This is a genomic window from Streptomyces sp. NPDC059957 (genome assembly GCF_042730015.1).
Taxonomy (GTDB): Bacteria; Actinomycetota; Actinomycetes; order Streptomycetales; family Streptomycetaceae; genus Streptomyces.
In genome coordinates, this window is the sequence record NZ_JBHWMB010000036.1 from 1 (window position 1) to 51,570 (window position 51,570).

Annotated in this window: 49 protein-coding genes and 1 pseudogene; 22 read left to right on the plus strand and 28 right to left on the minus strand. The window is 72.6% G+C overall.

All coding sequences use genetic code 11. The features are described 5' to 3' along the window. Window positions 1-169 precede the first annotated feature (169 nt). Complete coding sequence (locus tag ACFWBW_RS23605) at window positions 170-1,063, plus strand: potassium channel family protein (protein WP_385375541.1); 894 nt, start codon at window positions 170-172, stop codon at window positions 1,061-1,063. On the opposite strand, the gene ACFWBW_RS23610 is transcribed toward ACFWBW_RS23605, so the two are convergent. Further along, window positions 1,044-1,562, minus strand: a complete 519-nt coding sequence (locus ACFWBW_RS23610) for a peptidase inhibitor family I36 protein (protein ID WP_385375544.1) — start codon at window positions 1,560-1,562, stop codon at window positions 1,044-1,046. The two genes, ACFWBW_RS23605 and ACFWBW_RS23610, sit on opposite strands and share 20 nt — an antisense overlap. 590 nt (window positions 1,563-2,152) lie before the next feature. Between ACFWBW_RS23610 and ACFWBW_RS23615 the strand changes: the two genes are divergently transcribed. The 4 genes from ACFWBW_RS23615 to ACFWBW_RS23630 all read left to right on the plus strand — a co-directional run bounded on the left by ACFWBW_RS23615 (window position 2,153) and on the right by ACFWBW_RS23630 (window position 6,452). Next, window positions 2,153-3,391: an RNA-guided endonuclease InsQ/TnpB family protein gene (locus ACFWBW_RS23615; RefSeq protein ID WP_385375741.1), complete on the plus strand. Its 1,239-nt coding sequence runs from the start codon at window positions 2,153-2,155 to the stop codon at window positions 3,389-3,391. 82 nt (window positions 3,392-3,473) lie between these two features. Beyond that, window positions 3,474-4,133, plus strand: a complete 660-nt coding sequence (locus ACFWBW_RS23620) for a TetR family transcriptional regulator (RefSeq protein ID WP_385375744.1) — start codon at window positions 3,474-3,476, stop codon at window positions 4,131-4,133. Between the two features lie 260 nt (window positions 4,134-4,393). Next, window positions 4,394-5,533: an alpha/beta hydrolase gene (locus ACFWBW_RS23625; RefSeq protein WP_385375747.1), complete on the plus strand. Its 1,140-nt coding sequence runs from the start codon at window positions 4,394-4,396 to the stop codon at window positions 5,531-5,533. A gap of 73 nt (window positions 5,534-5,606) precedes the next feature. Continuing rightward, on the plus strand, window positions 5,607-6,452 hold the full coding sequence (locus tag ACFWBW_RS23630; protein WP_385375547.1) for a DUF4429 domain-containing protein: 846 nt from the start codon (window positions 5,607-5,609) through the stop codon (window positions 6,450-6,452). Window positions 6,453-6,574: 122 nt separating this feature from the next. On the opposite strand, the gene ACFWBW_RS23635 is transcribed toward ACFWBW_RS23630, so the two are convergent. Together ACFWBW_RS23635 and ACFWBW_RS23640 are read right to left on the minus strand one after the other, a co-directional pair. Further along, on the minus strand, window positions 6,575-7,615 hold the full coding sequence (locus ACFWBW_RS23635) for an aldo/keto reductase (RefSeq protein WP_385375550.1): 1,041 nt from the start codon (window positions 7,613-7,615) through the stop codon (window positions 6,575-6,577). Continuing rightward, the gene (locus tag ACFWBW_RS23640) at window positions 7,612-8,028 is read right to left on the minus strand and encodes a MerR family transcriptional regulator (protein WP_385375553.1); all 417 of its coding nucleotides are present in this window, start codon (window positions 8,026-8,028) and stop codon (window positions 7,612-7,614) included. The genes ACFWBW_RS23635 and ACFWBW_RS23640 overlap by 4 nt, the downstream gene beginning before the upstream one ends. A gap of 60 nt (window positions 8,029-8,088) precedes the next feature. Between ACFWBW_RS23640 and ACFWBW_RS23645 the strand changes: the two genes are divergently transcribed. Then, window positions 8,089-8,907 (plus strand): serine hydrolase domain-containing protein, encoded by an 819-nt coding sequence (locus tag ACFWBW_RS23645; protein WP_385375749.1) that lies wholly within the window; start codon window positions 8,089-8,091, stop codon window positions 8,905-8,907. An 85-nt stretch (window positions 8,908-8,992) separates the two neighbouring features. Here the strand turns inward: ACFWBW_RS23645 and ACFWBW_RS23650 are convergent, their stop codons facing one another. Next, window positions 8,993-9,664 carry a pirin family protein gene (locus tag ACFWBW_RS23650; RefSeq protein ID WP_385375557.1) on the minus strand — a complete coding sequence of 224 codons (672 nt, stop codon included), beginning with the start codon at window positions 9,662-9,664 and terminating at the stop codon, window positions 8,993-8,995. Between the two features lie 81 nt (window positions 9,665-9,745). Between ACFWBW_RS23650 and ACFWBW_RS23655 the strand changes: the two genes are divergently transcribed. The 5 genes from ACFWBW_RS23655 to fabF all read left to right on the plus strand — a co-directional run bounded on the left by ACFWBW_RS23655 (window position 9,746) and on the right by fabF (window position 14,661). Then, window positions 9,746-10,963 (plus strand): CdaR family transcriptional regulator, encoded by a 1,218-nt coding sequence (locus ACFWBW_RS23655; RefSeq protein WP_250745570.1) that lies wholly within the window; start codon window positions 9,746-9,748, stop codon window positions 10,961-10,963. An 89-nt stretch (window positions 10,964-11,052) separates the two neighbouring features. Then, window positions 11,053-11,985, plus strand: a complete 933-nt coding sequence (locus ACFWBW_RS23660) for an ACP S-malonyltransferase (RefSeq protein WP_385375561.1) — start codon at window positions 11,053-11,055, stop codon at window positions 11,983-11,985. A gap of 19 nt (window positions 11,986-12,004) precedes the next feature. Then, a complete protein-coding gene (locus ACFWBW_RS23665; protein WP_327306897.1) occupies window positions 12,005-13,009 on the plus strand; it encodes a ketoacyl-ACP synthase III in 1,005 nt (334 codons plus the stop codon). A gap of 61 nt (window positions 13,010-13,070) precedes the next feature. Continuing rightward, complete coding sequence (locus ACFWBW_RS23670; RefSeq protein WP_243329395.1) at window positions 13,071-13,319, plus strand: acyl carrier protein; 249 nt, start codon at window positions 13,071-13,073, stop codon at window positions 13,317-13,319. A 76-nt stretch (window positions 13,320-13,395) separates the two neighbouring features. Next, entirely contained in the window at window positions 13,396-14,661 is a 1,266-nt protein-coding gene (gene fabF, locus ACFWBW_RS23675) for a beta-ketoacyl-ACP synthase II (RefSeq protein WP_385375565.1), read from the plus strand. A gap of 65 nt (window positions 14,662-14,726) precedes the next feature. On the opposite strand, the gene ACFWBW_RS23680 is transcribed toward fabF, so the two are convergent. Next, window positions 14,727-15,221, minus strand: coding sequence for a DUF3145 domain-containing protein (locus tag ACFWBW_RS23680; protein WP_267754836.1), 495 nt, complete (start codon window positions 15,219-15,221; stop codon window positions 14,727-14,729). Between the two features lie 250 nt (window positions 15,222-15,471). Here ACFWBW_RS23680 and ACFWBW_RS23685 point away from each other — a divergent pair, with 250 nt between their 5' ends. Next, window positions 15,472-16,383 carry a GDSL-type esterase/lipase family protein gene (locus ACFWBW_RS23685; RefSeq protein WP_385375569.1) on the plus strand — a complete coding sequence of 304 codons (912 nt, stop codon included), beginning with the start codon at window positions 15,472-15,474 and terminating at the stop codon, window positions 16,381-16,383. A 101-nt stretch (window positions 16,384-16,484) separates the two neighbouring features. On the opposite strand, the gene ACFWBW_RS23690 is transcribed toward ACFWBW_RS23685, so the two are convergent. Then, complete coding sequence (locus ACFWBW_RS23690) at window positions 16,485-18,959, minus strand: beta-glucosidase (RefSeq protein WP_385375571.1); 2,475 nt, start codon at window positions 18,957-18,959, stop codon at window positions 16,485-16,487. Window positions 18,960-19,129: 170 nt separating this feature from the next. Between ACFWBW_RS23690 and ACFWBW_RS23695 the strand changes: the two genes are divergently transcribed. Further along, a complete protein-coding gene (locus ACFWBW_RS23695; protein ID WP_385375574.1) occupies window positions 19,130-19,705 on the plus strand; it encodes a TetR/AcrR family transcriptional regulator in 576 nt (191 codons plus the stop codon). Between the two features lie 61 nt (window positions 19,706-19,766). Further along, window positions 19,767-20,483: a carbon-nitrogen hydrolase family protein gene (locus ACFWBW_RS23700; protein ID WP_385375576.1), complete on the plus strand. Its 717-nt coding sequence runs from the start codon at window positions 19,767-19,769 to the stop codon at window positions 20,481-20,483. A gap of 45 nt (window positions 20,484-20,528) precedes the next feature. Here ACFWBW_RS23700 and ACFWBW_RS23705 read toward each other — a convergent pair whose 3' ends face one another. Continuing rightward, entirely contained in the window at window positions 20,529-20,879 is a 351-nt protein-coding gene (locus ACFWBW_RS23705; RefSeq protein ID WP_385375579.1) for a winged helix-turn-helix transcriptional regulator, read from the minus strand. 97 nt (window positions 20,880-20,976) lie between these two features. On the opposite strand from ACFWBW_RS23705, the gene ACFWBW_RS23710 reads away from it, so the two are divergent. Then, window positions 20,977-21,876 carry an NAD(P)-dependent oxidoreductase gene (locus tag ACFWBW_RS23710; RefSeq protein WP_385375582.1) on the plus strand — a complete coding sequence of 300 codons (900 nt, stop codon included), beginning with the start codon at window positions 20,977-20,979 and terminating at the stop codon, window positions 21,874-21,876. Here ACFWBW_RS23710 and ACFWBW_RS23715 read toward each other — a convergent pair. From ACFWBW_RS23715 to ACFWBW_RS23725, 3 genes are all read right to left on the minus strand, one after another. After that, a complete protein-coding gene (locus ACFWBW_RS23715) occupies window positions 21,866-22,687 on the minus strand; it encodes an EI24 domain-containing protein (RefSeq protein WP_385375585.1) in 822 nt (273 codons plus the stop codon). The two genes, ACFWBW_RS23710 and ACFWBW_RS23715, sit on opposite strands and share 11 nt — an antisense overlap. Before the next feature lie 145 nt (window positions 22,688-22,832). Then, window positions 22,833-23,255: an organic hydroperoxide resistance protein gene (locus ACFWBW_RS23720; protein ID WP_266909067.1), complete on the minus strand. Its 423-nt coding sequence runs from the start codon at window positions 23,253-23,255 to the stop codon at window positions 22,833-22,835. Between the two features lie 66 nt (window positions 23,256-23,321). Continuing rightward, window positions 23,322-24,344, minus strand: a complete 1,023-nt coding sequence (locus ACFWBW_RS23725; protein ID WP_385375589.1) for an NADP-dependent oxidoreductase — start codon at window positions 24,342-24,344, stop codon at window positions 23,322-23,324. A gap of 102 nt (window positions 24,345-24,446) precedes the next feature. Here ACFWBW_RS23725 and ACFWBW_RS23730 point away from each other — a divergent pair, with 102 nt between their 5' ends. Further along, a complete protein-coding gene (locus tag ACFWBW_RS23730; RefSeq protein WP_385375592.1) occupies window positions 24,447-24,869 on the plus strand; it encodes a MarR family winged helix-turn-helix transcriptional regulator in 423 nt (140 codons plus the stop codon). Window positions 24,870-24,878: 9 nt separating this feature from the next. On the opposite strand, the gene ACFWBW_RS23735 is transcribed toward ACFWBW_RS23730, so the two are convergent. Continuing rightward, entirely contained in the window at window positions 24,879-25,664 is a 786-nt protein-coding gene (locus ACFWBW_RS23735; protein WP_385375595.1) for a hypothetical protein, read from the minus strand. Between the two features lie 79 nt (window positions 25,665-25,743). On the opposite strand from ACFWBW_RS23735, the gene ACFWBW_RS23740 reads away from it, so the two are divergent. Beyond that, window positions 25,744-26,346 carry a hypothetical protein gene (locus ACFWBW_RS23740; protein WP_385375597.1) on the plus strand — a complete coding sequence of 201 codons (603 nt, stop codon included), beginning with the start codon at window positions 25,744-25,746 and terminating at the stop codon, window positions 26,344-26,346. On the opposite strand, the gene ACFWBW_RS23745 is transcribed toward ACFWBW_RS23740, so the two are convergent. Beyond that, window positions 26,343-27,128: an esterase/lipase family protein gene (locus ACFWBW_RS23745; RefSeq protein WP_385375600.1), complete on the minus strand. Its 786-nt coding sequence runs from the start codon at window positions 27,126-27,128 to the stop codon at window positions 26,343-26,345. The genes ACFWBW_RS23740 and ACFWBW_RS23745 overlap by 4 nt on opposite strands. A gap of 242 nt (window positions 27,129-27,370) precedes the next feature. On the opposite strand from ACFWBW_RS23745, the gene ACFWBW_RS23750 reads away from it, so the two are divergent. From ACFWBW_RS23750 to ACFWBW_RS23760, 3 genes are all read left to right on the plus strand, one after another. Beyond that, window positions 27,371-28,408: a rod shape-determining protein gene (locus tag ACFWBW_RS23750; RefSeq protein WP_385375603.1), complete on the plus strand. Its 1,038-nt coding sequence runs from the start codon at window positions 27,371-27,373 to the stop codon at window positions 28,406-28,408. Then, window positions 28,405-30,000, plus strand: a complete 1,596-nt coding sequence (locus ACFWBW_RS23755) for a GAF domain-containing sensor histidine kinase (RefSeq protein ID WP_385375606.1) — start codon at window positions 28,405-28,407, stop codon at window positions 29,998-30,000. Before ACFWBW_RS23750 ends, ACFWBW_RS23755 begins: the two co-directional genes overlap by 4 nt. A gap of 258 nt (window positions 30,001-30,258) precedes the next feature. Then, window positions 30,259-31,638, plus strand: a complete 1,380-nt coding sequence (locus ACFWBW_RS23760; protein ID WP_385375609.1) for a carboxyl transferase domain-containing protein — start codon at window positions 30,259-30,261, stop codon at window positions 31,636-31,638. On the opposite strand, the gene ACFWBW_RS23765 is transcribed toward ACFWBW_RS23760, so the two are convergent. The 3 genes and pseudogenes from ACFWBW_RS23765 to ACFWBW_RS23775 all read right to left on the minus strand — a co-directional run bounded on the left by ACFWBW_RS23765 (window position 31,635) and on the right by ACFWBW_RS23775 (window position 34,422). Then, the gene (locus tag ACFWBW_RS23765; protein WP_385375612.1) at window positions 31,635-32,783 is read right to left on the minus strand and encodes an esterase-like activity of phytase family protein; all 1,149 of its coding nucleotides are present in this window, start codon (window positions 32,781-32,783) and stop codon (window positions 31,635-31,637) included. The genes ACFWBW_RS23760 and ACFWBW_RS23765 overlap by 4 nt on opposite strands. A gap of 112 nt (window positions 32,784-32,895) precedes the next feature. Then, a pseudogene (locus ACFWBW_RS23770) lies at window positions 32,896-33,099 on the minus strand (helix-turn-helix domain-containing protein); the annotation flags it as partial. A gap of 51 nt (window positions 33,100-33,150) precedes the next feature. Beyond that, complete coding sequence (locus tag ACFWBW_RS23775; protein ID WP_385375614.1) at window positions 33,151-34,422, minus strand: MFS transporter; 1,272 nt, start codon at window positions 34,420-34,422, stop codon at window positions 33,151-33,153. 214 nt (window positions 34,423-34,636) lie between these two features. Here ACFWBW_RS23775 and ACFWBW_RS23780 point away from each other — a divergent pair, with 214 nt between their 5' ends. Both ACFWBW_RS23780 and ACFWBW_RS23785 read left to right on the plus strand, forming a co-directional pair. Next, complete coding sequence (locus ACFWBW_RS23780; protein WP_385375617.1) at window positions 34,637-35,827, plus strand: glutamate--cysteine ligase; 1,191 nt, start codon at window positions 34,637-34,639, stop codon at window positions 35,825-35,827. Between the two features lie 128 nt (window positions 35,828-35,955). Further along, complete coding sequence (locus tag ACFWBW_RS23785; protein ID WP_385375620.1) at window positions 35,956-37,257, plus strand: cation:proton antiporter; 1,302 nt, start codon at window positions 35,956-35,958, stop codon at window positions 37,255-37,257. 206 nt (window positions 37,258-37,463) lie between these two features. Here the strand turns inward: ACFWBW_RS23785 and ACFWBW_RS23790 are convergent, their stop codons facing one another. The 13 genes from ACFWBW_RS23790 to ACFWBW_RS23850 form a co-directional block, all read right to left on the minus strand. Next, window positions 37,464-38,975 (minus strand): pyridoxal phosphate-dependent decarboxylase family protein, encoded by a 1,512-nt coding sequence (locus ACFWBW_RS23790; protein ID WP_385375623.1) that lies wholly within the window; start codon window positions 38,973-38,975, stop codon window positions 37,464-37,466. Further along, on the minus strand, window positions 38,972-40,036 hold the full coding sequence (locus ACFWBW_RS23795; RefSeq protein ID WP_385375626.1) for a DMT family transporter: 1,065 nt from the start codon (window positions 40,034-40,036) through the stop codon (window positions 38,972-38,974). The genes ACFWBW_RS23790 and ACFWBW_RS23795 overlap by 4 nt, the downstream gene beginning before the upstream one ends. Then, window positions 40,033-40,995 carry a quinone oxidoreductase family protein gene (locus ACFWBW_RS23800; RefSeq protein WP_385375628.1) on the minus strand — a complete coding sequence of 321 codons (963 nt, stop codon included), beginning with the start codon at window positions 40,993-40,995 and terminating at the stop codon, window positions 40,033-40,035. The genes ACFWBW_RS23795 and ACFWBW_RS23800 overlap by 4 nt, the downstream gene beginning before the upstream one ends. Next, a complete protein-coding gene (locus tag ACFWBW_RS23805; protein WP_385375631.1) occupies window positions 40,995-42,464 on the minus strand; it encodes a methylaspartate mutase in 1,470 nt (489 codons plus the stop codon). The genes ACFWBW_RS23800 and ACFWBW_RS23805 overlap by 1 nt, the downstream gene beginning before the upstream one ends. Further along, window positions 42,461-42,925, minus strand: a complete 465-nt coding sequence (locus tag ACFWBW_RS23810; protein ID WP_385375634.1) for a cobalamin-dependent protein — start codon at window positions 42,923-42,925, stop codon at window positions 42,461-42,463. The genes ACFWBW_RS23805 and ACFWBW_RS23810 overlap by 4 nt, the downstream gene beginning before the upstream one ends. 63 nt (window positions 42,926-42,988) lie before the next feature. Continuing rightward, a complete protein-coding gene (locus ACFWBW_RS23815) occupies window positions 42,989-44,221 on the minus strand; it encodes a fatty acid desaturase (RefSeq protein WP_385375637.1) in 1,233 nt (410 codons plus the stop codon). Next, a complete protein-coding gene (locus ACFWBW_RS23820; protein ID WP_385375640.1) occupies window positions 44,212-44,487 on the minus strand; it encodes a hypothetical protein in 276 nt (91 codons plus the stop codon). Before ACFWBW_RS23820 ends, ACFWBW_RS23815 begins: the two co-directional genes overlap by 10 nt. Then, a complete protein-coding gene (locus tag ACFWBW_RS23825; protein ID WP_385375642.1) occupies window positions 44,484-44,984 on the minus strand; it encodes a flavin reductase family protein in 501 nt (166 codons plus the stop codon). Before ACFWBW_RS23825 ends, ACFWBW_RS23820 begins: the two co-directional genes overlap by 4 nt. Continuing rightward, window positions 44,974-46,230, minus strand: a complete 1,257-nt coding sequence (locus tag ACFWBW_RS23830) for an MFS transporter (protein ID WP_385375645.1) — start codon at window positions 46,228-46,230, stop codon at window positions 44,974-44,976. The genes ACFWBW_RS23825 and ACFWBW_RS23830 overlap by 11 nt, the downstream gene beginning before the upstream one ends. Next, window positions 46,227-47,306 carry an LLM class flavin-dependent oxidoreductase gene (locus ACFWBW_RS23835; protein WP_385375648.1) on the minus strand — a complete coding sequence of 360 codons (1,080 nt, stop codon included), beginning with the start codon at window positions 47,304-47,306 and terminating at the stop codon, window positions 46,227-46,229. The genes ACFWBW_RS23830 and ACFWBW_RS23835 overlap by 4 nt, the downstream gene beginning before the upstream one ends. Window positions 47,307-47,356: 50 nt before the next feature. Next, window positions 47,357-48,613 carry an acetyl-CoA carboxylase biotin carboxylase subunit family protein gene (locus ACFWBW_RS23840; RefSeq protein ID WP_385375651.1) on the minus strand — a complete coding sequence of 419 codons (1,257 nt, stop codon included), beginning with the start codon at window positions 48,611-48,613 and terminating at the stop codon, window positions 47,357-47,359. Continuing rightward, window positions 48,610-49,995, minus strand: coding sequence for an acetyl-CoA carboxylase biotin carboxylase subunit family protein (locus ACFWBW_RS23845; protein ID WP_385375654.1), 1,386 nt, complete (start codon window positions 49,993-49,995; stop codon window positions 48,610-48,612). Before ACFWBW_RS23845 ends, ACFWBW_RS23840 begins: the two co-directional genes overlap by 4 nt. Beyond that, window positions 49,992-51,374 carry an acetyl-CoA carboxylase biotin carboxylase subunit family protein gene (locus ACFWBW_RS23850; protein ID WP_385375657.1) on the minus strand — a complete coding sequence of 461 codons (1,383 nt, stop codon included), beginning with the start codon at window positions 51,372-51,374 and terminating at the stop codon, window positions 49,992-49,994. The genes ACFWBW_RS23845 and ACFWBW_RS23850 overlap by 4 nt, the downstream gene beginning before the upstream one ends. Window positions 51,375-51,570: the final 196 nt, after the last annotated feature.

Sequence of the window (51,570 nt, forward strand, 5' to 3'; positions counted from 1 at the left end):
GACCGGGGCGGGGGGGGTGGTGACGCTGGCCGCTTCGGTGGTGGAACGGGTGGCGGCGTGGTCTGTCCCGTCGGGGCCCCCCCGCCCCACAGCCGTCGGGCGGAGCGGCCCCCGGCATGCGCCGGTGCCGGGGTCCGCTCCGCCTTATTCGTTCCTTACGATGCACCGCATGAAGCAACCCTCTCCCCAGGCGCGGTGGGAGCGCAGGACGCAGACCCCGCTGCTCGTGCTCGCCCTGGCTTTCGCCGTGGCCTACGCGGTGCCCATCGTCCTGCCCGACGCGAGCCCGGCGGTCCACAGCGCCTGCAAGCACGCCGAGTGGGTGGTGTGGGCCGCCTTCGCCGCCGACTACCTGGTGCGGCTGGGCCTGGCGCAGTCGAAGAGGGCCTTCGTACGGACCCACTGGCTGGACCTGATGGCGGTGGTGCTGCCGATGATCCAGCCGCTGCGGCTGCTGCGCGTGGTCTCCACCCTGATGCTGGTGGGCCGGCGGGCGCGGATGGCCCCGCAGATCCGGCTCACCACGTACGTGGCGGGCTCGGTGGTCGGGCTGCTGATGTTCGGCTCGCTCGCGGTGCTGAGCGTGGAGCGGGACGCCCCCGACGGCAACATCAAGAACCTCGGGGACGCCCTGTGGTGGTCGGTGACCACGATGACGACGGTCGGGTACGGGGACCACTCCCCCACCACCGGGCTCGGCCGGCTGCTGGCGGTGGGGCTGATGCTGTCCGGGATCGCCCTGCTGGGTGTGGTGACCGCGAACATCGCGGCCTGGTTCATCTCCCGCTTCGAACGCGACGACCGGGTGGAGCGCGCCCAGACGGCGGCGATCTCCGAACTGGCGGCAGAGGTACGGGCGCTGCGCGCCGAGGTCGCCCGGCTCGGCGGGGCGGCTCCCGCCGGGGCGGCCGGGTTCGCACCGGCGGCCGGGTTCGCCGGGGCCGGCGGGCTCCCGCCGGCCGTGGTGCCCGCCCGGGAGCCCGGCCCGGGCGCGAGCATCGGCGCCCAGGGCGGGCCGGTCCAGGCGGGCGACGGCGGCGTCGTCAGCGCTCCCACACCTTGAACGCCCTGACCTGGTAGGGCGACTGGGGCAGCCACACCCCGTCGCCCGGGTAGGTCTGGAACTCTCCGGTCTCGGCGCATTCGGCCGACTGGTAGGTGGTGACCGGGCGGCCGGTCCGGTTGGTGAGTGACTGGGCGGTGGTCCCGGCGGGCAGCGCGGTGCAGCTGTTGATGTCGAGGGTGCTCAGCTCGTGGGTCGTGCGGGCGCCCTTGAACTCCGGCTTCGCCCACAGGCACAGCTGCCCGGTGGCGCAGGCCCCGAGCCCGGGCGGCCCGGCGGCCCGCCCCTTCGTCTTCGTCCGCCCGGAGGCCCGGACCGGAGCCGGGGTATCGGCGCGGGCCGGAGCCTGGGTCCGGGCTTGCAGGGGAGCCTGTGCCGGCGCCGGGGCGCGGCCCGCCGCGTGGGCGGATTCCGCGGTGCCCGGGATCAGCAGGGTGGCGGCGAGAACGGTGGCCGTGGCGGCGGTGCGCCCGGAGAAAGTGGTGCTCCACGTACGCATGACGGGTCAACTCCTGGTGGACGTACGGGCCCCGGACCGTTTCCGAAGCTCCGTCGGCACCACGCTGACCTGCGCGGACGTCTCGGCGGAAGGGGCCGCGAGCGGGTCCACCCTGATAGGCGACAGCCCCGCCGGAACCATCCGGCGGGGCTGTGGCGGCCCCGGAGTTGACGCCTCCGCGGCCCCCGTGACCGCCTCGGCCGCCCGGCCCGTGCACAGAGCCAGCGGGGCACTGTGTCCGGTCGGGCACGCCGGGGCGGGGCTAGATGTGGGCCGCGCCCGCGCCCGCCTCCGCGTTCTCGCCGCGCTTCGTGAAGCCGGCGACGACCGCGGCGAGTACCGCGACCACGCCGGCGACGGTGAAGGCCGTGCTCATCCCTGACACGAACGTGTCGTGCGCGACCCCCGGATGGGCCGCACGAGCTGCTCCGAGGCGCCCGGCGGGACCCTGTGTGACCACCTCAGCCGCGCCCCGAACGGCCGGGGTGCTCCCTGAACAGTTCCGCGACGAGGCTCCGGTTGACTGGCCACTCGTTCGGGTGAGGTGTAGACGTTCGAGTGACCGGTGAGGGTCCCGGTTCTACGTTGGTCTGGTGACGACACCGGGAGCAACGACAGCGGGGGAAGCCGGGTCTGTCCGGTTCACCTACCGGCTTCGTGTGTCCTCGACCGCGCTTGCCGCGCTGGTGGCGGAGTGGGACCGGTGCCGGTGGGTCTGGAACGAGTGCGTGGCCAAGTCGAAGCAGGTGCACGCCTTCAATCAGGCCCGCTCTACGGGCGAGGACAAGCGGACGTGCGGTCCGGCTCAGCTCGACCGGATGCTGACCGAGGCCCGCGCCCACACTTTGTGGCTGCGGGGAGGGGCGAGCGTTCCGCAGCAACAGCTGATCCGTGACTTCGGGAAGTCCCGGGCGAAGGCCCAGAAGGACGTCAAGGACCGGCTGCCGATGCGGCAGCGGGCCGGGATGCCCGGGTGGAAGAGGAAACGCGATACGGATCCGAGCCTCAACTACACCAAGCGCGGGTTCCGGCTGAAGGACGGCCGTCTGCACTTGGCGGGTGGGATCGTCCTGACGGTGGTGTGGTCACGCGACCTTCCGGGGGAACCGTCCTCGGTGCGGGTCTACCGGGACAGTCTCGGGCACTGGTACTGCTCGTTCGTCGTCCCCATGCTGGCTGAACCTCTGCCCACCACCGGTGCCGTGATCGGTATCGACTGGGGTGTGACCGAGACCGCGACGACTACCAGCGACGCCCACGACCTCCCGCACCCGGAGCACGGTAGGAACGCCGCAGTGAGGCTGGCCAGGTATCAGCGGATGATGGCCCGCCGCCGCGCCCCGAAGGGCAAGAAGCGTTCCAACGGCTACCGGGAGGCGCGTCGGCAGGCGGCGAAGCTCCACAAGAAGATCGCCCGGCAGCGACAGGACACCGCCCGCAAGTGGGCCAAACGCGTAGTCCGCGACCACGACGCCCTAGCTGTCGAGGATTTCCACCCTCGCTTTCTTGCCAAGTCGACCATGGCGAGGAAGGCCGCTGACGCCGCCATCGGCGCCACCAAAGCGGCTCTGGTCGAGATGGGCCGCAAGCACGGCAGGACCCTGTACCTGGTACATCCGGCGTACTCCACGATGGACTGCGCGCGGTGCGGAGCGAGAGCCAAGCACGCACTGCCGCTGGGAGTACGCACCTACACCTGCACCGCGTGCGGAGCCGTGTCCCCACGGGACAAAAACTCCGCACACGTGATGCTCGTCCGGGCAGGTCTGAACCCGGCCGGCGCCGAGAGCGCAAGACCCGACGAACCGCCGGTTCGTAAGGCAGCTTGAGCCGGAGATCCCCACACAGCCCCAAGGGAGAGAATCCTCGTCCCTGGGGAGGGGAGCATTCAAAGGTACCCTGACCGCCGTGATGACAGATCAGCGGCCCGCGCCCGCACCGGCCGCCGGACTGCGCGAGCGCAAGAAACAGCGCACGCGCGACGCACTGCTGCGCGCGGCCCTCCTCCTCTTCATCGCCCAGGGGTACGAGGAGACGACCGTCGACGAGATCACCGACGCCGTGGACGTCTCCCAGCGCACCTTCTTCCGGTACTTCGCCAACAAGGAAGAGGTCGCCTTCGCCGTCCAGGACCTGGTCGAATCGCACTTCGTCGCGGCGCTGCGCTCCCGCCCGCCCGCCGAGGGCCCCTTCGAGGCCATGCGCTCGGCCGTGCTGGACGCCTGGGACACCGTCGAGGAGGCCATCTCGGACCTGGTCCCCATCGACCTGTACATGCGCAGCTACCGGCTGATCGAGTCCACCCCGGCCCTGCTCGCCGTGCACCTGCGCCGCTCCACCGACCTGGAGGAGCAGATCGCCCGGCTGATAGCCGAGCGCGAGGGCCTGGACGTGGACGCCGACCCGCGCCCACGGGTGGCCGTCGCCGCCTTCACGGGCGTGATGCGCGTCACCGGCCGGCTCTGGGGACAGGGCGAGGACATCAGCGTGGCCACCATCCGGCGGATGACCGAGGTCTACCTCGACCAGATCGGCCCCGCCCTGGCCGCCGACTGGCGCCGGCTCGCCTGACCGGCGCGGTCGGCTCCCGGCCGGGCGAAGATCCCGTACGGATGCGGACGCCCGCGCACGCGGGTCCCGTACGGGCGCACCCGCCGGCGGGGCGTCCCACGGTCGGCGGTGACTCCCGTCACCCGGCGCGCAGGCAGCCGCCGAGGTCTCCTAGGCTGGGCTCAGTGAACCTGTCCGGCCCCGCCCACGCCCACTCCGCCGACGCCCCCGCGCGCCCGGCCGCCCTGCGCGCCCTGCTCGCGCTGGCGGTGGTCTTCCTGATGCTCGCGACCACGGGCTGGACCTCCGTCTACCGGTCCGCGAGCGAGGAGTCCCCGCGCGAGGCGGCGCTCGCCACCTGGGCCGGGTCCCGCTTCGAGGGCCGGGCCCTGCCGGCCGCCGACGCCCCGCCGCCCGTGGTGGCACGGTTCTTCGCGCGCCTCGACGGCGCCCAGCGCGCGCGGCTCGCCGAGGGCCACCCGCTGGTGGTCGGCAATCTCGACGGGGCGCCGCCCGGCGTCCGCTACCGGGCCAACCGGATGGCCCTGCAGCGGTCCGCGCGGGTCGAGGACACCCGCGCACACGACATCACGCTGGCCCCCGCCGACCGCGCCACCGCGGCCCGGCGCGCCCACCGCTTCGAGTCCCTCGCCGAGCCCGGCCGGCAGATCCTCGTCTTCGACCCCACCGGCGGCGGCCTCGCGGCCGAGGTTTTCGGCGACCTCGGCGAGGCCCGCCGGATCTCGGTGGTCGTCCCCGGGGTCGACACCGACGCGCTCACCTTCGAGCGCACGATGCGCCGGCTGACCTCCCCCGTCGGCATGGCGGAATCCCTCTACGAGGCCGAGCGCGCGGCCGCCCCGGGCAGCCGGACCGCGGTCATCGCCTGGGCCGGCTACACCGCCCCGGCCGGCGTCGGCATGGACGCGGCGACCGGGCGGATGGCCGTGGACGGCGCGGCCCGGCTGCGCTCGCTGACCTCCGCGCTGCCCGGACGAGCGAGCGTGGCGCTGTTCTGCCACAGCTACGGCTCGGTGGTGTGCGGGGTGGCCGCCCACGAACTGCCGCAGCAGGTCACGGACATCGTGGTGGCCGGCAGCCCCGGAATGCGCGCCGAGAACGCCGCAGAGCTGGGCACCTCGGCGCGGGTGTGGGCGATGCGGGACGCCGGTGACTGGATCGCCGACGTGCCCCACCTGGAGTTCGGGGGCCTGGGTCACGGCGCGGATCCGGTCTCCGGGGAGTTCGGCGCACGGGTCCTGTCGGCGGCCGGAGCCAAGAGCCACACCGGCTACTTCGAGCCAGGCACCGAATCCCTGGACAACTTCGCCAAAATCGGAACCGGTGCGTTCGGTTCCACGGTGTGCGCGGCCGGGGACGACACGTGCCGACGCGGAACATCCGGGACGGACGGTTCCTGACCGCTCGGCCGACCCGAAATCGGACCTCACAGCGGGGGGACGCACGGGGGTGCGTCCCTTTACGATGTGCCGCATGGGTGACGTACTGGCCGGAAACCATGCCGTCTGGGAGTTCGACCGCACAACGAACTCGCTCATCATCCGCTTCGCACGGGGGATCAGAACGCCCAGACTCTGGCACGCCCTGGGGGAACGCCGGATTCCCCTCGAAGCGTTGTCCGGGGTGGGCCTGACCGTGGGACGGCGGGACACCGCGGTGCTGCACGCCCGCGTGCGGGTGGGAGCGGACCCCCTGATGGAGGCCGCGGCGGGGCAATTGCGTGACGTCTGCGATCCGTACCGGCTGGTGCTGCCGGGAAGCGGCGGCGGGACCGCGCGGGCCGCCGACTTCGCCGATGCCCTGCGCGAGCGGCTGGGGCCGGCCGGGCCGGCCGAGCGGTTCCTGGTCTCCGTCCCGGAGCCGCCGGCCACGCTGAAGGCGTACGACGCCCGGCTCGCCTTCGACGGCGGCGCCGTCACCTTCCACTGGTCGCGCACCGGGGCCACCAGCACCAAGTGGAAGGCGGGCGACCAGCGGTATCCGCTGACCGCCCTGGCCGGGCTGGTCTGGCACTCCCCGGAACGGTCCGGCGGGCACCTGCGGCTGTTGCCCCGCGAGGGCGCCGGTGATCCCCGGCCCGACCACGATCTCGCCTCCGCCGTCTTCGGCGTGGGGTACGGAGCCGTGCACGAGTCCTTGCCGTTCGCGGCGGCGGTGCTCGTCGCTTTGCGGGCACGCGCGGTCGTCGCCTCCGGCGCGGGGGTGCCGGGGCCGCGGTCCTGGGAGCGGATTCAGCACCTCGCGGAGCTGCACAGTGCGGGGCTGCTCACGGATGCCGAGTACCTCGCGCTACGGGACCGCTTCACGGCCGGAGCCTGACCCCGCGGGGCCCGACGGCCCTGCGGGGCTGTCCCCTACCCGCCCTTCGCCCGTTCCCCGGGCTCCGACCAAACCCGGTCCTCAAACGCCGGACGGCTGAAAGCACCCCGCGCCGCGCGCGGTCACACCTCGCGTGCCGTCGAGGTCGAGCTCATGTCCGGGTAGCGGTCGCCCGCGACCCCCGCGGCGATCGGTTCCAGCAGGGCGAGTTCCGCCGGTGTCAGGGTGATGCGGGTCGCCGCCGTGTTCTCCGTGAGGCGGGTCGGCTTGCGGGTGCCCGGGATCGGGACGACCGTCAGGCCGTGCACCGACGCCCGCTGGTGCACCCACGCCAGGGCGATCTGGGCCGGCGTGGCCCCGCGGGCCGCCGCAATCTCCCGTACCGGCGCCAGCAGCGCGGCGTTCGTCCGCGCGTTGTCACCCGTGAACCGGGGCTGGTAGCGCCGGAAGTCACCGGCCGTCAGGTCCGCCGACGCGTCCGCGAACGCCCCGGTCAGGAAGCCGCGCCCGAGCGGGGAGTACGCCGCGATGGCCACGCCCAGCTCGGCCGCCGCGCCCACCGCGCTGCGCTCCACGTCCCGGCTGAACAGCGACCACTCCGACTGGAGCGCCGCGATCGGGTGCACCGCGTGCGCCTCGCGCAGCTCCGCCCCGGTCACCTCGCTGAGCCCGAGGTGGCGCACCTTGCCCTCCTGCACCAGTTCCGCCATCGCACCCACCGACTCGGCGAACGGAACGGCCGGATCGCGCCGGTGCATGTAGTAGAGGTCGATCACCTCGGTGCCCAGCCTGCGCAGGCTGTCCTCGACCGCGCCGCGGACGTACGCGCGGTCGTTGCGGACCCCCCGGTAGTGCGGGTCGTCCGTCCGCTCTATGGCGAACTTCGTGGCGAGGGTGATCCGGTCGCGGTGCGCGGCCACGAACGGCGCGAGGAACTCCTCGTTGGCGCCCCGCCCGTAGACGTCGGCGGTGTCGAAGAGGGTGACCCCGGCGGCCAGCGCCGCGTCCAGGGTCTGCCGGGCGGCCGCCTCGTCCGTGTCCCCGTAGAACTCGCTCATGCCCATGCAGCCGAGGCCCTGGACGCCCACCAGCGGGCCGCCCTTGCCCAGTTCGACCTGCTCGATCCGATCGGCCTGCTCGGTCCCGGCGGTGTTGTCGGTCATGTCCGGTCTTCCTCTCCCGCGACGGTGGTGCACATCGCATACGTGTCGATCTTGTAGTCCAGGACCGCGAGCGCGTCGGTCAGTTCCGTGATCCGCGTGCGCACCTCCTCGCGCGTGCGCTCCAGCAGCTCGCGCCGGTCGGCGGCGGTGTGCGGGCCCTCGCGGACGAGTTCGGCGTACCGGACCATGTCCGCCACGGACATTCCGGTGGTGCGCAACTTGCCGACGAAGCCCAGCCAGTCGAGGTCCTTGTCGGTGAACCGGCGCTGACCCGAGTGGGAGCGGTCCACGTGCGGCATGAGGCCGATCCGCTCGTACCAGCGCAAGGTGTGCTGGGTCAGCCCGGTCCGGGCCTCGACCTCGCTGATCGTGTACCGCGTCCGCGTCTGCAGGGGGGTCCGGGTCGGGCTCATGGCCCCACGCTAAATCCTTGGAGTGCACTCCAAGCAAGTACCCTCGGCCGCATGGAGAGCTTGCAGAGTCTGCGCAACATCGAGAACTGGCCGGTCCCGACCGCCGCCGCGGCCGTGGTCGACTCCGACGGGACCGTGCTCGGCTCCCACGGCCCGGTGGACCACCGCTTCCCGCTGGCCTCCGTCACCAAGCCGCTCGCCGCCTACGCCGCCCTTGTCGCCTACGAGGAGGGCGCGATCGAGCTGGACGAGCCGGCCGGGCCCGAGGGTTCCACCGTGCGCCACCTGCTCGCCCACACCAGCGGACTGGCCTTCGACGAGCACCGCGTGACGGCCCCTCCCGGGCAGCGCCGGCTGTACTCGAACGCCGGTTTCGAGGAGCTCGGCGACCACATCGCGAAGGCCACCGGCATCCCCTTCGCCGCGTACCTGGCCGAGGCCGTCTTCGAGCCGCTGGGCATGGCGTCGAGCAGCCTGGAGGGCTCTCCCGCCAAGGACGGCGTCTCCACCGTCTCCGACCTCCTGCGCTTCGCCGCCGAGCTGCAGCAGCCCCGGCTGCTGGACGTGCGCACCGTCGCCGAGGCCACCTCGGTGGTCCACCCGGGACTCAAGGGCGTCCTGCCCGGCTACGGCCACCAGTCCCCCAACGACTGGGGGCTCGGCCTGGAGATCCGCGACGGGAAGGCCCCGCACTGGACGGGCGCCGGCTCCTCGCCGCGCACCTTCGGCCACTTCGGGCAGTCCGGGACCTTCCTGTGGGTGGACCCGGACGCCCGGGCCGCCTGCGTGGCGCTGACGGACCGCGCCTTCGGCCCGTGGGCCGTGGAGGCCTGGCCCCCGTTCACCGACGCGGTGCTCGCGGAGCTCAGGACCCGCTGAGGCCCTGCGCACGGGACCGCCGGCGGGACTGCCTGCGGGACTGCCTGCGGGACTGCCTGCGAGGCCGCCGCCTACGGGACTCCGCCTACGGAAACTCCCAGATCAGCACCTCGGCCGGGGAGCCGGCGACCAGCTCCAGCTCCCCCTCGCCGGTGATCCGCGCCGAGTCCCCGGGGCCGAGCTCGTCCGCGCCCCCGGCGGCCGCGCCGTCCAGCCGCAGGTCTCCCCGTACGACGTGCAGGTACACCCGCCCGGCGGCCGGGACGGCGATCCGCTCGCCCGCGCCCGGACGCCGTACGTGCAGCACGGCCCCGGCCGCGGGCACGGCGTAGGGCGTACTGTCGGCGATGCCTCTGACCAGCGTGTACGAGGGCTCCCCGGCCGGATCGGCCGGTGCCAGCCACGTCTGGACGAAGCGCAGCGGCCCGGGGCCGTCGTTGCGTTCCACGTGCCGGGTCCCGGACGCCGCGCCGAGGTGCTGTACGTCACCGGGCCGCACCAGGGTGGCGGCGCCCGTGGCGTCCTGGTGGGTGAGCTCGCCCTCGGCCACCCAGGTCACGATCTCGGTGTGGCTGTGGGGGTGCTCGTCGAAGCCCGCGCCGGGGGCGAGGCTCTCCTCGTTGCACGCCATGACCGGGCCGAACCGCAGGTTGTCGGGGTCGTAGTGCGGGCCGAAGGAGAAGGCGTGCCGGGTGGTGATCCCGGCCAGGGCTTTCCCGCCCTCGTAGCGGTCGGAGCCTCGGCGTACATCAATCATGGAGGCCACCGTAGCCCGCGGAGCGCGGCCCGGGACGGGACCGGACTCCGCGCAGCGGTCCCGATAAGGCAGTCTTGTCACGTGCCCCAACCCGAACGTGAGCATTCACCCGCGGTCCACCCCGCGCATCCGGCTCCGCCCCATCCGCACTCCGCGACGCTGCGACGGCTGGAGAAGTCCTCCGGCCGGCTCGCCGCGAACGCCATCGCGCGCATGGACGAGACGCTGTCGTGGTACCGGGCGATGCCGCCGGAGAACCGGTCCTGGATCGGCCTGGTCGCCCAGGCCGGCATCGCCGCGTTCACCGAGTGGTTCCGGCATCCGGAGACCCCGCAGGCGATCTCCACCGATGTCTTCGGGACGGCTCCGCGCGAGCTGACCCGGGCGATCACCCTGCGCCAGACCGTCGAGATGGTGCGCACCACGATCGAGGTCATGGAGACCGCGATCGACGAGGTCGCGGCGCCCGGCGACGAGTCGATCCTGCGCGAGGCCCTGCTCGTGTACGCCCGGGAGATCGCCTTCGCGACCGCCCAGGTCTACGCCCAGGCCGCCGAGGCCCGTGGCGCCTGGGACGCCCGCCTGGAGTCCCTGGTGGTCAACGCGGTGCTGTCCGGGGAGGCCGACGAGGGCGCGCTGTCGCGGGCCGCGGCGCTCGGCTGGAACTCCCCCGAGCACGTGTGCGTGGTGCTGGGCACGGCGCCGGAGGGCGACAGCGAGCTGACGGTCGAGGCGATCCGGCGGGCCGCCCGCCACCACAAGCTGCAGGTGCTCACGGGTGTGCTGGGCGACCGGCTCGTGGTCATCGCGGGTGGCAGCGACAATCCGATGCAGGTGGCGAAGTCGCTGATCGGGCCGTTCGCGGCGGGTGCGGTGGTCGCCGGACCGGTGGTCCCGGACCTGTTGAACGCCACGAAATCGGCGCAGGCGGCCGCGGCCGGACTCAAGGCCTGTACGGCGTGGCAGGACGCTCCGAGGCCGGTCCTCGCGGATGATCTCCTGCCCGAACGCGCGATCGCCTCCGACCCTTCGGCCCGCGAGCAGTTGGTGGAGGAGATCTACAGACCGCTCGAAGAGGCCGGCTCGGCCCTGCTGGAGACGCTGAGCGTCTATCTGGAGCAGGCGAGCAGTCTCGAAGGTGCGGCCCGGATGCTGTTCGTGCACCCCAACACCGTGCGCTACCGGCTCCGACGTGTGACGGACGTCACCGGCTGGTCGCCCTCCGATGTCCGCTCCGCGTTCACGCTGAGGATCGCTTTGATCCTCGGGCGTCTGGCCGACGGCGATCCTCAGTCCTAAGCTTTTGTCGGACATCAACAATTACCCCGATGGTTCTTCGTCCCTGTCCCCACGGGCGGCGTGGACCGAACACAAGAGAGAGTGTGAGGGTGCTCGTACTCGTCGCTCCCGGCCAAGGCGCACAGACGCCCGGCTTCCTGACTCCCTGGCTCGAACTGCCCGGCGCCGCTGACCGCGTCGCCGGCTGGTCGGACGCCATCGGGCTCGACCTTGCCCACTACGGCACGAAGGCCGACGCGGACGAGATCCGCGACACGGCCGTCGCACAGCCCCTGCTGGTGGCCGCCGGTCTGCTCGCCGCGGCCGAACTCACCGCCGTCCCCGCGGTCGGCCCGACCGCCTTCGGCGCCGTGGCGGGCCACAGCGTCGGCGAGATCACCGCCGCCGCGTACGCCGGGGTCCTGTCCGACACGGACGCGCTGTCCTTCGTACGCACCCGTGGGCTCGCCATGGCCGAAGCCGCGGGGATCACCGCGACGGGCATGGCCGCCGTCCTCGGCGGGGACACGGACGTGGTCGTGGCGCACCTGGAGAAGCTGGGTCTGACCCCGGCGAACGTGAACGGCGCGGGTCAGATCGTCGCCGCGGGGACCATGGAGCAGATCGCGGCCCTGGAGGCCGAGAAGCCCGAGGGTTCCCTCAAGGTCGTCGCCCTCAAGGTCGCGGGCGCCTTCCACACGCACCACATGGCTCCGGCGGTCGCCGGTCTGGAGAAGGCCGCGTCGGCCCTCTCCCCGGCCGACCCGGTGCTGACGTACGTTTCGAACAAGGACGGTCAGGTCGTGACCACGGGCGCCGATGTCGTCGCCCGGCTGGTGGGCCAGGTGGCCAACCCGGTCCGCTGGGACCTGTGCATGGAGACGTTCGCCGCACTGGGCGTCACCGGGATCGTCGAACTGTCCCCCGGTGGCACCCTGACGGGTCTGGCCAAGCGCGCGCTGAAGGGCGTACCGAGCGTGGCCCTGAAGACCCCGGACGATCTCGAAAAGGCCGCGGCGCTCGTCTCCGAGCACGCGGTCTGAGAGAAGGAGCCCACTCAGCATGTCGAAGATCAAGCCTGCCAAGGGCTCCCCGTACGCCCGCATCCTCGGTGTCGGCGGCTACCGCCCGATCCGTGTGGTGCCGAACGAGGTCATCCTCGAAACCATCGACTCCTCCGACGAGTGGATCCGCTCCCGTTCCGGTATCGCGACGCGGCACTGGGCCTCCCCGCAGGAGACCGTCGCCGCGATGTCGGTGGAGGCCTCGGGCAAGGCCCTGGCCGCCGCCGGGATCGCTCCGGAGAAGATCGGCGCCGTGATCGTCTCGACGGTGTCGCACTTCAAGCAGACCCCGGCCGTGGCGACCGAGATCGCGCACCGCATCGGCGCGGGCAAGCCCGCCGCCTTCGACATCTCCGCGGGCTGCGCCGGTTTCGGCTACGGCCTGACCCTGGCCAAGGGTCTCGTCGTCGAGGGTTCCGCGGAGTACGTCCTCGTCATCGGCGTGGAGCGGCTCTCGGACCTGACCGACCTGGAGGACCGCGCGACGGCCTTCCTGTTCGGTGACGGCGCGGGCGCCGTGGTCGTCGGCCCCTCGGACGAGCCGGCCATCGGCCCCACGGTGTGGGGTTCGGAGGGCGACAAGTCCGAAACCATCAAGCAGACCGTGCCGTGGGACGAGTACCTCGGCAAGGACGGCGGCGAAAAGTTTCCGGCCATCACGCAGGAGGGCCAGGCGGTCTTCCGCTGGGCCGTCTTCGAGATGGCCAAGGTGGCCCAGCAGGCGCTCGACGCAGCCGGGATCACCGCTGATGACCTGGACGTCTTCATTCCGCACCAGGCGAACATGCGGATCATCGACTCGATGGTGAAGACTCTGAAGCTGCCGGAACACGTCACGGTCGCCCGTGACATCGAAACCACCGGCAACACCTCGGCCGCCTCGATCCCGCTCGCAATGGAGCGGCTCCTGGCGACCGGAGCGGCGAAGAGCGGCGACACCGCGCTCGTCATCGGCTTCGGGGCGGGGCTCGTCTACGCCGCCACGGTCGTTACCCTCCCCTAGGGCCCGGGATCCACATCCCGGGCTCTGTTTGACCCCAGCTAGCTATAGAAGGAGCGCCAACATGGCCTTCACCCAGGAAGAAATCGTCGAAGGTCTCGCGGAGATCGTCAACGAGATCGCCGGCATCCCGACCGAGGACGTCCAGCTCGAGAAGTCCTTCACCGACGACCTGGACGTCGACTCGCTGTCCATGGTCGAGGTTGTCGTCGCCGCCGAAGAGCGCTTCGAGGTGAAGATCCCGGACGAGGACGTCAAGGGTCTCAAGACCGTCGGCGACGCCGCGAGCTACATCCTCAAGCACCAGGCCTGAGCCTGACGAGCGTTTGTCGCCACCTGGCGGTGGCGCCGTGACAATTCACCCCCTGAAACGTGGAGAAAGAATTCCTGTGAGCCCGACCAATCGCACCGTGGTCGTCACCGGTATCGGCGCAACCACTCCGCTGGGTGGCGACAGCGCTTCGACCTGGGAAGGTCTGCTTGCCGGCCGTTCCGGCGTAAAGCCCCTCGAGGGCGAGCGCTACGCCGAACTCCCGGTCCGCATCGCCGCCGCCGCCGCCGTGGACCCGAGCGAGGTCCTTCCCCGGCCGCTGGCCCGCAAGCTGGACCGCTCGGCCCAGTTCGCGATCATCGCGGCCCGCGAGGCGTGGGCCGACGCCGGTTACACCGCCCCGGCGGGCGAGGACGCTGCCATCGCGCCCGAGCGCCTGGGCACCGTCATCGCCTCCGGCATCGGCGGCGTGACCACCCTGCTCGACCAGTACGACGTACTGAAGGAAAAGGGCGTGCGCCGGGTCTCCCCGCACACCGTCCCCATGCTCATGCCCAACGGCCCGTCGGCCAACGTCGGCCTGGAGGTCAACGCCCGCGCGGGTGTGCACACTCCGGTCAGCGCCTGCGCCTCCGGCGCCGAGGCCATCGGCTACGCCGTCGAGATGATCCGCACCGGCCGTGCCGACGTGGTCGTCGCAGGCGGTACCGAGGCGGCCATCCACCCGCTGCCGATCGCGGCGTTCGCCAACATGATGGCGATGTCCAAGAACAACGAGAACCCGACCACGGCCTCGCGTCCGTACGACAAGGCCCGCGACGGCTTCGTCCTCGGCGAGGGCGCCGGCGTCGTGGTCCTGGAGTCCGCCGAGCACGCCGCCGCGCGCGGCGCCCGGGTCTACTGCGAGGTGCTGGGCCAGGGCCTGTCCGCGGACAGCCACCACATCGCGCAGCCGGAGCCCACCGGCCGCGGTGTCTCGGCCGCCCTGCAGAACCTGCTCGACAACACGGGTCTGGACCCGGCCGAGCTGGTCCACGTGAACGCGCACGCCACGTCCACCCCGCAGGGTGACACGGCCGAGCTGAAGGCCCTGCGCAAGGTGCTGGGCGACGACCTCGACCACATCGCGATCTCGGCGACCAAGTCGATGACCGGTCACCTCCTCGGCGGCGCCGGCGGCATCGAGACCGTCGCGACGGTCCTGGCGCTGTACCACCGCCTCGCCCCGCCGACGATCAACCTCGACGACATGGACGACGACATCGACGCGGACATCGTGCGCGACGAGCCCCGCAAGCTCCCGGCGGAGGGCCCGATCTCCGCGATCAACAACTCCTTCGGCTTCGGCGGCCACAACGTCTCCCTGGCCTTCAGGACTGTCTGAGCCAGGCGCTGACACGTAGAAGGCCCGCCCGGGATTCCCGGGCGGGCCTTCGGTGTGTCCGGAGACTAGACCACCTGGTGGAGCCAGCGGACCGGAGCGCCCTCGCCCGCGTAGCGGAAGGGTTCGAGCTCGTCGTCCCAGGGTTTGCCGAGCAGTTTGGCGATCTCCGCTTCCAGGTCCGTCTCGCCGTGCGCGGACCGGGCGAGGGCGGCGCGCAGCCGGTCCTCGGGGATCAGGATGTCGCCGTGCATGCCGGTGACGGCGTGGAAGATGCCCAGTTGCGGGGTGGAGCTGTAGCGCTCGCCCTCGGCGGTCGGACAGGGTTCCGCGGTCACTTCGAAGCGGAGCAGGTGCCAGCCGCGCAGTGCGGAGGCGAGTTTCGAGGCGGTGCCCGCCTCGGCCTGCCAGGAGAACTCGGCTCTCCAGGTGCCCGGAGAGGCGGGCTGACGGATCCAGTCGAGGTTCACCCGCACCCCGAGCACCCCCGCAACAGCCCATTCCACGTGCGGGCAGAGCGCGCGCGGTGCGGAGTGCACGTACAGGACTCCACGTGTCGTCACCGGGACCTCCAGTGTGGGACGAGGTCGGGAATAAACTCCAGAAAACGGACAGTATGTGACGTGATGTAATGTAACGGAAATTATTTGACATTGCGTTGCGGGACTTGCGGCCGAAACGCCACGGGAAAAAGCTACCGTGCGCCGGGGGTCATGGTGTGACGTACGGTCGCTCCGAGCCCCGTAAACACAGAGCATTCACTCAGCAGGACGCCGCCGAATGACGCGGGGGCGACGAGGAGGGACCTTCCGCATGCGCACCACCGCCCCATGCCGCCGCGCGCGTCGGACCTCCGCGGGTGCGGGCGCGGGCGCGGCGGCCGCCGCGCTGCTCCTGGCGGCGGGTGCGCTGACCGGGTGTTCGGCGGACGGGGCGAAGGCCGGGGGCGAGCGCGGGGCTCAGGCGGCCCCCCGGTGGAACACCGCGCCGGCCTCGGTCGCCGCCGTGGGCGACTCCATCACGGCCGGTTTCGACGCCTGTTCGGTGCTGGCCGACTGTCCGGAGGCCTCCTGGGCCACCGGCGACGACCCGGAGGTGCGTTCGCTGGCGGCCCGGCTGCTCGGCGAGGCCGAGATGCCCGCGCGCAGCTGGAACTACGCGGTGACCGGCTCCCGGATGGCGGACCTGCCGGGGCAGCTCGCCTCGGCGGCCGGGCACAAGCCGGGCCTGGTCACGGTGATGGTGGGCTCGAACGACGCCTGCCGGCCCTCGGCTTCGTCGATGACTTCCGTGGCCGCCTTCCGCTCCGGCTTCGAGACGGCGCTGGCCGGTCTGCGGGCGGCCTCGCCGTCCTCGCAGGTGTACGTCTCCAGCGTCCCGGACCTCCAGCGGCTGTGGCAGCAGGGCAAGGACGACCCGATGGTGCGCCGGATCTGGAAGCTGGGGATCTGTCAGTCGATGCTCGCCGACCCGACCGCGGCGACCGCCGGTGCGACGGCCCGGCGGGAGCAGGTGCGGGCGCGCGTGGTCGAGTACAACGAGGTGCTGCGCCAGGTCTGCGCGAAGGACCGGCTGTGCCGCTACGACGGCGGTGCGGTGTTCCAGTACCCCTTCTCGGCGGAGCAGTTGAGCCGCTGGGACTGGTTCCATCCGGGCAAGGACGGACAGGCGCGGCTCGCGGAACTGGCGCACCGACAGGTGACCTCCGCGGAGCCTCCGCGTTGACGCCGTAGAGGGATCGGACCGGGGGCGGGTGTCAGGGCCCGCCCCCGGTCCAGCTCGTGTGAATCACCGCGGCTTCGATCAGCGGGGGTGATTTCCGGCCATTACAGGTCGAGGGCCGCCGCCAGCCGCGTGTCTCCGTGCGAGCGGCTCGCGCGGACCTCGTAGCCGCCGCCGATCCGCTGCCAGGAGCGGGAGCTCTGGTCCCAGATCTCGAAGGCGCGCTCCGGCAGGGGGATCTCCACCTCGACGCTCTCGCCGGGGCCGGCGGTCACGCTCGCGAAGCCCGCCAGCCAGCTCGCCGGGCGCTCCACGCTGTCGGCGACGGGCGCCAGGTAGACCTGTACGGTCTCGCGGCCCGGCCGGGTGCCGGTGTTGGTGACGCGGACCGTGGCCTGCGCGGGGGTGACCTCCAGGGACTCGTAGGCCCAGTCCGTGTAGCCGAGGCCGTGCCCGAAGGGGTAGGCCGGGGCGATCCCGTGCTTCTCGTAGGCCCGGTAGCCGATGAAGAGCCCCTCGGTGTACTCCAGGCGCCCCTCGGTGGGGGTGACTTCGGTGACCGGCGCGTCGGCGAACTCGGCGGGCCAGGTGGTGGGCAGCCGCCCGCCCGGCTCGGCCTCGCCGAGGAGTACGTCGGCCAGTGCGGCCCCGCCCTCCTGCCCGGGGAACCAGGTCAGCAGGACGGCGGCGACCTCGTCGCGCCACGGGAGTTCCACCGGGGAGCCCGCGTTGACGACGACCACGGTGTTCGGGTTGACGGCGGCGACGGCGCGCACCAGGTCGTTCTGGCGGCCCGGGAGGGTGAGGTCCCGGCGGTCGAAGCCCTCGGACTCCACCCGCTCGGTGGTGGCGACGACCACGACGGCGGTGTCGGCGGCGCGCGCGGCCTCCACGGCCTCGGCGATGAGCTCCTCGGCGGAGCGCTGCGGGCCGAGGTGGAGGAAGGAGAACATGATCGCCTTGAGCGGCAGGCCGGTCATGTCGGGGACCTGGTAGGTCAGCGAGATCTCCACCTCCTCGCCCTCGGTGAGGGTGATCCGGGCCCGCTCGTTGGGCGCCCCGAAGAAGGCCTCGAAGGGGTCGGCCTCGTGGCCCATCTGCTGGACGCCCTCCCAGCGGACCTCTCCGCCGACGGCGAGGGCGAAGGAGCCGAGTCCGCGGGTGCCGAAAGCGTGCTCGCCGCTCTCGCGCGGCACGAAGGTACCGGTGACCTCGATGCTCGCCATCGTCTCGTACGTGGCGTCGCCGGGCAGGTCGTCGCCGATCCACTGGACCTGGCCGGTGGGCAGGGAGCCGGTGCCGAGGACGGCGCCGGAGGCGTCGCGGCAGACCGCGCGGAGCTCGAAGCCCTTGTCGGCGGGGGTCAGTTCGTCGCTGGGGTCGGCGCCGACGGTGAAGGTCAGGGAGCCTTCGGGAAGGGCGGCGGTCAGTCCGTCCAGCGGGGAGACGATCCGCTCCGGGAAGACGGTGGCGCTGCCGCCGCCGAGGACGCGGGCGTCGCGGGCGGCGGCGCCGCTGAGGGCGACGGTGCGGCCGGGGGCGGTGTCCAGCGGGAGCACGCGCTTCCCGTCGTCCGCAGCCCCGCCGGCGACGGGCTCGTTGCGTACGAGGACGGAGCCGCGGGCGGCCAGCTCACGGGCCAGCGCCTGCCCGTCGATGAGGGCCGGGACCTCGCCGACCGCGGCGGGGGCGCCCTCCAGGATGCCGACGCGGGCCGCGAGGCGCAGGACGTTGCGGACGGCCTCGTCGACGGCGGACTCGGGAACCTCGCCGGCACGGACGGCTTCGGCGAGCGGGGCTCCGTAGACGGTGACGGGGCCGGGCATGGCCACGTCGAGGCCGCCGAGGATGTCGCCGGCGGTGGAGCGGGCGGCCATCCAGTCGGAGACGTTGTAGCCGTCGAAGCCCCATTCGCCGCGCAGGACCTCGTTGACGAGGTAGCGGTGCTCCGTCATGGTCGTGCCGTTGACCTGGTTGTAGGCGGTCATGATGCCCCACGGGTGGGCATTGGCGACGATGGCCTCGAAGGGGGCCAGGTACAGCTCGCGCAGCGGGCGCGGGGCGATGACGCTGTCGACGGTGAAGCGCTCGGTCTCGGCGTCGTTGCCGACGAAGTGCTTGACGGTGGTGCCGACGCCGCCGTCCTGGACGCCGTTGACGTAGCCGCTGCCGACCGCGCCGGTGAGGTACGGGTCCTCGGAGTAGCACTCGAAGTGCCGGCCGCCGAGCGGGGAGCGGTGCAGGTTGACCGTGGGCGCGAGGAGCACGTGGACGCCCTTGCGGCGGGCCTCCTGGGCGAGGAGGCGGCCGGCCCGGCGGGCGAGCTCGGGGTCCCACGCGGCGGCGAGCGCGGTCGGGGAGGGCAGGGCGATCGACGGGTCGTCGGCGGTCCAGCGCACGCCGCGCACCCCGATGGGGCCGTCGGACATGACCAGGGACTTCAGGCCGATCTCGGGGACGGCGGGCAGGGACCACATGTCCTGGCCGGCCAGCAGGCGGGCCTTGGTGTCGAGGTCCAGCTTGCCCAGGGCCGTCTCTACGGCGTCGTTGCGGACCTGATCGGCATCGGTCACGGCCATGCCTCCTCGTTGAGTGCGGGTGCGCTGCGCGGTGCTGTGCGGTGCGGCGCTGTGCGGTGACCCCATGGTGGACCCGTTACCTGTAGAGCGGTAGGGTTCGTAATCTGTTCGTAATCTTGAGATGCCGTACGGTCCTGCTGGCAGGTGTGAACGGAAGGGATGGCGGGGCGATGGTCAGGGCCAGGAGTGAGGAACGGCGCGCGGAGATCGTCCGCGCGGCCCTCGAAGTGATCGCCGAGCGCGGCTACCGGGCCGCGGCCCTGGGCACCGTCGCCGAGCGTGTGGGCCTGACCCAGCAGGGGCTGCTGCACTACTTCCCGTCCAAGGAGGCACTGCTGGTCGCGGTCCTGGAGGAGCGCGACCGCTGGGACACCGGCGGCGGCACCCGCGCGCTGGCCGATGCCTGGCGCCCGGACCTGCTGGCCTCGCTGGTGGAGTACAACGCCATGCGCCCGGGCATCGTGCAGACCTTCTCGGCGCTGCTCGGCGAGAGCGTCACCGACGGCCACCCGGCGCGGGAGTTCTTCGCCGAGCGGTACGCACAGGTGCGCTCCGCGATGGCGGCGGTCCTGCGCGCGGAGTTCGGCGAACGACTCCCCTCGGGCCTCACCCCCGAGCAGGCGGCACCGCTGCTGGCCGCGGTGATGGACGGCCTCCAGTACCAGTGGCTGCTGGCCCCCGAATCCGTGGACATGCCCGGCGCCTTCCGCGCCTTCCTGGACCTGATCCAGGGGCCCCGGACCTGACCCCGGGCCTTGCCCCAGCCCCGGCCCGGGCCCCGAGCAGGGTGCTGGCATGCTGGGCCGGGTGAAGATCGCTGCCGCGCAGCTGAGCTGCGCCCCCGCCGACGTGTCCGCCAACGCCGCACGGGCGGCCGCACTCGCCGTGCGGGCCCGGCAGGAGGGCGCCGGGCTGGTGGTGTTCCCCGAGTTGACCCTGACCGGCTACGAGCCGGCCGCGCTCGCCGCCGACCCCGGCCTGTGGCTGGCCGACGCCGAGGATCCCCGGCTGGACCCCGTCCGCTCCACGGGGATCGCCACCGCCGTCAACGTCGCGCTGCGCGCGGACGGCCCCCGGCCCGTCATCGCGACCCTGGTCCACGACGCGGACGGCACGCACGTGACCACGTACGCCAAGCAGCACCTGTTCCGGCACGAGCAGGAGGTCTTCGCCGCGGGGACGGTCCCGGGCCGCTTCGAGCTGGGCGGGATCCGCTTCTCCCTGGGGATCTGCTTCGACAACCACTTCGCGGACGTGCCCGGCGCGGGCGCCGCGGCCGGCTGCCGGGTCCACCTGGCGAGCTCGCTCTACGGCACGGGCGACGGCGTCGCCGAGCGCGCGTCGGTCCACCCGGGGATCGCCCGGGACTTCGGGATGTACGTGGCCCTCGCCAACCACGTCGGACCCGCCGGGCCGTGGACGGGCTGCGGGGGCGCGGCCGTATGGGCGCCGGGCGGGACCCTGCTCGCCGAGGCGGACGCGCACACGCCGTCGGTCGCCATTGCGGAGGTGCCGACGCGATGACGGCGCTGTTCCGCCGCCGCCCGGAGTGAGGGCCGGGCCCCTTCCTCACACGGGGACCGTCTGGGCGGCGTCTGGGAGCAGATGCTTCGCGCCCCACGCGCCGAGGGCCTCCAGGGCTTCGTTCAGATCGTGGCCGAGCGGGGTCAGGGAGTACTCCACGCGCGGCGGGACCTCCTCGTAGACCTCGCGGTGGACGATGCCGTCCGTCTCCAGCTCGCGCAGCTGGGCCGCGAGCACCTTCTCCGAGACCCCCGGGACCAGGCGGCGCAGTTCGCCGAAGCGGCGCGGGCACTGCTCCAGCTCCCACAGCACCGACACCTTCCACTTGCCGTCGATCACGGACATCGCCGCGGCGATCCCGCAGTGATCCGCGCCGGGCCGTTGTGTCGTGGCCATCACGCACCCCTCCCCACCTGTTCGCTCACCTCGGGGTAACCACCCACTCCGAAGTGCGTACTTGAGCACCTGACGGCTCTCCACCAGGCTAAACGGCATGACCGACACCAGCACGAAGACCGGCACGAAGACCCCGCTCACCCTCCTCGGACTCGGCTCGATGGGCACCGCCCTCGCCCGCACCTGGCTCGCCGCCGGGCACCCCCTCACCGTCTGGAACCGCACCCCCGCCAAGGCCGAGGCCCTCGCGGCCGAAGGCGCCGTCGTCGCCGCCGGCCCCGCCGAGGCGGTGGCGGCGAACGGCCTGATCGTGGTCTGCCTGCTGGACCACGCCAGCGTCGGCGAGGCGCTGGAGGGCCTGGACCTCGCCGGCAAGGACCTGGTCGACCTGACCACCGGCACGCCGGCCGACGGCCGCGCCCGGGCCGCGTGGGCGCAGGAGCGCGGGGCCCGGTTCCTCGACGCCGGGATCATGGCCACCCCGTCGATGATCGGCGCTCCCGCGGCCGGCGGGTACGTCTTCTACAGCGGCTCCCCCGAGCTGTTCGAGACCCACCGGAGCACCCTGGAGGTCCCGGCCGGCGCCCGCTTCGTCGGCTCCGACCCCGGCCACGCGGCCCTGCACGACGTGGCCCTGCTGAGCGCGATGACCGGGCTCTTCGCCGGGATCTCGCACGCCTACGCGCTGATCGAGGGCGAGGACATCTCCCCCAAGGACCTGGCTCCGCTGCTGACCGAGTGGCTGGGGGCGATGGGCTTCTTCGCGGGCGCAGCCGCCGAGCGGCTGGTCTCCGGGGACTTCACCACGGGCGTCGAGTCGAACCTGGCCATGCAGGTCACGGCGAGCTCCACCTACCTGCGGACCGCCGCGGAGCAGGGGGTCAGCCCCGAGCTGATCAGTCCGTACCTGGACCTGATGCGGGAGCGGCTGACGGCCGACCCGGCGGCCCACTCCGGCGAGGACACCGCCGGGGCGATCACTCTGCTCAGGCGCTGAGCCGCTTGCCCGGCGCCTGGCCCTGCGCTTGACCCTGCGCCTGGCCCTGTACCTGCTCCGGCCCCTGCTCCGCGTCCTCGCCCACCAGGTCCCGGACCATGAGCGTCGCCCCGGCCACCGCGCCCGGCATCAGGAACACGGCGACCAGCGGCACCAGGAAGGACACGACGAGCGGCACCCCGAAGCCGAGGGCCAGCATCCGCCGCCCGCGCAGCAGCGCGAGCTGCTCGGTGAGCTGGACCCGGCGGCGCATCAGGGCGACGGAGGTGAGCTCCTGGGCGAGGAAGAAGCCGGAGACGCAGAAGCCGAGCACCGGGACCACGGTCTGCCCGATCACGGGCACGAAGCCGAGCGCGAAGAGCAGGATGCCGAAGAGCAGCACCCGGCCCAGGATCCGCATGCTGTCGCGGGCGGAGATCCACAGCTCCTGGGCGAGCGTGAGGCCCGACTCCGGGACCTCGCCGCCCTCGGTGCGGTCGACCTGCTCCGAGAGGGACTCGTAGAAGGGCTGGCCCACGAGCAGGGTCACGGCAGTGAAGGTGATCACCGCGAGAAAGAGTCCGAGGCAGAAGACCAGGGCGGTCAGGAAGCCGCGGAAGAGACCGAGCCACGGGGAGGACCAGCCGTCGGCGAAGGGGGTCGCCCAGGCGGTCAGGTCGTCGGCGCCGTAGCCGAGGCCGATGAGGGCGCCGGCGTACAGAACCAGGGAGACGAGCCCGGGCAGCAGCCCGAAGCCCAGCCACCGGCCGTGTCCCAGTACCCATCGCTGTCCGGCCAGCAGATAGCCGAATCCCCCCGCAAGATCACGCATGGCACCCAGTTTAGGGCGGGCGTCCGGGCGGGCGGACGCCGGGCACGTCGAAGGCCGCCCCCCGGTGCCGGGGGGCGGCCTTCGACGTACAGGTCTTACAGGTCGTACCGGATGAACCGGACGGACCGGTCGAGCGGGTCGGAGATCAGACCGCGAGCTCGACCGTGATGTTGCCACGGGTCGCCTTGGAGTACGGGCAGACCTGGTGGGCCTTCTCGATGAGGTCCTTGGCGGTGGCCGCGTCCACGTTCGGGATGGAGGCCGAGATCTTGACGATGATGCCGAAGCCGTCGTCGTTCTTGCCGATGCCGACCTCGGCGGTGACGGTGGAGCCGGTGATGTCGGCGTTCTCGTTGCGGGCGACGACACCGAGCGCACCCTGGAAGCAGGCGCTGTAGCCGGCGGCGAACAGCTGCTCGGGGTTGGTGCCCTCGCCGCTGCCACCGAGCTCCTTCGGCGGGTTCACGACGACCTCGAGGCGACCGTCGTTGGTGGCGACGCGACCGTCACGGCCGTTCTCGGCGGTGGCAACAGCGGTGTACGCGACGTCGGACTGCTGGATGGACATGTAAGGAAATCCTCCTGGTAAATCGCCGGGACTCGCGCCCACGCGTCACGGCGGTGTGCAGTGAGCCTAACCGGTGAAAGAAACGATCATCTTTCCGGTGTTGTCACCGCGCAGCATTCCGAGGAAGGCGTCGGTGGCGTTCTCCACTCCGCGGACGACCGTCTCGTCGGCGACGAGCTGCCCGGAACGCAGCCAGCCGGCCACGTCCTGGACGAACTGCGGCTGCAGTCCCGCGTGGTCTCCGACCAGCACGCCCTGCAGGCGCAGGCGCTTGCCGATGACGAGGGCGAGGTTGCGCGGGCCGGGCACGGGCTCGGTGGCGTTGTACTGGGCGATCGCCCCGCACAGGGTGGCCCGGCCGTGGACCTTCAGGGAGGAGATGGCGGCCTCGAGGTGGTCCCCGCCGACGTTGTCGAAGTAGACGTCGATGCCCTCGGGCGCGGCCTCCTTCAGCTGCTCGGCGACGGGGCCGCTCTTGTAGTTGAAGGCGGCGTCGAAGCCGTACTTCTCTGTGAGGAGGGTCACCTTCTCGTCGGAGCCGGCGGAGCCGATCACCCGGGAAGCGCCCTTGATCTTCGCGAACTGGCCGACGAGGCTGCCGACGGCACCGGCCGCGCCGGAGACGAAGACGGAGTCGCCCTCCTTGAAGGAGGCGACCTCGAGGAGCCCGGCGTAGGCGGTCAGGCCCGGCATGCCGAGGACGCCGAGGTAGGCGGAGAGGGGGGCGAGCGAGGCGTCCACCGGGGTGGCGTGCCTGGCGTCGACGTCCGCGTACTCGCGCCAGCCCAGACCGTGCAGCACGTGGTCGCCGACCGCGAAGCGCTCGTCGGCCGAGGCCACGACCTCGCCAACCGCGCCGCCGTCCATGGGCTTGTCGAGCTGGAAGGGCGGGACGTACGACTTCACGTCGTTCATCCGGCCGCGCATGTACGGGTCCACGGACATGTGGAGGTTGCGGACCAGAATCCGGCCGGCGGCGGGCTCGGCACTGACCGGCACCTCGCGCAGGGCGAAGTCCTCGGCGACGGGCCAGCCCTGCGGGCGGCGGACGAGGTGCCACTCACGGCTGACGGCGGGGATCTCGGACATGCTCACTCCTGGATGGGGGAAGAAGTGCAAAATGCTTCAGGACGTGAAACAACCATGCGCCTGGATATTTCATGTTGTCAAGTAAATGGGTACGCTGGTTCCATGCCCAGCCGTCGCGCAGATCCCCTGACCCTCGAAGTCGTCGAGCTCATCGGCGACGTCGTGACCCGCTACCACCAGGAGTACGAGCACGCGGCCTCCAGCCACCAGCTCACCGGCGCCCAGGCCCGCGTACTGAACCTGCTCTCCCTGGAGCCCATGCCGATGCGCAAGATCGCGCAGAAGCTGCGCTGCGAGCCGTCGAACATCACCGGCATCGTGGACCGCCTGGAGAGCCGCGGGCTGGTCGAGCGCCGCCCCGACCCGGCCGACCGCCGGGTGAAGCTGGCCGCGCCCACCGAGGACGGCCTGCAGACCGCCGACCGGCTGCGCGAGTCGCTGGACTTCGCCCGGGAGCCGCTGGCCGGGCTCTCCACGGCCGAGCGCGCGGTCCTGCGGGACCTGCTCAGGCGGATGCTGGGCTGAGCTCCCCGCTCACCAGCAGAGCGGGTTCCACCAGTCGTCGCACTCCGGGGTGGGCGTCGGGGACGGGGACGGAGACGGGGTCGGGGGCGGGCTCGACGTCTTGGGGGGCTTCCCCTTGGGCCCCTTCGAGCTCGCGCTCGCGCTGGGAGTCGCGGAGCCACCGGAACGCGATGCGGTCGGGGCGGCGGACGTGGGAGTCCGGGAAGCCCTCCGCGACGGCCCCTCCCCGGAGGCCGAGCCCGACGACCCGGCCGTGGGGCCCTCGGTACTGCGGCCTGCGCCGCCCTTGGCTCCCCCGGCCGTGCCCTTCCCGGAGCCGGCGGCCGGACCCTTCGCCGAAGCCGTCCCCGAGGGCGCGACCGGGTCCCCCGTCAGGCCGGGCAGCGGAGCCGGCTCCGCGGGACCCGCCTCGTCGGTCAGCACCACCGTGGCCGCCCGGTCGGTGCGCTCTCCGTCGGCGGCCAGCCGGGCCAGGCCCAGGGTGGCTCCGGCGGCGAGCATCAGCCCGAGCCCCACGGTGAGCGCGGTCCGGCGGCGCCGGCGGTGCCCCGTGCGACGGCGGGCGGCGGCGCGGCCCTGGGCCCGGCCCTGGCCTTGCCCCCGCTCCCCGGACAGCACGACGAGGGAGTCGGCGTACACGTCGGCGAGCGCGGCCGGGTCGCTTCCGAACACGGCGGCGGGGCCGGGGGCGGGCGCGGCGGGCGCGGCGGGTATCAGGTGTTCGGCCGAGGTCCCGCATCCGGCGCACGCCAGCGCGCCGTTGAGGTACCTGCGGCAGGCGATGCAATAGTCCATGGCGCCCGCAGGCTACGCGTTCGCTCACAACGGCCGTGTACCGGGATCGTGAGGATCTTGTGTGGAAGGGTTCGGGTCCATGACGAAGACTCCGGGGACACCGCCCCCTCCCCCGGGCCCCTTCGGCCCCGCCGGCTTCCAACTGGTACTGCTGCGCCGGATGGCGGACTTCCAGCCGGGACTCGCGGAGGAGGCCCGACGGCGGCTCGGCGCCTCCCTCGCCGAGCAGCGGGAGGCCAACAAGCGCTGGCAGGCCATGGTGCGCTCGCCGCGGTCCCGGGGCGCCCTGGCCCGCTACCGCTCGGTGCTCGGCCCGCCCGAGGCCGTCTCCTCCCGCACGATCGGCGATCTGACGTGCGAGGCCCTGCTGTGGCCGGTGCCGCTCTGGCCCGATCTGCGCTTCGAGGTGCTCGCCGCGCCGGACGGGGCCGTCTGGAACGAGTGGCTGGTCCGGGCCCCGGGCGCGCCCGGTCCCGTACTGGAGTCGCCGCAGGACCTGCTGCCCTGGTCGGCGACGGTCGACGAGGTGGCGCGGGCCTTCGCCCCCGCCCGCCCGATGGAGGGCACCGCGCCGACGCGGTGGCGCCTCGCGTTCACCGCGTCGGGGCGGGCCTGCGTCGCGGAGTTCACGTACGGCCTGCTCCAGGAAGTGTCCGTGGGGGCGTCGGACGACACCCTCTAGGAGCGCAGGAAGGCCCGTACGCCCGCCGAGGTGGGGTCGTCCCCGAGCAGGTCGTTGTGCTTGAGGCAGCCGACGGGGGTGTTCAGGGCCCCGGTGAGCGGGACGCTGTCGTCGGGGTTGACGACCTCGTCGCAGTTGGACCAGAAGGTGGCGTACCGCACCGCGCCGGGGGTCTCGTCACCGGAGTTCAGGTTCTTCACCACGTAGGAGCCGGGGGTCATGTCCCGGCAGGCCTGGTCCCACAGGGCGCAGGCCCAGGCGGTGGAGGTGCCCCGGTTGGGGCCGGCGAGGGAGACCCAGCGGTCCACGAACGAGCCGCCGCCGCCGAACTTCACGTACCAGCGGGTGACCAGCGAGCCGAAGGAGTGGGCGACCAGGTCCACGCGGGCGGCGCCGGTCTGCCGGCGGACCTCGTCCACGTAGGCGGCGAGCCGTCCGGAGAGGACCTCGTTGACCGACTGGTGGGTGTCGTAGCCGAAGGAGAAGAGCTCGGAGTCCGTGTATCCGTCGGCGCGCAGGTCCTCGCGCAGGGAGCCCCAGACGCCGGGGTCGGCGTTGTAGCCGTGCACGAAGACCACCGGATTGCGCGCGACGGCCGCGGCGGGAGTCTGGGCCTGGGCCTGGGCGGGACCGGAAGCAGAGCCGGACCGCGGCGCACCGGAAGCCGCGCCGGACACCGCGCCGGAAGGCGGACCGGCGGCCTGGGCCGGGAGTGCGGGCGCCGCGAGCAGCGCCAGGCAGAGCGTCAGCAGGGCGAGCAGTCGCTGGCGGACCGTCAGCATCGAGTCCCCTTTACCTTGTTACGCACGAGTAGCAGGATCGGTGCGGGCATGGTCGCGCCTGGCGTCGCAGAATTCCACCCCCGTGCAGCACTCACCCGCACCCCTCGTGACCCTTCCGTATCTCACGACACCCCCCACCCGGAGCATCAAATCGGGCAATACGGGTAATTCACCCGAGAAGATACGAAGTGTGACCGGCACCCGCCGGTCTTCTTGCGTCAGTGCTCTCGGGAGGATCTGCCGTGACCGTCAGTCTTGAGCAGTTGCGCCGCTGCCACGTGGCCGTCGACCTCGGAGCGGCCAGGACCCGCGTCTACGTCAAGGGCGTCGGCCTGGTCGTGGACGAGCCCAGTGTCGCCGCCGTGAACACGCGGACCGGTGCACTCATCGCCGTCGGCACCTTCGCCGAGCGGATGACCGGCCGCACGCCCGACTACATCCGGGTCGTCCGCCCCGTCTCCGGCGGCACCGTCGTGGACATCGAGATGGCCCAGCGCATGCTGCGCCACCTCCTCGGCGAGAAGCTGCGGCGCGCCCTGCGCCGCAAGCCCCGGCTCCGGGCCGCCGCCTGCACCCCGCACGACGCCGACCCGCTCGCCCAGCGCGCGGCGGTGGAGACGATGGTCGGGCTCGGTGCCCGGCGCGTCGAACTCGTCGACACCCTGATCGCGGCGGCCGTCGGCTGCGGACTGCCCGTGGAGCAGCCGACCGCGACGATGATCATGGTGTGCGGGGCCGCCGCCACCCAGGTCGCCGTCCTCTCCCTCGGCTCGATCGTCACCGCCGTACGGATCCCCGTCGGCGGCGAGGCCATCGACCACGCCGTCGTCCAGCACCTGCGCCACGCGCACGAGCTGATGCTGCCCAGCCAGGCCGTCCGCCCGCTCCAACTGGCCCTGCACGGAAACGGCATCACCGCCGAGGGCCCGGCCTCCACCCTCATCCACGGCCGCGACGTGTCCACCGGACTGGCCCGCTCCGTCAACGTCGACACCGCGGCCGTGCGCGACGCCATCTACACCCCGCTGACCGCCGTGCTCGACGGCATCGGCAAGGTGCTGCGCGACTGCCCGCCGGACCTGGTGGCCGACCTGACGGACCGAGGGATCATGATGGTGGGTGGCAGCGCCCTGCTGCCGGGCCTGGACCAGATGCTCCGCGACGCCACCGGGATGCCCGTGGCCATCGCCGAACGGCCGGACGTCTGCGCGGTGCTGGGCCTCGGCATGATGATCGAAGGGAAGATCTCCCCCATGGTTCTGAACCCCCTGGCCGAATGACGCGGGCCGAGTCGTCCCCGACGGCCCCCAGGGACGGGAACGACCTCGCCGCCCGCCAAGTCGCCAGCCTGCCCGTCCTCCTGGAGGCGGTCCTCAACGTCGGTTCCGAACTCGAACTGCGGACCACCCTCCAGCACATCGTGGATTCGGCGACCGACCTGTGTGCGGCACGGTACGGAGCGCTCGGGGTCGTCGACCCCGAGCGCGTCGGGCTGACCGGGCTGTTCACCTCCGGTCTGACCGAGGCCGAGAAGACCGCGATCGGCGGGCAGCCGGACGGCCGCTCCGGCCTGCTCGGCGCCCTGATCACCGATCCGCGCCCGCTGATGCTGGAGGACCTGAACCAGGACCCCCGCGCGGCGGGCTTCCCGCCGGGACACCCCCCGATGAAGGGGTTCCTCGGCGTCCCGATCCGGGTCCACACCGAGGTCTTCGGCAACCTCTACCTCACCGACAAGCAGGGCGGCGGCCCGTTCACGGACGAGGACCTCGCGCTGCTGCGCGTCCTGGCCTCGCAGGCGGGGATAGCGATCGGCAACGCCCGGCTGTACGAGACCGCGCGCCGCCGGGAGCGCTGGATCGAGGGCGCCGCCGCCGTGACCACCACCCTGCTGGCGGGCCGCCCGGCGGCCGACGCGCTGATGTGCGTGGCCGAACGGGCCCGGCTGCTGGCCGACGCGGCGGCCGGGGTCGTCCTCCAGCCGACCCCCGAGGGCGGCATGGAGATCGTGGCCGCCTCCACGCACGGGGACCCCGGGGACCTGGTGGGCACGGCCATCGCCCCGGGCTCGGCGGTCCTGGAACAGCTCCTGGGCGGCGAGCCGGTCTTCATAGACGACTCGGCGACGGACCCCCGGATGACCACGCACGTACGGGAGCGCTTCGGCCCCAGCATGATGCTGCCCCTGCAGAGCGGCGGCCAGCTGATCGGGACGCTCGCCCTGCCGCGCGTCCGCGGCGGCCCCGCCTACGACGCGGTGGACCGGCTGCTGGCCTCGCAGTTCGCCTCCCAGGCCGCGCTGGCCCTGGTCCTGGCGGACGCGCAGCACGACCGCGAGCAACTGGCCGTCTACGAGGACCGGGACCGCATCGCCCGTGACCTCCACGACCTGGTCGTCCAGCGGCTGTTCGCGACGGAGATGATGCTGGAGAGCACCCGGCGGCGCTCCGACAAGGCGCCCACCGGGGACACCGTCGGCGAGGAGCTGAGCCGGGCCGTGGACGAGCTCGACTCCACCATCCAGGAGGTCCGCACCGCCATCTTCGCCCTCCAGCAGCCCCCGACGGACGCCCCGACCACCTTCCGCGGCAGGGTCCTGCGGGAGACCGGCGGGGCGGCGGTCCTGCTGGGCTTCCAGCCGTCGGTGCACTTCGCGGGCACGGTGGACGCGCTGTTGCCGGATCCGGTCGCGGGCGATCTGCTCGCCGCCCTGCGCGGCGCGCTGGCCGCGGCGCACCGCCGCGCGGAGGTCACCTCCATCGACGTCGAGGTCGACGCGGTCCCCTCCCGCGTCCGCCTCACCGTCTCCGACGACGGCCGCACGGAATCGGGCACCCGGGGCACCACCCTGACCTGGGAAGCCCAGCTCTGACCCTGCCGGGCCGAGGGGCGGGCGCGGCCCGGTTGTCCCCTGCGGGGAGAAGTCCCCTACCCACCCTTCGCCCGTTCCCCGGGGCTGCGCCCCGGACCCCCTGGGGCTCCGCCCCGGGCCCCGGGAACGGCGCCGCACGCGGCAGGGGTCCGGGCGCAGCCCGGGGAACGGTGGAAGGGCGGGTAGGGGACTTCGCCCCGCAGGGCGACCCCAGCCGCACCGAGCCGCACACCAGGCGGCGGCCCGTACGCTGGCTGCGTGACGACCCGCCCCTCGGCCCGCGCCGCCATCGCCTCCGCCACAGACCCCGGCAGCTTCACCGAACTCCCCACCCCGCCAGGGGACTCCGCCCCCGATGGCCCCCTCGGCTGGGCCGGCTACGACGACTCCCGCGCCCGCGCCGCCGCGCGCACCGGCGAGGACGAGTCCGTCGTCACCGGCACCGCCCGCATCGGCGGCCACGAAGCCACCGTGATCTCCTTCGAGTTCGGCTTCCTCGGCGGGTCCCTGGGCCAACGCACCGGCGACCGCCTGGAGGCGGCCTACGCCCACGCCCGCACCCACCGCCTCCCCCTGGTCTCCCTGATCGCCACCGGCGGCTCCCGCATGCAGGAGGGCATGCTCGCGCTGACCCAACTGCAGCGCGTGGCCCGCCAGTCCGCCCTCACCCGCGCCGCCGGCCTCCCGCAGATCGCCGTCCTGCGCGACCCCACCACCGGCGGCGGCTGGGCCACCCTCGGGGCGGGGGCCGACGTGATCCTCGCGCTGCCCGGGGCGCAGGTCGGGTTCGCCGGGTCCCGGGTTCGGCCGCCGGACGCGGATCCGGCCGCGTACACCGCCGAGGGGCAGTACGCCGCCGGGCACGTGGACGCCGTCGTTCCCGCCGCGCAGCTCCCCGTGACCCTGACGGCCTGGCTCCGGGTGCTCGCCGCGCCCCGCTCTCCCGAGCCCGTGGAACCCCCCGCCGCGCTGGCCGACGTAGCGCTGCCGTCCACGGGATGGGACGCCGTCCGGCAGGCCCGCCACCCCGGCCGGCCGCGCGCGGAGCAGTACCTGGACGCGTACTTCGAGCTCCGCCTCCACCTCTCCGGGGACCGGGCGGGCGGCACCGACCCCGGGATGCTGTGCGGGTTCGGGCTCCGCGAGGGCCGGGCCGTGGCCTACGCCGCCCAGTGCGGCACCGCCACCCGCCCGGCCGGGTACCGTACGGCGGCCCGTGTCGTCCGGCTCGCGGACCGGCTCGGGATCCCGGTGCTCACCCTCGTGGACACCCCGGGCGCGGCCAACGACGCCGCCGCCGAGCATGCGGGCGCGGGCGCGGCCATCGCCGACGCCTTCGCGGCGCTCGCCTCGGCCGCGGTCCCCGTCACCACGCTCCTCATCGGCGAGGGCGGCTCGGGCGGCGCCCTGGCCCTCGCGGCGCCGGGCAACACCTGGGTCACCCCGGACAGCTACTTCTCGGTGATCGCCCCCGAACTGGCGGCGGCCATCCTCAAGCGCCCCCCGGAGTCGGCCCCGGCGACGGCGGACCAGCTGCGCGTCCGCCCCCAGGACCTGGTCGCCCTGGGGGTCGCCCGCGGCATCGTCTCCCCCGCCGAGGAGGAGAAGGAGGAGGGGACGACTGGCGAGACGGCTTAGCGCCCCCAGCTCCGGGCCGGCAGCTTCACGTCCAGCCGGTAGAGCCGGGTGATCTCCTGCGGGAACTCGTTGTCGTCGCTGACGAGCAGCAGCCGCACCCGTCCGAACCCGGCGCGCCCGTCGTCGTCCGTGACGACCATGCCCTCGACGTTGTCGACCAGCGGGTGGTTCTGCGGCAGCTTGGACGGCGCACCCAGCGTCGGGCAGCCGTCGAGGTCCCCGATCGGCGTCTTGCGCGCGGTCCGCAGACCGGGACCGTCCGCCAGCGCCGCCACCTTCGAGGTGTCCGTGGCGCCCAGGGGGTCGGCGAGGTACAGCCGCACCGTGATCTTGAACTGCTGGGTGAACCCGCGCTCCAGCACGATCAGCCGGCCGTCGCGCGTCGGCGCGAGCTCCACCAGCCCGTGCCCGGCGTCCACCGGGTACGCGTACTGCCGGCCCAGGACGAACTCCCCGCTCCGGCCCCGGCGTTCCCAGGTCTGGATCCGCTGGAGCGTCCGCCCCCGCGCGTCCTTGCCGTCGCCGGCCAGCACGCCCTCGACTCCGGCGACGAGGGTGTGTCCGCCGGGCAGCAGGGTCAGCGATTCGAAGGTCTGGTTGACGGTGGCCCGGCCCGCGGGTGCGAGCTTGAACCCGTCCGGGATCGGCAGCGAGCCCAGTACCTCACCGGTGCGGGCGTACCGCCGGATCGCCGGCGACGTCTCGTCCGTCACCAGGTAGGTGCCGTCGCGGTCGACGACGATCCCCTCGGAGTCGACGGCCCTGCCCGCGCCGTCGGTCAGCGGCAGCCGCGCGGCGGCCGTGGCCGTCGGGGTGTCGCCGCGGCCCACGTCGAGCTTGTACAGGACCGACTTGTCGGAGATGGCGGCGATGCTCCCGTCGCGGTCCACCGAAAGCCCGGAGAGTCCGCCGACCAGTTTCCCGTCGATGAGGGTCTTGTCGAGGGAGTCCGAGTAGCCCGCGACCGAGAGGTACGGCGAGCAGGAACGGTCACCGTTCGGCGCCCCGGGGGCCGCGGGAGCCTGGGCCTGGGCCTGGGCCTGGGCCTGGGCCTGGGCCTGGGCCTGGGCCTGGGCCTGCGGAACAAGGGCTCCGGCGAGCGCGGCGGTGGCCACGGCGGTGGTGACGAGCATACGAAGGCGCATGAAGGCCTTCCTCCTGGGTCAGCTGGCAGTGAACTTCCGAACTGTCATATGGCGAATCGAAAGAAAACGGAAGACCCGGCAACGCAACGGCAACGAACCCGCCAACTTCCCTTCACACTCCCCCGGATCGGGCGAACCTCCCCGGACCGATCCCCACGTGCCGCCCGAAGTGCCGCGTCAGGTGCGCCTGGTCGTAGAAGCCCGCCGCCACCGCGGCCTCGGCCGGCCGCATCCCCGCCGGCAGCAGGCGCCGCGCCCTCGCGACCCGCAGCCCGGTGAGGCAGGCGTGCGGAGGGAGCCCGAACGCCTGCCGGAAGCCGCGACTGCGCCTCCAGCAGCTCGACCGTGGACGCGTAGGGAGCCGTTCTCAGGCCTGCGGCGACCGCGCGTCGTAGCGGGCGAACCCCCGCCAGCGCGCGGCCAGCAGCGCCAGTACGAGGACGCAGCCGAGCCCGCCGCCCGTGATCGCGACGGTCGGGGAGGTGAGCTCGGCGGCGGCTCCGGCGAGGAAGTCGCCGAGCCGGGGCCCGCCGGCGACGACCACGATGAAGACGCCCTGCAGGCGGCCCCGCATCTCGTCCGGGGTCGCGGCCTGGAGCATGGTGGTGCGGAACACCATCGAGACGCTGTCCGCGCACCCTGCCAGGGCCAGGAAGAGCAGCCCGAGCCAGAGGTTCCGGGTCAGCCCGAACACCGCGATGGCCAGCCCCCACCCGGCGACGGAGAGCAGGATCGCCACCCCGTGCCGGCGGATCCGGCCCTGCCAGCCGGACAACAGCCCCCCGAGCAGCGCCCCGACGGCGGGGGCGGCCACGAGCAGCCCGACCGTCTTGGCGTCGCCGCCGTACCAGAGCACGGCGACGGCCGGGAACAGTGCCTTCGGCTGGGCCAGCACCATGGCGGCCAGGTCGGAGAAGAAGGTCATCCGGATGTTCGGCCGGGTCCCCAGGAAGCGCAGGCCGTCCAGGACGGAGGCCCGCCCGGTGCCGCCCGCCTTCCGCTCGGGCTTCATCGACGGCAGCCGCCACATCGCGTAGAGGGCGGCGCCGAAGGTGAGGGCGTCGATCAGGTACGCGGCCTGGTAGCCCCACCAGCCGACGATGACCCCGCCCAGCGCCGGGCCGGCCGTCATCCCGAAGGTCATGACCACGGAGTTCAGGGCGTTGGCGGCGGGCAGCTGCTCGGCGGGCAGCAGTCGCGGGATCATCGCGGACCGGGCGGGCCCGTTGAGGGCCCCGCAGAGGGACTGGAGGGCGACGACGGCGTACAGCAGCCAGACCCGGTGGTAGTCCAGGAGCGCGGCGCCGGCCAGGGCGAAGGACAGGGCGGCCAGGCCGAGCGCGCTGGCGAGGCCGAGCTTGCGGCGGTCGACGGTGTCGGCGATGGCCCCGCCGTAGAGCCCGAAGGCGACCAGCGGGACGAGCGAGCAGAGGCCGACCAGTCCGACGGAGAAGCTGGAGCCGGTGATCTCGTAGACCTGGAGCGAAATGGCCAGGGCAGTCATCGCCTGGCCCAGCCAGGAGACGATCCCGCCGAACCACAGTCGCCGGAAGTCCGGGGAGGTTCTCAGCGGGGTGAGGTCGGCCAGTATGCGGCGTCGGGGGCGGATGGACGGGGGCGGAGCGGTCGTACGAGTCACAACGGATGATAAGCAGCCACTGCTCGGAGCGCGGTCGAGCGGGTTCCGCGCTCCCGCACGCGCACCACTCACCCCACCCGGAACCAGGGCCCCGTGGCGGCACATTCCTTGCCGCTAACTCGCCACTATCACCGGACATTTGACCGAATAGACGTGCGCTCCTCTCCTGGAGTTCAGCTCATGATGAAAAGACTCGTATGTCCAGGGAGGCGCAGTGATCGAACCTGGCACCAGCACCACGAGCACCAGCATCCCGAGCACCGGCACCACGAAGACGGGGGCACCCCGCGCGACCGCGACCGATCCGGTCTTCCCGCTCACCCTGGGGGTCGAGGAGGAGTTCCTCCTCGTCGACGCCCGCACCCTGAGGGTGGTCCCGGCCGCCCCGCTCGTCCTGTCCACCGCCGCGGGGCTCCCCCACGAACTGCACCCCGAGGGCACCCGCTACCAGGTGGAGATCTCCACCCCCGTCGCCGACTCGGCCGCGATCCTGCGCAGCGAGCTCGCCGGCCTGCGGCGCACCCTCGCCCGGGCGGCCCGCGCGCACGGGTGCCGGCTGCTGGCCGCTCCCTCGCCGGTGCTCGCCGTGGAGGGCCCGCTCCACCTGACCGACGACGAGCCGCGCCAGCGCGAGCAGGCCCGGCGCTTCGGCGCGCTCACCGACACCCTCGTCAGCTGCGGCCGGCACGTCCACATCGGCACCCTCGACGTGGACACGGCGGTGGCCGTCTCCAACCGGGTCCGGCCCTGGCTGCCCACGCTGATCGCACTGGCGGCCAACTCCCCCTTCTGGGGCGGCCGCGACACCGGGCACGCCAGCTGGCGGGCGATGGCCTGGGCGGGCTGGCCCTCGGCGGGCCTGCCCCCGCACTTCACCTCGACGGCCCACTTCCGGCGCTCCGTGCAGACCCTGCTCGGCTCCGGGGCGGCCCTCGACACCAAGATGGTCTACTGGGACCTGCGGCCCTCGGGGAACTGGCCGACGCTCGAACTGCGGGCCCCCGACATGTCCCCGGACATCGACTCGGCCATCCTCCAGGCCGAACTGGCCCGGGCCCTCGTCGCCACGGCCCTGCGCGAGATCGCCGAGCAGCGGCCCGACCCGCCCGTACGGGACGACGTACTGCGCCTCGCGCGCTGGCGGGCCGCCCACGACGGTCTGGAAGGCTTCGGGCTGGACCCGTACACGGGCGTCGAACTCCCGGCGGCGGACCTGGCGGAGGCCCTGCTCGACCTGGTGGCCCCCGAACTGGCCGCGTCCGGCGACCTCGACCACGCGGCGAGAACCATGGCCGGTCTGCTGCGCGACGGCTCGGGCGCCCACCGGCAGCGCACGGCGTTCGCCCGCCGCGGCGACCTGAGGGACGTCCTGCGCCACCTGGCGGACGAGACGGAGGCCCCCTGACCGCCGTCCGATGGCGCCGGAGCCCACCGGAACCCACCGGAGCCCACCCCGGAGAACGCCGAGTCCGCAGGCGAGGTCCGTCTCCCACCTGCGGCTCGCACTGGATCTGAACCGTACGGAGGCCGATCGTGGCGGATTTCTCTGCTCGGAGTTCAGAAGCGGTCATCGCCATCGCCATGGCCGATATCGCCATCGTCCTCGTCGCCGGCGCGATCCTGGGGTGGCTGGTCCGCTACGTGCGCCAGCCGCCCGTCATCGGGGAGATCATCGCCGGCATCGCCCTGGGTCCGAGCCTTCTCGGCCTGCTGCCCGGAGATCTCCCCGCCCGCGTCTTCCCCGGCGAGGTCCGGCCGTACCTGTCGGCGATAGCCCACGTCGGGCTGCTCGTCTTCATGTTCGGCATCGGCTGGGAATTCGACAAGCGGCTGCTGCGGGGCCGCCGCCGCACGGTGGCAGCGGTCTCGATCGCCTCGGTCGTGGTCCCCTTCGGCCTGGCCGTCGGGCTCGCGACGGTGCTGTACGACCGGCACGACAGCGTCGACGGAACGCGCATCCCCTTCACCGCGTTCGCGCTCTTCCTGGGCGCGGCGATGTCCATCACCGCCTTCCCCGTCCTGGCCCGGATACTGACGGAGCACCGGATGACGGGAACGCGCGTCGGCGTACTGGCACTGGCCAGTGCCGCCATCGACGATGTCCTCGCCTGGTGTCTGCTCGCCCTGGTGGCGGCCATCGTGACCGCGTCCGGCGGTTCCGGGGACTTCGCGCGGACAGCGGTCCTTTCCGTGCTCTACATCGCGGCGATGCTGCTCGTCGTGCGGCCGCTCCTGGCATTCCTCGTACGCCGCTGGGTCCGCGACCGCATGCCGCCGCAGTTCGTCGTGGTGCTCGTCGCCGGGCTGTTCCTGTCCTCCTACGTGACGACATGGATCGGGATCCACGCGATATTCGGCGCCTTCGCCTTCGGTTTCATCATGCCGAGAGAGCCGCGCGGCGTGCTCGGCGAAGGAGTGGAGCGGCCGTTCGGCGGAATGAGCCTGGTACTGCTGCCGGTCTTCTTCGTCGTCACCGGGCTGAACGTCGACATCGGCGCACTGTCCGGCCGCGATCTGCCCGAACTGGCCGCCATCATCGTCGTCGCCTCCGCCGGAAAGCTGATCGGCGCCTCGGTCACGGGGAGACTGGCCGGATTGCCGTGGAGGGAAGCCGGCACCCTCGGCATCCTGATGAACACGCGCGGCCTCACCGAGCTGATCATCCTGAACGCCGGCGTCAGCCTCGGCGTCCTGGACAGCCGGATGTTCACCATGATGGTCGTGATGGCGTTGTTCACCACCGTGCTCACCGGACCGTTCCTTTCGAAGGCTCCGGTACGCGCCGACCAGGCCGGCTCCCCGAGGCGGCCGACGATGCCCCTGCCCAGGTACTGACCTGGCCGCGCTCGTGGAACGCCGGCGCGTCATCGGCGCGACCCACCGGGGCCGCGGCGTCGAAGCGGAGACGGAAGACCTCCGGGTCGCCCTGACCTCGCGAACGAGGCGTACGGCCCCGGTCCCCACCACCGGGGCCGCACCCTTGCCGTGCAGTCGGCTCCCACGGTGGGGTGCTGCTGCCGGTCCTCTTCATCGACAGGTGCTCAACGCCCGGCCGCCACCTGCCCCGAGAGCTCCCGGGCCGCGGCCGTGACGTCCGTGAGCAGGGCGTCGATGTCGTCCTCGGTCGTCGTCGGGTTGAGGAAGACCAGCTTGAGATGGACCTGCGGCGTGCCGTCCGGTCCGGCGATCTTCGTACGGGCGAGCAGGGCGCGGCCGTCCGTCATCAACTTGCGGCGCACCGCCGCGTTCCAGGCGCTCTCGTCCGCCACCGGGGTCCCGTCCACGGGGGTGCAGCGGAAGATGACCGTGGTGAGCAGCGGGTCCGCCACGAGTTCCAGGCCGTCGGTGGCGGCGATCCGGCTCGCGGCGTAGCGCGCCTGGTCGTGGCAGGCGTCCACCCAGTCGCCCATGCCCTCGCGGCCGACCGTGAGGAGCGTGGCGGCCATCTTGAAGGCGTCGGAGCGGCGGGTGGTCTGGAGCGAGGTGCCGAGCAGGGCGGTGAATCCGAGGGCCTCGTCGTCGGACGGGTTGAGGTAGACGGCCTGCTCGTCGAGGCACTCCATGTGCCGCCGGTCACGGACCACGATCACGCTCGAAGAGGCCGGAGTCCAGCCGAACTTGTGCAGGTCGAAGGCGACCGAGTCGGCCCGGCCCAGGCCGTTCAGGAGCGGGGCCAGGTTCGGCGAGAACAGCGCGCCCATGCCGTAGGCGGCGTCGACGTGCAGCCAGATCCCGTACTCGGTGGCGAGGTCCGCCAGTTCGGGCAGCGGGTCGAAGGAGCCGTGGTCGGTGGTGCCGGCGGTGGCGACGATGGCGATGGGGACCTCGTCCGCGTCGAAGGCCTCGACGATCCGGCGGGCCTCGCCGGCGAGCATCCGGCCCCGGTCGTCCACCGGCACCTTCACCACGGCGGACCGGCCGAGCCCCAGGAAGCCCGCGGCCCGCGCGACCGAGAAGTGGGCGGCGGCGGAGCACAGGATCCGCGGGCGGACCTGGCGGCCCGCGAGTCCTGTCGCCGACACCTCGCCGGTGTCCTTCAGGGCGCGGTCCCGGCTGAACAGCAGGCCCATCAGGTTCGAGATGGAGCCCCCGGGCGTCAGGGTCCCGCCGGCTTCCGCGCCGAAGCCGACCCACGAGGCCATCTCCTGGATGAGCTGCCGTTCCAGTTCGAGCGCGAACGGGCCGCTCTCCCAGGCGTGCAGGGACTGGTTGAGCGCGGCGGCGAGCATGTCGGCGGCGGCGGACGCGGCGGTGGGCGCGCACTGCATCCGGGCCACGGCCGAGGGGTGGGTGAGGTCGACGGCCCCCAGGGCGTACGCCTCGAAGAGTTCCGTCACGCGCTGCGCGCTGGGCTCGTCGGTGAGGAACCGTCCGCCGCCCAACACCTCGCGCACCGCGGCGGAGGCCGCCTCGGGCCCGCCGGGCGCGACCGGGCCGCCCCGCTTGAGGGTGGCGTCGCGGAGGGCGCCGAGGGCCGTGTCCAGGAGGCTCCTGAGCTGCTCCAGACCCTCCGGACGGCCTGCGAGGGCTGCGTTCCTGCCAGTGGAGATCATGACTGCCGGGTTCCTTCGGTGAGGGTGGGAGAGGGGTGGGAGGCGGGGGCGGGTCTGGGGGCGGGGTGGGAGGCGGGCCCGGGGGCGGGGTGGGGGGCGGGTCTGGGGGCGGGGTGGGAGGCGGGGTGGGAGGCGGGGGCGGGTCCGGGGGCCTTGCGGGCTCCGCGGATGACACCGATCGAGGCGGCCACGACGGCGATCAGGCCCGCCACCTGGGCCGGAGCGAGGGTCTCGTGCAGAACGACCAGGGCGACCAGGGCCCCGATCGCCGGTTCCAGGCTGAGCAGCACGCCGAAGACCAGGGCCGACACCCGGCGCAGGGTCTCCATCTCGCAGGTGTACGGAACGAGCGAGGACAGCATCGCGACGCCGAAGCCGAAGATCAGGACTTCGGGGCGGGCGAGCGTCTGCGCACCCTCCACGAGCCCGGCCGGCAGCGAGCACAGCGTGCCGAAGGCCATGGCGAGCGCGAGCCCCCCACCGCCGGGCAGCACCTTCCCGACTCTGGCCGACAGCGGCACGTACGAGCCCCAGAAGACGGCACAGGCAAGGGCGATCAGCAGGCCCGTGAGGCCCGCGGCGCCGCCCTGCCAGCCGAGCAGCGCGATGCCCGCGGCCGCGAGCACGATCCAGAGCCGGTCACCGGCCCGGCGCGAGGACAGGCCGGCGATCGCGAGCGGGCCCGCCATGCCCACGGTGAGCGCCACCCCGACCGGCATCTTGGCCATGGCCAGGTAGAAGCAGATGTTCATGCCCGCGATGGCCACGCCGAGGGCGGCCACGGCGCTCGCCGTACGCCGGTCGAGGCGCACGGAGGGCCGCCACCACAGCAGGAGCACGAGGGCCGAGAAGCCGAGGCGCATCAGGGTCACCGTCGCCGGGCCTACCGTGCCGAACAGCTGCTTGGCGAAGACCGCGCCCAGCTGGGTGCTGAACATGCCGATGAGCATCAGGGCCGGGGCCGGGACCACACCGATGCCCCGGGCGGGACGGACGCCCGCCGTCGCGTCCGTACCCGCGCTCTTGCTCGTACTCGTACTCGTTCCGATGTCGATGCTCATGGCGTGAGCAGGACCTTTCCGGTGGTGCCGCGGCCTTCGAGCAGCTCGTGCGCCCGCGCCGCCTCGGCCAGCGGCAGCTGCGCCCGCACGTTCGGGCGGACGACGCCCTGGGCGACGTAGCGGAACAGCTCGGCGGCCGCGGCCCGCAGGGACGGTGCGTCCGGCACGTGGTCGGCGAGGGTGGGGCGGGTCAGGTGGAGCGAGCCGGCGGTGCGCAGCAGCTCCACGTCGATGGGGGGCACGGGGCCGCTGGACAGGCCGCAGACGACGAGGGTGCCGCGCCGGCGCAGGGCCTTGACGCTGGTCTCGAAGGTGGCCGCGCCGACCGAGTCGTAGACCACGTGCGCGCCCTCGCCGCCGGTGAGTTCGCGCACGGCGTCCGCGAACCCCTCGTAGGGGACGGCGTGGTGGGCGCCGGCCTCCAGAGCGGTCTCCCGCTTCTCCTTGCTGGAGGCGACGGCGACGACGTTCGCGCCACGGTGCACGGCCAGCTGTACGAGGAGCTGGCCCAGGCCGCCGGCGGCGGCGAGGACGACGACGGTCTCGCCCGCCGCCACCGGGTGGGTGGTATGGCTGAGGTAGTGCGCGGCGAGGCCCTGGAGCAGGACGGCGGCCGCGTCCTCGAGGGTCACCGTCTCGGGGACGGGGACCAGCTTGGCCGCGGGGACGGCGGTGTACTCGGCGTAGGCGCCGAGCTGGGTCGCGTAGGCGACGCGGTCGCCGGGGGTGACGTCGTCGACGCCCTCGCCGACGGCGGTGACGATGCCGGCGGCCTCCTGGCCGGGGACGAGCGGGTACGGGGCCGGGTAGGTGCCGTTGCGGTAGTAGACGTCGATGAAGTTGAGGCCGACGGCGGTGTTGCGGACGACGACCTGACCGGGGAGGGCGGCCGGTTCGGGGAGCTCCGTGGGGGTGAGGGCGGAGGGGGCACCGGCCTGGGTGACGTGGACGGCTCGCATCAGATCGGTTCCTCGGTTCGCGGGGTGCGGGTGGCGGAGACGGGTGCCGGGGCGGAGCGGGGCCGGGCGGAGGCCGGCTCCTCCTCCTGGAAGACGTGGCGGAAGTGGTTGATGTCGCCGGTGAGGCCCCGCATCAGCGTGTCCAGGGCGGGATCCGGGCCGTCGACCGCGTGCAGGAGCTCGGTGTTGCGGCGTACGTGGGCCGGCGAGAACGGCAGCGCGCCCATCGACAGGTAGCGGATGGCGCCCGAGCGGTCGCGCCGGGGGATGAGGTCGGAGCGGGCGTACCGGCTGGCGCTGAAGGGGATGTCGAGCCGGCCCTCCGCGAACGCCTCGACGATCGCCCCGATCAGGTCGGCCCGTTCCAGGAGCGGCTCGACGAGGTCGGCGACCTCGTCGAGGATCCACTCCATCTCCTGCCGCACCTGTGCGTCGTCGACGGTGATGAAGTCCAGGAGCGGCGAGTTGGCGCGGTCGGCGAGCCGCAGGCCCTCCACGTTCGCGGCCGTGTCGGGGATCCCGTACGCCTCCTGATGGGTCTTGGTGATCAGCTTGGAGGCGCCGCCGAGCCGGGCGACCAGCGCGCCGTAGAGGATCAGGTCCTCCGCGTTGCCCCGCTCCCGGGGGAAGACGCCCATGAACTCGTGGAGCACCGCGTGGACGGTGACCCCGGCGGGCAGGTACCGCTCGGCCAGCACCGGGATGCTCCGCAGGGCCGCGATGTCCTGGGCGAGATGGCCGCCCTGCGGGTACGCCACGGAGATGCAGCGCACGCCGGCGCGGGCGGCGAGGACCGCTTCCAGGACGCTGATGGCGAGGCTGATGGAAGGCGGTACGAGGACGGCGGTGAGCGTGCCGAACAGCTCGCGGTCGATGACCACGCCGTGTTCGGCGAGCTCCCCGCACCGCCGGTCCACGTCCTGCCAGGCACCGAGGGACTCGGCGAGCGGTACGGCCTTCGAGTAGGGCAGGTTGTACGAGATCCCGCCGCCCTCGAAGGAGGTGATGCCGGAGGCCACGGACACGTCGAACAGGATGCGGGCGTCCGGGGAGCCGTGCCGGATCTCCAGCGGCGCCGCGATCAGCTCGTTGATCTCGCGGCCCCGCTGCCAGCCGTGGGCCACCATCGGGTAGCCGTTGAGGTCGGCGGGGCGCAGGTTGAGGGTGCGCAGCGCTTCCTCGAACCGCAGCAGGCGGGTGTGCGAGTCGATGGTGAGGGTCAGGATGTCGGGCGCGGCCTCGGCCTCCAGGGTGGCGAGGAGTGCCTTCATCTCCTCGTGTCCGCCGACGCCGCAGCGCGGCTGGATCGCCACCCGGCCCTGCGCCCGGCACCGGTCGAGGACCTCGGCGGCGGTGGGCTTGCCCAGCGAGGTGATGTAGGCGGCGGACTCGGCCGGTGTCGGCAGTGGCGCCGCCGCCGTGTCGGGGCGCGGGGCCTTGCCGAGCGAGCGGAGCGAGGTCGGGCTCATGACGCCGCCCGTTCGGAGGCCACGGCGACGTGTTCGCGCTCGGTGCGCAACGCGTCGAGCAGGTCGGGCAGTTCGGACGGGTCGCCCAGGATGTGGTCCACGCCGGCGGCGTAGAGGCGGTCGTGCGAGGAGCCGTCCTTGTGGCTGCCGACCGACAGGTTGCCGCCGACGATGACGGGGCAGGCGATCCGGCCGGACTGCTTGGCCCGGTCGAGCCCGCGCAGGTCCTCGTGGACGTGGCCGTTGAGACTGCCGATGACGACGGCCTCGGCCTCGGGGTGGCGGGCGCACGCCTCGGCGAACTCCTCGACGGGGGTGCAGGTGCCGAGGTTGACTACGTCGAAACCGAGCCCGCGCAGCGAGTAGGCGATGAGGTGGTTGGCCACGGCGTGGCTGTCGCTGGCGGCGACGCCGAGGATGACGGTACGAGCTGCCGGTTCCGGGTGGGAGGTGGTCCGCATCGATGAGTTCCTGGATCGGGAGGAGGGATGAGGGGAGGGAAGGGGGACGGGCGGGCCCGGGGCTCAGTCGTCGAAGGCGGCGAAGAGCTCGCGCTTGCTGACGGACTTGAGGCGGTTCACGTCGAACTCCTCGGCGTCGGCCACGGCCAGCGAGTCGAAGACGTAACTGATCGCGGGCACCAGGCCCCACACCTCGTGGTACGGCGGCCGGTTGGGGTCCCCCGCCGCTGCCGCCGCCTCGGCGTCCTGCCGGCGGGCGAAGATGTAGTTGGACCAGTCGTCGCTGCGCGGGTGACGGTGGTGGTAGTCGTGGACGACGGTGTCACCGGTCAGCACCAGGTAGCGGGACGGGGCGTGCACGAACAGCATCCGCAGCGTCCAGCGGCTCCAGGCGAGGGCGCGTCGCCCGGCGGGCAGTTCGGGCGACGGGGCGGGGTCGCCGATGAAGATCGCGTTGGTGAGGGAGGTGAAGTACGCCCGGCTGCGGCGGTCCGTCAGGCCCGCCTCGGGAAAGGTGTGCTTCACGCAGAGCCGCAGGGTGTTGCTGATCTGGAAGAGCGGGACGAGCGGCACGAACCAGACCACGAGCAGCGCCTGCCACGTACCGGTGAGGACGGTGGCGGCGGCGGCCGTGCCGTACAGCGCGAGCGCGGTGACCTTCTCGCTGCGCGCGGACTCCTTCGAGAAGGACAGCACGCGGGAGACGGCGAAGGCGAAGTGGAAGCGCGGCGAGACCAGCTTCAGAAGGAGCCGGCGCCACATCTGGCGGCGGGTCATCCCCGGGTGCATGCCGAGGCTGACCAGGAAGGCCTGGACCGTGGGGTCCTGGAGCGTCATGTGGCCGGTGGCGTGGTGGTCGGCGACGTGCTCACGGCTGTAGCGGGCGAAGTTCTGGATGACGAGCACGCTCGATATGGCGTGGCCGATGGCCTTGTCCGGCTTTCGACTCCGGTACATGTTCCGGTGCGAGCACTGGTGGTAGATCATCATGCGGAGGTTGCGGAACCCGTGCAGGGTCATCGCCCATCCGGGGAGCAGCAACAGCAGGCCGGTGCCGCCGAGCCCGTATCCGAGGATGCTGACGAGCAGTCCGAGTACCAGCGACGTGGTCGCGGTCACCAGGTGGAAGGTGGGTGTCCAGCGGAGGGACCGCTGCTGGGGCAGGGCCTTTCCGGTGAAGACCGTCAGCGGGTACTGGAGCACTCCGGGGAGCACGTTCATGCTCTCCCGCGGGTCCTGGGCGGTCTCGGTCCTGTCGCGGCGGACCGTGGGGGTCTCGGAGGTGATCACGGGCATGAGGACTCCTGGAGTGAGGAAGGGGGGTACGGGTCGGACTGGAGGCGGACGCCGACCGAGCAGGGGAAGGTCGCGCGGCCCGGCACGGACAGCAGCTCTCGCGCGTCGCTGCCCGTGAGGACGACCTCGATGTAGTCGTCGGCGCCGGAGCGGCCCCGGCCGTTCCTGACCACGATGTGGAGGGAGAGGTTGCCCTCCGCGTCCAGCGTGGGCGTGACCGTGCCGTCCACGACTCCGGGGATCATGCTGTTCGGTGTCCGGGTCATCGGGGTTCTCCCATCGCGGGTGTGGGGCTCGCGGCGCGGAAGCCCCGTCGGTACCACAGGAGCGGCTTGGCCTCTCCGTGGGTGCGCAGTCCGGTGAGCCGGCCGATGAGCAGCTGGTGGTCGCCCGTCGGTATCCGGTCGACGGCCGTGCAGCGGAACACCGCGGTGGCGTCGGTGAGGTAGGGCAGTCCGCTCTCGGGCATGTCCGCGAAGCCGCCCTGGGCGAACCGGTCCACGCCGCGCCGGGCGAAGCGGTCGGCGACCTCCGTGTGGTGCTCGCCGAGCACGTTGATCACGAACTCGGGTGAGGTGCTCAGTGCCTCCCGGCAGCTGGATTCGTTGCCCAGGCCGACCAGGACGAGCGGTGGGTCCATCGACACCGAGGTCACCGCGCTGGCGGTGAACCCCCACCGCCGCCCGGCCGTGTCCCGGGTGGTGACGACGGTCAGCGGGGCCGTGAGGTGCGCCATCGCCTCGCGGAACGTCTCACTGTCCACCGGACAGGGCAGGCTGAGCTCCTGAGCCGACACGGGACACCTCCTTCTCGCGGAAGCTGCGGATCGTCAGCGGCATGAAGACCGCCCCGTACAGACCGAGCAGGACCGCCAGCGCGGCAACGAGCCGCTGGGGGCCGACGGTCGCTCCGACGGTGCTGATGAGGAGGCCGCCGACGGGGTAGGAGAGCAGGCCCACCAGGAAGAAGGGGCCCATCACCTTGCCCAGGTGCTCCCGGGGGATGGCCTTCACCCGCTGGGTGCGGTTGAAGATGTTGAAGTACGCGACCCCGGACATCGCGACCACGAACGCCGCCGCGTACAGCCAGAAGGACGAAGCCGTACCGAGCAGCAGCAGACAGCCGGTGAGGACCGTGTAGCCGAGCGAGCCGAGGAAGTTCACGTCGAACCTGCGCAGCAGCAGCGGGGTGAGGAGCAGGTTCAGCAGCCCGACGATGCCGACGAACATGTTGAGCATCGCGAACTGCGACTCGGGGGCCTTCAGGACACCGGTCACCACTGCCGCGTTCGCGGCGAGGACGGTGGAGAAGACCAGGTTGATCGCGAAGTTCAGGCCGGCGAGCAGGATGACCGGCCGGTTGCCGACCAGCAGCTTCCAGCCGAGGCCGAGGTCGGCCAGGGTCGCCCGGACCCCGCGTGCCAGGGCCGGCTCCTGCGGTGCGGTGCGCGGCAGCACCAGCCAGCTGCAGGCGGCGGTCGCGAAGAGCGCGCCGGCGAGGGCGAGCAGCCAGACCTTCCCGAGGAAGGTCACGGCCACCATCGCCAGGCCCGGGCCGAGCGCCATGGCGAGGAGTTCCATGTTCTGTACGAGCGACTGGGTCCTGGCCAGGTCCGAGCCCTGGGCCAGCTGCGGGACGACCTTCTCGATGGACATCCGGATCGGCGCGACGAGCGTGGAGAGCAGGGCGCCGGTCACCATCAGGGTCGGTACCGTCCACGACGGCCGCAGGACGCAGAGCAGGACGGCGCAGGCGATGACGACCGCGCGCGCGGTGTTGGCGCGCGAGAAGAGCCGCGGGCCGCCGTCCCGGTCGGCGATCAGTCCCGCGAAGGGGTAGGCGAGCAGGCAGGGCAGCCATTCGACGGCGTAGGCGATGCCGAGGGAGGAGACCTGGCGCGTCTCCTGGAAGATGAGCAGCGGGACGCTGAACATCACCACCTGCTCGGCCGTCAGCCCGACCAGGACACCGGTCCCGAAGAGGCCGCGGCGGTTCCGCTCGCCGGTCATCGCGCGCCCGCAAGGGAGACGTCGTGCTCCTTCTCGTACGCGCGCACCGCCGGCACCACGTGGGTGAAGAAGTTCCGCATCTCGTCGCGGGCCGGCCAGCCGGAGAAGATGAACTGCCCGACTCCCGCGGCCTTGTACTCCATGAGGTAGGCGGCGACCTCCTCGTAGCTGCCGACCAGGCACAGCGCAGGGCCGCCCCGGTAGGCGACGGCGCCGGAGTACAGGACCGGCGAGAGCCAGCCGTGCCCGGCCCGCTCGGCGAGGCGCATCGAGTTCTTGACCGCCTCGGAGTCGCCGGCCTCGACGAAGGCCTTCACGTACGCCCGGTGGTTCTCGTCGGTCTCGCTCATCACCTCGGCGAGCTCGACGAGCGCCTCCTCCCGGGTCGCGCGGGCCAGCACCTGCATGCGCAGGCCCACGTCCGTGCCGGCGGCGACGAGGGGGGCGGCGGCCTTGGCGATCTCCTGCGGGGTGTCCCCGTACCGGAACCAGCAGTCGCCGTACCGGATGGCGGTCTGCTGGGCGACGGCCGAGTTGCCGCTGATGTAGATCTCGGGGCGGCCGCCGCCCTTGTGGCCGAGGCCGAGCTGCGCGTCGACGACCCGGTAGTGGTCGCCGGTGAACGTCACCGGCTCTCCGCCGCTCCACAGCTGGTGCAGGATGTCGAGGAACTCGCCCTCTCGGGCGTAGCGCTCGTCGTGGGCGAGGAAGTCGCCGTAGTAGGCCTGCTCGACCGGAGAGGTGCCGGCGACCACGTTGAGCGCGACCCGGCGGTCGGACATCCACGACACCGTGTTGACGATCTGGGCGAAGAGGGTGGGAGCGAGCAGCCCGGGCCGGTACGCCAGGATGAACTTGACCCGCTCGGTCTCCCGTACCAGCGCGCCGATGATGGGCAGCGGGTCCGGCAGGGTGTAGCTCTGTGCCATCAGCAGGGACTCGACCCCGAGTGCGTCCGCGTCCTGCGCGAATTCGATCGCGCCGTCCAGGTCGAGCAGGTCGGAGCGGTACTTCTGCGTCGACTTCTTCTGCCCGCTGTCCAGCGACGAGCCCCAGTGGAACCTGAGTTCGGCCATGGTCTTTCTTCTCTCTCGGTCTCGGATGGTGGGTCGCGCGGCTCGGGGCTCTACGCGATCGCATCGAGCGTGCGCGGGGCGGAGGTCCGCAGCCGCAGCGACGCGAACAGGCGCGTCAGCCACCTGCGGGTTGCTTCCGGGGAGTCGGCGGAGACGATGCCGGCGAGCACGGTCTCGTGGGCTCCGTACGTGATGTGGTCGGGCAGCGGACTGCCGGCCTGCAGCTCGTGCCAGGTGACGGTCTCGGGGGCCGAGCGGAAAGGCTCCGCCCCGTCGAAGCCGTCGAAGACGCGGGCTCCGAGATGGTGTCCGGGGTGGACGAACCAGCCGTACCAGGAGCGGTCGGCGGGGGGCTGCGGCAGCGTGCCCGCGACGGAATCGCCGACCAGGATGCGCAGCTCGAAGGAGGGCAGGTGGACGCCGGTCGCCAGTTCGAAGGTGTCGACGACGTCCGCGCCGCCGACCCGGTTGCCGACCTCCAGGAAGACCGGTTCGGTCCCGTCGAGGATGGCCTCCAGGTGGAAGCTGCCGTTCTCGATGCGTACGGCGGCGAGCGCGGTGGCGACCCAGTCGCGCAGCCGGTCCGTGACCTCGAACTGGAAGGAGCCCACCGGGGTGCCGTGCGCGTACTCCAGGCAGGTGCCCACGTACTCGCCGGCGCCCAGGGTCAGCACGGTCCCCTTCTCGACCAGGCCGTCGAAGTGCAGGATCGGCCCTTCGACGAACTCCTCGACCTCGTGCTCCGGCAGTCCCCTGCCGTCCTCGTCGATCGAGGAGACTCCGGTCCGCCGCCCGACCAGGGCCTCGTGGGCCTCGGCCGCACTGTCGAAGACGACGACGTCGACACTGGACGCGCCCCGGTGCGGCTTGAGGACCGTCCTGCCCGTCCACGGCGAGCGCCCGCCGTCCGCCAGGAACTGCGCCGCCGGCAGGAAGCGCGGCACGCGCAGCCCCGTCCGCTCGACGGCCTGCTTCATCAGGATCTTGTCGCGGGCGAGTTCGACCTGCTCCACCGTCGCGCCCTCGACCCCGAGGTCGGCGCGCAGGCGGGCGGCGTCGAGCAGCTCGTACTCCGACATCGAGATCACCCGGTCGAAGCTCCGCGGCCGCTCGTCGAGCCAGGTCCGCGCCTCGTCGTAAGGCGCCCGCAGCCCCGGGCGCTCCACCCGCTCGCAGCGCAGGTCGTCCGGGAGGGTCGCGAGCGCCGCCCGCCGGCCGAAGTAGGTGACCTCGTGCAGGTCGTGATCGATGCCCCGGTGGTACGCGATCTTCTGGTACGGCACGCGGTGCAGGACGAGGATCCTCATCGGGCTGCCTCCATCATCGTGGTCGGGTCGAGGGGGGCCGCGGAAGCCGCCGTGCGCGGTGCCCCGTGGAACGGGCCCCGGCCGGAGCTCGCGTCCAGCGCGTCCAGCCAGGCCTCGCGCAGGGTCTGCACGAGCTCGCCCATGTCGACGTCCGCGGCGGTGAGGACGACACAGCCCTGGGCGGCGAAGTCGGCGTTGTCCCGGGCGGTGGCGTGCAGCCGGCGCCGCGCGGGGGAAACCCAGCCGAACTCCCTGACGGAGAGTTCGTGCGGGAGCAGCCGGTGGATGGCGGCGGTCGCCGCGACGGCGTCCTCGAAGGGGGTCTCGCCGGGGGCGACGTCCTGCGGCGCGAACGGCCGGTCGGTCTTCACGCCCAGCATCACCGTGGCGGCCGAGCAGGACGGCTCGGGCAGGGCGGGGCCGGCCGTGTGCCCGAAGGCCGCGTCGACCCAGCGGTGGTAGAGGTCGATGCCGTAGACCCAGCGGGCCAGCGACCAGATCTTCATGCCCGCGGGCCGCCGGTTGGGCTCGACGACGGCCGTGGAACCGGCGTCGTCGCTCAGCCTGATCTCGTTGTGGAAGGGGCCCTCGTACTGCCCGACCAGCCAGTTGACCTGCCGTCCGGCCCGCTCCACGGCGGACCGCTCGGCGTGGTTCAGCCGGGCCGGCAGGATCTGGGCCACCTCGACGGGGTAGCGGCCGGTGGCACTGACCTTCTCGGTGACGAAGGAGAGCTGGCCCAGGCCGTCGAAGGAGTACTCCCGGCGGTAGGGCAGCAGTTCCTCGCAGATCACCCCGCCCTCGACGTACGGGCCGACCTCGGCGAACGCGGCGTCGAGGGAGTCCCCGGGCCGCACCACGACCACGCCCCGGTTGTTGCCCTCCTTGGTCGGCTTCACCACGAAGCCGTCCGGGTGGCTGCGGGAGAAGGCTTCCAGGCCCTCGCGCGAGTCGACCGTGGCGAAGTCGGGTACGAGCAGCCGCTGGGCGGCGAGCAACTTGCGGTGGGCCGCCTCGCTGAGCCGGTACTCGTGCTTGCAGAAGGCCCCGCCGGCGAGCTCCGGCGAGTCGATGCGCAGCCCCAGGCGCTCCAGGAGCAGGGCCCCGCTCTGGACCGCGTTGTCGGAGAAGACGACGCCTGCCCTGAACTCCTCGCGCCGGGGCCCGAGGAGCCGCTCCGCCGCCTCCACGAAGTCGGCGCGCAGCGGGTCGAGGTCGATGACCTCGTCGCAGATCTCGGCGTCGACGGGGGTCGGGTCGGCGCGGATGAGGGTGACGTCCGCGCCGTGGTGCTCGCGGGCGTACGCGCTCATGTGGCGCACGTCGTCGACCCGGGACAGGTTGTAGTCGATGATCAAGAACCGGCTGGTCGGTCGGCTCACCGCGGGCCCCTCTCGTCCTGGATCTCGTACTGGATGTCGATGGCGTGCGCGGAGGTGCGCGTCACCTGCGGCAGCAGCCGGTCGCTGTCGCCGCGCGGGTAGCTCCACAGGAGCTGCCCGAGGAACACCTCGCGCGCGGTGGCGTCGACGGTGTCTCCGGCCTTGAGCAGGATGTGCGTGACCACGGGTTCGAGCGGGAGGTCCTCGCTCACCCGCACCGATGCGATGCGCCCCTTCTCGGCGAAGAAGACCCGGAAGAAGGTGGCGTTCTCCGTCGGCGTCTCGCCGTCGGCCGTGTAGGAGAGTGCGGCGAGGTGCTCCGCGAACTCCTCCGCCGCTCCTGCCGGTGCGGTGCTCCCGGCCGCGAGGAGCGCGTCGATCCAGAGGTCCAGCAGGCTCGTGCCACCGGTCAGCTCCCTGGTGCTGTGGGAGATCAGGCTGCCGCCGACCCGGGGGTTGACCTCGATGAGGTCCCAGCGGGTCCCGTGCGGACGGGACGCGTCGTGGCGGGCCTCGATGTGGAAGCAGCCCCAGCGCACGTCGAGTTCGGCGAGGATCCGGCGCACCCAGGCGATGCCGGCGGCGCGTTCCCCGGCGCCGGCGCTGACCGGCGGGCTGGTGCAGGCGTTCTCCAGGACCGTGCCGGCCGTCTCGGTCACCTCGCACTTCTCGTGCACGGCGACCACGTGGGCCGTTCCGTCGACGGCGACGACCTCGAAGCTGAACTCCCGCCCGGGCAGGTAGTCCTCCACGAGGAAGCTCAGGCCCTCGTCACCGAAGGCCGAGGCGTAGACCGTGTCGTCGCGCGCTTCGGCCGTGATCCGCTCGATGTCGGCCCAGGTGGTACGGGGGGTGAGCGGGAAGGCCCCGTAGGAGGCGATGCCGCTCACCGGCTTGACGAAGTGGCGTCCCTCGTCGCCCTGGCGGAGCGCGAGCGTCTGCGGGGTGAGCCCGGATGCCCGGACGCGGGTGAGTCCCGCGTCGAACAGCCGGCTGCGCAAGGCGAGTTTGTCGCGGAGCCCGAGGATCTGCTTCTCGTCGAGGTCGCCCACGCCGAGCGTCTCGTTGGCGAAGGCCATCAGATGGCGGTAGCCCTCCCAGACCGTGACGCAGGCCAGGACGGTCTCTCCGTTGCGGCGGAGCTCTTCCAGGCAGGCGGTGACGTCCTGGTGGGTCAGGACGTGCTCCGGTGCGGCCGTCAGGTGGTCGGTCATGTTCCGCAGTGCGTCCAGGCGTCCCTCGTGGGCCGGCTCCGGCCGCGAGCTGAGGACGAAGGTCTTGAGCCGCCTTGCGCCGAGCGTTTCGACGAGGTCCTCCACGAAGGAGAAGCCGACGTGGCTGAGAAGGAGGATCCCCCCGCCCGTGTGCTGCTTGTGCACGATGCTCCTTGCTCCTTTGCCGAGGGGCCGGGGGGGGGGGGGGGAGGGGGGGGGGGGGGGGGGGGGGGTACAGAGAGGAGGGGGGGGGGAGGAGGAAAATCAACCCACCCCCGGCGGGCCCGCGGGGAGCCCCCCCGCTCCCGCGATCCGGCCGCCCGCCGCCCGTACGGCGATCGCGGCGTCCTCGGCCCAGACG

Bases quoted from the DNA above. Each gene is read 5' to 3' on its own strand.
- ACFWBW_RS23685 (WP_385375569.1), top strand. From the start codon at position 15,472: ATGCGCACCACCGCCCCATGCCGCCGCGCGCGTCGGACCTCCGCGGGT.
- ACFWBW_RS23830 (WP_385375645.1), bottom strand. From the start codon at position 46,230: ATGACCGGCGAGCGGAACCGCCGCGGCCTCTTCGGGACCGGTGTCCTG.
- ACFWBW_RS23610 (WP_385375544.1), bottom strand. From the start codon at position 1,562: ATGCGTACGTGGAGCACCACTTTCTCCGGGCGCACCGCCGCCACGGCC.
- ACFWBW_RS23795 (WP_385375626.1), bottom strand. From the start codon at position 40,036: ATGAGCATCGACATCGGAACGAGTACGAGTACGAGCAAGAGCGCGGGT.
- ACFWBW_RS23820 (WP_385375640.1), bottom strand. From the start codon at position 44,487: ATGACCCGGACACCGAACAGCATGATCCCCGGAGTCGTGGACGGCACG.
- ACFWBW_RS23670 (WP_243329395.1), top strand. From the start codon at position 13,071: ATGGCCTTCACCCAGGAAGAAATCGTCGAAGGTCTCGCGGAGATCGTC.
- ACFWBW_RS23715 (WP_385375585.1), bottom strand. From the start codon at position 22,687: ATGCGTGATCTTGCGGGGGGATTCGGCTATCTGCTGGCCGGACAGCGA.
- ACFWBW_RS23710 (WP_385375582.1), top strand. From the start codon at position 20,977: ATGACCGACACCAGCACGAAGACCGGCACGAAGACCCCGCTCACCCTC.
- ACFWBW_RS23650 (WP_385375557.1), bottom strand. From the start codon at position 9,664: ATGATTGATGTACGCCGAGGCTCCGACCGCTACGAGGGCGGGAAAGCC.
- ACFWBW_RS23840 (WP_385375651.1), bottom strand. From the start codon at position 48,613: ATGAGGATCCTCGTCCTGCACCGCGTGCCGTACCAGAAGATCGCGTAC.
- ACFWBW_RS23605 (WP_385375541.1), top strand. From the start codon at position 170: ATGAAGCAACCCTCTCCCCAGGCGCGGTGGGAGCGCAGGACGCAGACC.
- ACFWBW_RS23815 (WP_385375637.1), bottom strand. From the start codon at position 44,221: ATGCCCGTGATCACCTCCGAGACCCCCACGGTCCGCCGCGACAGGACC.
- ACFWBW_RS23790 (WP_385375623.1), bottom strand. From the start codon at position 38,975: ATGATCTCCACTGGCAGGAACGCAGCCCTCGCAGGCCGTCCGGAGGGT.
- ACFWBW_RS23810 (WP_385375634.1), bottom strand. From the start codon at position 42,925: ATGCGGACCACCTCCCACCCGGAACCGGCAGCTCGTACCGTCATCCTC.
- ACFWBW_RS23805 (WP_385375631.1), bottom strand. From the start codon at position 42,464: ATGAGCCCGACCTCGCTCCGCTCGCTCGGCAAGGCCCCGCGCCCCGAC.
- ACFWBW_RS23745 (WP_385375600.1), bottom strand. From the start codon at position 27,128: ATGCTGACGGTCCGCCAGCGACTGCTCGCCCTGCTGACGCTCTGCCTG.
- ACFWBW_RS23620 (WP_385375744.1), top strand. From the start codon at position 3,474: ATGACAGATCAGCGGCCCGCGCCCGCACCGGCCGCCGGACTGCGCGAG.
- ACFWBW_RS23765 (WP_385375612.1), bottom strand. From the start codon at position 32,783: ATGCGCCTTCGTATGCTCGTCACCACCGCCGTGGCCACCGCCGCGCTC.
- ACFWBW_RS23725 (WP_385375589.1), bottom strand. From the start codon at position 24,344: ATGTCCGAGATCCCCGCCGTCAGCCGTGAGTGGCACCTCGTCCGCCGC.
- ACFWBW_RS23835 (WP_385375648.1), bottom strand. From the start codon at position 47,306: ATGGCCGAACTCAGGTTCCACTGGGGCTCGTCGCTGGACAGCGGGCAG.
- ACFWBW_RS23755 (WP_385375606.1), top strand. From the start codon at position 28,405: ATGACGCGGGCCGAGTCGTCCCCGACGGCCCCCAGGGACGGGAACGAC.
- ACFWBW_RS23695 (WP_385375574.1), top strand. From the start codon at position 19,130: ATGGTCAGGGCCAGGAGTGAGGAACGGCGCGCGGAGATCGTCCGCGCG.
- ACFWBW_RS23705 (WP_385375579.1), bottom strand. From the start codon at position 20,879: ATGGCCACGACACAACGGCCCGGCGCGGATCACTGCGGGATCGCCGCG.
- ACFWBW_RS23720 (WP_266909067.1), bottom strand. From the start codon at position 23,255: ATGTCCATCCAGCAGTCCGACGTCGCGTACACCGCTGTTGCCACCGCC.
- ACFWBW_RS23640 (WP_385375553.1), bottom strand. From the start codon at position 8,028: ATGAGCCCGACCCGGACCCCCCTGCAGACGCGGACGCGGTACACGATC.
- ACFWBW_RS23635 (WP_385375550.1), bottom strand. From the start codon at position 7,615: ATGACCGACAACACCGCCGGGACCGAGCAGGCCGATCGGATCGAGCAG.
- ACFWBW_RS23630 (WP_385375547.1), top strand. From the start codon at position 5,607: ATGGGTGACGTACTGGCCGGAAACCATGCCGTCTGGGAGTTCGACCGC.
- ACFWBW_RS23730 (WP_385375592.1), top strand. From the start codon at position 24,447: ATGCCCAGCCGTCGCGCAGATCCCCTGACCCTCGAAGTCGTCGAGCTC.
- ACFWBW_RS23625 (WP_385375747.1), top strand. From the start codon at position 4,394: ATGCTCGCGACCACGGGCTGGACCTCCGTCTACCGGTCCGCGAGCGAG.
- ACFWBW_RS23690 (WP_385375571.1), bottom strand. From the start codon at position 18,959: ATGGCCGTGACCGATGCCGATCAGGTCCGCAACGACGCCGTAGAGACG.
- ACFWBW_RS23735 (WP_385375595.1), bottom strand. From the start codon at position 25,664: ATGGACTATTGCATCGCCTGCCGCAGGTACCTCAACGGCGCGCTGGCG.
- ACFWBW_RS23740 (WP_385375597.1), top strand. From the start codon at position 25,744: ATGACGAAGACTCCGGGGACACCGCCCCCTCCCCCGGGCCCCTTCGGC.
- ACFWBW_RS23800 (WP_385375628.1), bottom strand. From the start codon at position 40,995: ATGCGAGCCGTCCACGTCACCCAGGCCGGTGCCCCCTCCGCCCTCACC.
- ACFWBW_RS23665 (WP_327306897.1), top strand. From the start codon at position 12,005: ATGTCGAAGATCAAGCCTGCCAAGGGCTCCCCGTACGCCCGCATCCTC.